33 protein-coding genes (1 of these 33 only partly in view) are annotated in these 57,671 nt (G+C 61.2%); 14 read left to right on the top strand and 19 right to left on the bottom strand.

Annotated features, from left to right (window positions below):
• Nucleotides 1–111: 111 nt before the first annotated feature.
• The 6 genes from J4E00_RS13745 to J4E00_RS13720 form a co-directional block, all read right to left on the bottom strand.
• Nucleotides 112–2,832: a glycoside hydrolase family 2 TIM barrel-domain containing protein gene (locus J4E00_RS13745; RefSeq protein ID WP_317196624.1), complete on the bottom strand. Its 2,721-nt coding sequence runs from the start codon at nt 2,830–2,832 to the stop codon at nt 112–114.
• A 161-nt stretch (nt 2,833–2,993) separates the two neighbouring features.
• Nucleotides 2,994–3,854: an SDR family oxidoreductase gene (locus tag J4E00_RS13740; protein ID WP_208175746.1), complete on the bottom strand. Its 861-nt coding sequence runs from the start codon at nt 3,852–3,854 to the stop codon at nt 2,994–2,996.
• Nucleotides 3,815–5,020 (bottom strand): glycoside hydrolase family 88 protein, encoded by a 1,206-nt coding sequence (locus tag J4E00_RS13735; protein ID WP_208175745.1) that lies wholly within the window; start codon nt 5,018–5,020, stop codon nt 3,815–3,817. Before J4E00_RS13735 ends, J4E00_RS13740 begins: the two co-directional genes overlap by 40 nt.
• 44 nt (nt 5,021–5,064) lie before the next feature.
• The gene (locus J4E00_RS13730) at nt 5,065–6,255 is read right to left on the bottom strand and encodes an alginate lyase family protein (RefSeq protein WP_208175744.1); all 1,191 of its coding nucleotides are present in this window, start codon (nt 6,253–6,255) and stop codon (nt 5,065–5,067) included.
• Between the two features lie 213 nt (nt 6,256–6,468).
• Nucleotides 6,469–7,896, bottom strand: a complete 1,428-nt coding sequence (locus J4E00_RS13725) for a RagB/SusD family nutrient uptake outer membrane protein (protein WP_208175743.1) — start codon at nt 7,894–7,896, stop codon at nt 6,469–6,471.
• Nucleotides 7,897–7,986: 90 nt separating this feature from the next.
• Entirely contained in the window at nt 7,987–11,040 is a 3,054-nt protein-coding gene (locus J4E00_RS13720; protein ID WP_208175742.1) for a SusC/RagA family TonB-linked outer membrane protein, read from the bottom strand.
• Nucleotides 11,041–11,372: 332 nt separating this feature from the next.
• Between J4E00_RS13720 and J4E00_RS13715 the strand changes: the two genes are divergently transcribed.
• A complete protein-coding gene (locus tag J4E00_RS13715; protein WP_208175741.1) occupies nt 11,373–14,171 on the top strand; it encodes a substrate-binding domain-containing protein in 2,799 nt (932 codons plus the stop codon).
• Nucleotides 14,172–14,780: 609 nt separating this feature from the next.
• On the top strand, nt 14,781–15,803 hold the full coding sequence (locus J4E00_RS13710) for a LacI family DNA-binding transcriptional regulator (protein ID WP_208175740.1): 1,023 nt from the start codon (nt 14,781–14,783) through the stop codon (nt 15,801–15,803).
• Here the strand turns inward: J4E00_RS13710 and J4E00_RS13705 are convergent.
• Nucleotides 15,781–16,890 carry a LacI family DNA-binding transcriptional regulator gene (locus J4E00_RS13705; RefSeq protein ID WP_208175739.1) on the bottom strand — a complete coding sequence of 370 codons (1,110 nt, stop codon included), beginning with the start codon at nt 16,888–16,890 and terminating at the stop codon, nt 15,781–15,783. The two genes, J4E00_RS13710 and J4E00_RS13705, sit on opposite strands and share 23 nt — an antisense overlap.
• A gap of 282 nt (nt 16,891–17,172) precedes the next feature.
• Here J4E00_RS13705 and J4E00_RS13700 point away from each other — a divergent pair, with 282 nt between their 5' ends.
• On the top strand, nt 17,173–19,251 hold the full coding sequence (locus tag J4E00_RS13700; RefSeq protein ID WP_208175738.1) for an alpha-L-arabinofuranosidase C-terminal domain-containing protein: 2,079 nt from the start codon (nt 17,173–17,175) through the stop codon (nt 19,249–19,251).
• 26 nt (nt 19,252–19,277) lie between these two features.
• Here the strand turns inward: J4E00_RS13700 and J4E00_RS13695 are convergent, their stop codons facing one another.
• Nucleotides 19,278–21,140, bottom strand: a complete 1,863-nt coding sequence (locus tag J4E00_RS13695) for an NPCBM/NEW2 domain-containing protein (protein ID WP_208175737.1) — start codon at nt 21,138–21,140, stop codon at nt 19,278–19,280.
• A 212-nt stretch (nt 21,141–21,352) separates the two neighbouring features.
• On the opposite strand from J4E00_RS13695, the gene J4E00_RS13690 reads away from it, so the two are divergent.
• From J4E00_RS13690 to J4E00_RS13670, 5 genes are all read left to right on the top strand, one after another.
• A complete protein-coding gene (locus tag J4E00_RS13690; protein WP_208175736.1) occupies nt 21,353–22,708 on the top strand; it encodes a chloride channel protein in 1,356 nt (451 codons plus the stop codon).
• 52 nt (nt 22,709–22,760) lie between these two features.
• Nucleotides 22,761–23,435, top strand: a complete 675-nt coding sequence (locus tag J4E00_RS13685) for a response regulator transcription factor (RefSeq protein WP_208175735.1) — start codon at nt 22,761–22,763, stop codon at nt 23,433–23,435.
• Between the two features lie 20 nt (nt 23,436–23,455).
• Complete coding sequence (locus tag J4E00_RS13680) at nt 23,456–24,823, top strand: sensor histidine kinase (RefSeq protein ID WP_208175734.1); 1,368 nt, start codon at nt 23,456–23,458, stop codon at nt 24,821–24,823.
• 118 nt (nt 24,824–24,941) lie between these two features.
• Entirely contained in the window at nt 24,942–25,880 is a 939-nt protein-coding gene (locus J4E00_RS13675; protein ID WP_208175733.1) for an efflux RND transporter periplasmic adaptor subunit, read from the top strand.
• Between the two features lie 6 nt (nt 25,881–25,886).
• Nucleotides 25,887–26,552 (top strand): response regulator transcription factor, encoded by a 666-nt coding sequence (locus tag J4E00_RS13670; RefSeq protein WP_208175732.1) that lies wholly within the window; start codon nt 25,887–25,889, stop codon nt 26,550–26,552.
• Nucleotides 26,553–26,616: 64 nt separating this feature from the next.
• Here the strand turns inward: J4E00_RS13670 and J4E00_RS13665 are convergent, their stop codons facing one another.
• The 7 genes from J4E00_RS13665 to J4E00_RS13635 form a co-directional block, all read right to left on the bottom strand.
• Entirely contained in the window at nt 26,617–28,806 is a 2,190-nt protein-coding gene (locus tag J4E00_RS13665) for a hypothetical protein (protein ID WP_236049763.1), read from the bottom strand.
• A gap of 48 nt (nt 28,807–28,854) precedes the next feature.
• Nucleotides 28,855–32,292 carry a DUF4450 domain-containing protein gene (locus tag J4E00_RS13660; RefSeq protein WP_208175731.1) on the bottom strand — a complete coding sequence of 1,146 codons (3,438 nt, stop codon included), beginning with the start codon at nt 32,290–32,292 and terminating at the stop codon, nt 28,855–28,857.
• A gap of 110 nt (nt 32,293–32,402) precedes the next feature.
• Nucleotides 32,403–35,444, bottom strand: a complete 3,042-nt coding sequence (locus J4E00_RS13655) for a glycoside hydrolase family 2 protein (RefSeq protein ID WP_208175730.1) — start codon at nt 35,442–35,444, stop codon at nt 32,403–32,405.
• Between the two features lie 224 nt (nt 35,445–35,668).
• A complete protein-coding gene (locus tag J4E00_RS13650; RefSeq protein WP_208175729.1) occupies nt 35,669–37,258 on the bottom strand; it encodes a RagB/SusD family nutrient uptake outer membrane protein in 1,590 nt (529 codons plus the stop codon).
• An 82-nt stretch (nt 37,259–37,340) separates the two neighbouring features.
• Entirely contained in the window at nt 37,341–40,532 is a 3,192-nt protein-coding gene (locus tag J4E00_RS13645) for a SusC/RagA family TonB-linked outer membrane protein (protein WP_208175728.1), read from the bottom strand.
• A gap of 458 nt (nt 40,533–40,990) precedes the next feature.
• Nucleotides 40,991–42,502, bottom strand: coding sequence for a sialate O-acetylesterase (locus tag J4E00_RS13640; protein WP_208175727.1), 1,512 nt, complete (start codon nt 42,500–42,502; stop codon nt 40,991–40,993).
• A gap of 90 nt (nt 42,503–42,592) precedes the next feature.
• A complete protein-coding gene (locus J4E00_RS13635; protein ID WP_208175726.1) occupies nt 42,593–43,672 on the bottom strand; it encodes a glycoside hydrolase family protein in 1,080 nt (359 codons plus the stop codon).
• Between the two features lie 170 nt (nt 43,673–43,842).
• Here J4E00_RS13635 and J4E00_RS13630 point away from each other — a divergent pair, with 170 nt between their 5' ends.
• The 6 genes from J4E00_RS13630 (at nt 43,843) to J4E00_RS13605 (ending at nt 50,925) form a co-directional block, all read left to right on the top strand.
• Nucleotides 43,843–45,171, top strand: a complete 1,329-nt coding sequence (locus tag J4E00_RS13630; protein ID WP_208175725.1) for a rhamnogalacturonan acetylesterase — start codon at nt 43,843–43,845, stop codon at nt 45,169–45,171.
• A 159-nt stretch (nt 45,172–45,330) separates the two neighbouring features.
• Nucleotides 45,331–46,374 (top strand): glycosyl hydrolase, encoded by a 1,044-nt coding sequence (locus tag J4E00_RS13625; protein WP_208175724.1) that lies wholly within the window; start codon nt 45,331–45,333, stop codon nt 46,372–46,374.
• Nucleotides 46,375–46,495: 121 nt separating this feature from the next.
• The gene (locus J4E00_RS13620) at nt 46,496–47,092 is read left to right on the top strand and encodes a TetR/AcrR family transcriptional regulator (RefSeq protein ID WP_208175723.1); all 597 of its coding nucleotides are present in this window, start codon (nt 46,496–46,498) and stop codon (nt 47,090–47,092) included.
• A 49-nt stretch (nt 47,093–47,141) separates the two neighbouring features.
• Nucleotides 47,142–48,704 (top strand): DHA2 family efflux MFS transporter permease subunit, encoded by a 1,563-nt coding sequence (locus tag J4E00_RS13615; protein WP_208175722.1) that lies wholly within the window; start codon nt 47,142–47,144, stop codon nt 48,702–48,704.
• 139 nt (nt 48,705–48,843) lie between these two features.
• Nucleotides 48,844–50,097 carry a beta-ketoacyl-ACP synthase II gene (gene fabF, locus J4E00_RS13610; protein ID WP_208175721.1) on the top strand — a complete coding sequence of 418 codons (1,254 nt, stop codon included), beginning with the start codon at nt 48,844–48,846 and terminating at the stop codon, nt 50,095–50,097.
• Nucleotides 50,098–50,190: 93 nt separating this feature from the next.
• A complete protein-coding gene (locus J4E00_RS13605) occupies nt 50,191–50,925 on the top strand; it encodes an SDR family oxidoreductase (protein WP_208175720.1) in 735 nt (244 codons plus the stop codon).
• A gap of 287 nt (nt 50,926–51,212) precedes the next feature.
• Here J4E00_RS13605 and J4E00_RS13600 read toward each other — a convergent pair whose 3' ends face one another.
• The 4 genes from J4E00_RS13600 to J4E00_RS13585 form a co-directional block, all read right to left on the bottom strand.
• Nucleotides 51,213–54,074, bottom strand: a complete 2,862-nt coding sequence (locus tag J4E00_RS13600) for a glycoside hydrolase family 2 protein (protein ID WP_208175719.1) — start codon at nt 54,072–54,074, stop codon at nt 51,213–51,215.
• A 133-nt stretch (nt 54,075–54,207) separates the two neighbouring features.
• On the bottom strand, nt 54,208–55,953 hold the full coding sequence (locus J4E00_RS13595; protein ID WP_208175718.1) for a hypothetical protein: 1,746 nt from the start codon (nt 55,951–55,953) through the stop codon (nt 54,208–54,210).
• A 375-nt stretch (nt 55,954–56,328) separates the two neighbouring features.
• Nucleotides 56,329–57,129 carry a rhamnogalacturonan acetylesterase gene (locus tag J4E00_RS13590; protein ID WP_208175717.1) on the bottom strand — a complete coding sequence of 267 codons (801 nt, stop codon included), beginning with the start codon at nt 57,127–57,129 and terminating at the stop codon, nt 56,329–56,331.
• Between the two features lie 25 nt (nt 57,130–57,154).
• Nucleotides 57,155–57,671, bottom strand: the 3' portion of a protein-coding gene (locus J4E00_RS13585; RefSeq protein WP_208175716.1) for a rhamnogalacturonan acetylesterase. It continues 254 nt past the right edge of the window; 517 of the gene's 771 nt are visible here — the last part of the coding sequence; its start codon lies off the right edge, out of view; the stop codon is at nt 57,155–57,157.

Raw genomic sequence — 57,671 nt, 5'->3', positions numbered from 1 at the left:
CTCACCCCCGGCCCCTCTCCCGCGGAGAGGGGAGCCACGGCGCAGCCGTCAATAATCGTCAAGCTCCCCTCTCCGCGGGAGAGGGGCCTGCCCCGAAGGGGTCACGTGAGGTTATTCCACCCGCTTCACCTGAATGCCATTCAGCACCGCCTCGTCAGCGGTAGCGCTGAAATCGAGCGTGATGCCCTGCCCTTTCCGTACGTTCACCGGGAACTTGAAGCTGACGGCTTCCAGCGGCGGCAGGCCGTTTTCGGGGCCTAAATCGGATAGAACCGGCAGGCCGTTGAGAACGACGCTGAAGCGGCGGGTGGATTTGGCAGTAGCGGCGATGGCGTCGGGTTTGGCGAGGTTGTAGGCCAATTGCTCGGCGGCGGGCACGGCTTCGAGCTCGGCGAAGTGCAGGGTGACTTCGTACTGGCCGGCCGGAACGTCGAGGCGGAACTGGGTCAGGCCCACGCGCTGGGTTTCGTAGAGGGCGTCGTATTCGGTGCCGAGAATGTTGCGGTCGGAGCCGTAGGGCAGGCGGTCGCCGGGCAGCTTGTAGGGGTGGCCACCCACGTAGCCCCAGCCGCCGGGCGCGTAGGCCTGCTCGGGCAGCCACACCTGGTTTAGCTTGGCATCGGTGAAAATGCGCTGGTCGCCGAGGCTCACGTTGAGCTCGGTGAAAGGCAGCTTTTCGGTATCTAGCTTGGTGGGCAGCAGCTGAAATTGCACCTCCACGTTATCGGCCGGCGCAGTACCGGCGCGGGCCGTAAGCTGGTTTAGCCCCGCGCTGAAGGGCACCGTGAAGCGGGCTATGCCGAACTCGGCCGGATGCGTGCCCAGCGACTTGCCGTTCAGCAGCAGTTCGGCGCTGGGCTGGTTGGTGTACACTTCCACCGGCTGGTTGCAGTATAGCGAATCGGGGCCAGCGGCGAGGCCGGCGCGCAGTGTCCAGGCGCGGGAGCCAATGCGAACGAAGGGCGTGCGCAGCAGGTGGGCCTGGTAGAACAGGTAGGCATCTTTGGGCTGGCGGTCGGCGGTGAGCAGGCTTTTGTTGTTGATGTGTGGCACAGCCTCTTGCCGACCTTCGGAGTTGAACTCGGCCAGGTTCCAGACGGTAGCACCGGCCACAAAGGGTCGTTCCTGAATGGCTTTCAGGTAGAACTGGTGGTAGCGGTTGGCGTACTCGGTCGTTTTATCAAAGCGCAGCGGCTGGAAGGAATGCAGCCGGGCATCGGCGTCGGCCCCGAATTCGGTTACTAACAGGGGCTTATCGGGCAGTTCGCGGCGGTGGCGGTCCAGGAAATCGGGAAAACCCTGGAAGCCACCCGAGTACCAGCCGGCGTAGAGGTTCCAGCCAATGAGTTGGGAAATGTTGAGCAGGCCGGCCTGCTGGTAGAGGTCGAACGCACCGTGATTCACCAGCATGGTATAGCGGGTGGGGTCTTCGCGGCGGGTCAGGGCGTCGAGTTCGCGGGCTAGGGCGGCTACGCGGGCGAGGTAGGCTTTACCAGCTTCGTTATCCTTGGTGAGGCCGGCGGGCAGGCGCAGCAGCACTTCGTTCATATAGGCCCAGATGATTACGCTGGGATGGTTGTAGCCCTGCCGAATCATCTCCGTCTGCATAGTGCGGCAGTTCTGGAAGAAGGCTTCCGAGTCGGTAATAGCGTTCACAACCGGGATTTCCACCGAGGCCAGGATGCCCAGCCGGTCGCAGGCCGCGAGCACGGCGGGGTCCTGCGGGTAGTGCGACACGCGCAGGAAGTTGCCGCCCATCTGTTTCAGCAGCAGCAGGTCGCGCTCGGCCAGGGCATCGGGCAGGGCATTGCCGAGGCCGGGAAAGTCCTGGTGCCGGTTGGTGCCGATGAGCTTGAGCGGCTGGCCGTTCAGATAGAAGCCGGTGGCCGCGTCGAAGCGGAACCAGCGCAAGCCCAACGGGCTGCTCACGGCATCGAGCGGCGGGGCACTGGCCGGGCCGGCCTCCCGCACGGTGGCCGTGACGTGGTACAGGTACGGGTCGGTAGGCGACCACAGGTGCGGCCGGCGCAGCCCGGCAAACGTCTGCCGGAACTCCCGCTTCTCCCCTGCCGCCAGCGTGAGGCCGCTGCGCTGCTGGGCCACTACATTGCCGGCGCGGTCCGTCAGTTCCGTTAGCACCGTGAGGCGGCGCTTACTGGCCGATTCGTTCACCAGCGTGCCCCGCGTTAGCACCTGAGCTATTTCGGCCGATACAGCCGGCGTGCTCACAAACAGGCCGCTGGACGCATAATTATCGAGGTCGAAATGAACTGGGCTGGCGGCCACCAGGTACACGTCGCGGTAGAGCCCACCGTAGAACGTGAAGTCGGCCGACAGCGGCGGCAGCGCCGGATTTGGGCTGTTATCTACTTTCACCACCACTTCGTTGGTAGCAGCTTTATCGAATTTCAGCCATTTGCTAACTGGGAACTGAAAGGCCGTATAGCCGCCGGCGTGGCGGCCGGCCAGCTGGCCGTTCACGTACACTTCGGCCTCCTGGCCCGCGCCCTCAAATAAGAGGTAGACGCGACGGTTTTGCCAGTTGGCGGGGATGTGCAATGTTTTTTTATACCACCCTACGCCACGGTAGTAGCCGGGCTCGTCGTCGTTTACATCGGTCGCATTCCAGGTGTGCGGGACGGAGACTTTTCCCCAGCCGGTGACGGCGGTAGTGTGGGCGTAGTCGGTGCCGTCGGCTTTTCGAAACTGCCAGCCGGCGTTGATGGACTGGGTGATGCGGTCCTGCGCGGCGGCAGGGAGCGTGAGGAGTAGGAGCAAGAGCAGACGCCGGAACCTCACCCCCGGCCCCTCTCCCGCAGAGAGGAGAGCCACGGTGGCACGGGTGTAGAAGTCTGCGCATGGAGGGCATTTTTCGGGAGAAGTACGGGCGTTTCTGCGCGGACTCGCAGAGGCCACACTACGGAAATTACTAAGCTCCCCTCTCCGCGGGAGAGGGGTCGGGGGTGAGGTGCGGGGCTCTATCATTAGCCGAATTAAACGCCGCCGAAGATGGAAAAGCCGCCATCTACGCAAATCATGGAGCCGGTGACGAAGCGGGAGGCGTCGCTCAGCAGCCAGACGAGGGCGCCCTTCAGCTCGTCGGGCTGGCCGAAGCGCTTGAAGGGCGTTTGGCGGATGACCAGCTCGCCGCGGGGAGTGAAGCCGCCTTCGGGGGTGGTAAGCAGGCTGCGGTTTTGCTCGGTGAGGAAGAAGCCGGGGGCCAGCGCGTTCATGCGCAGGCGGTCGCCGTAGCGGTTGGCCATTTCCACCGCAAACCACTGGTTGTAGCAGTCCACAGCGGCCTTGCCCATGTTGTAGCCCAGCACTTTGGTGATGGCGCGCTTTGAGTTCATCGACGAGATGTTGACAATACTGCCCGCGCCCGACTCAGCAATGGCAGGACCGAAAACCTGGGTAGGCAGCAGCGTGCCCCACACGTTGAGGTCCATCACGCGGCGCATGCCGGCGAGGTCCATGCTGAACACATCGGTATCGGGGGCCAGCACGCCGTCGGGGGCGTTGCCGCCGGCCGCGTTCACCAGGCCGTCGATTCGGCCGAAGGTGCTTAGCATGAGGTCGCAGGCCAGGCGCAACTCGCCTTCGTTCAGCACGTCGGCCACCAGCGCCAAGGCTCGGCCGCCCTGCTCGTTGATGGCGGCGGCGCGGGCTTCGGCCACGGCCGCGTTGCGGCCCAGGATGCCTACCGTGCCGCCCGCTTCCACGATGCCGGCCAGGAAGGCATCGCCAAGGATACCGGTGCCGCCGGTAACGACAATGACTTTGTTTTCGAGGGAAAAAGGGTTGGCCGCGGGGGCTAGTTGAGGGTCAGCTGGGCGTAGTTCTGATAGCGCCATAGGGCTTCGAGGAAATAATAGTCGGCGTAGACGAGGGGGACGTCGATTTCAGAGTTGGACGGCTTGTTGCCGGTGCTGTGCTTCAGCAGGAAGTAGTTGTTGGTGCCCGCCGCCGCGAGGTATTCGGGCGTGCTTAGGCTGGTGAGAATGGCCGTGGCGGCGGCGTAATAGGTTTTCTTCGGTGCGTACTTGCTCAGCTCCAGCAAGCCGGAAGCAGCGGCAGCGGCGGCCGAGGCATCACGCGGGGCCTTCGGAATATCGGGCGCGTTGAAGTCCCAGTAGGGAATGCGGTCGGGAATTTTGGCGGTTTGGGCCAGGAAATAGTCGGCGGCGTGCTGGGCGGCGGTCAAGAACCGGGGGTCATGGGTTTCGCGGTACACCATGGTGTAGCCGTAGATGGCCCAGGCCTGTCCCCGCGCCCAGCAGGAGTTGTCGGCAAAACCCTGGTGGGTGACAGCAGTGAGCAATTTGCCAGTGGCAGGGTCGAAATTTAGCACATGGTAGGTGCTGAAATCAGCCCGAAACCGGTATTTTAAATCGGTAGCGGCGTGGGTTTTGGCGGTGTGGGCGTAAGTGGTATCACCAGTGAGACGGGAGGCGGCGAAGAGCAGCTCCAGGTTCAGTAAGTTGTCCACAATGACGGGGTAGGACCATACCTCGGCGTGGTGGTCCCAGGAGCGAATGGCGCCGACTTTGGGATTGAAGCGTTTGGCCAGCGTAGCCGCAGCTTGCAGCAGCACGGCGCGGTACTGCGGGTTTTTCGTGACGGCGTAGCCCTGCCCGTAGCTGTTGTTGAGGATGAAGCCAAGGTCGTGGGTGGTAGTTACGTTCTTCTCGGCATCCAGCGTCTCGGTGAAGGCGGCGGCGCGGCGCGGCCACTGCGGCTGCCCGCTCAGGCGCGCCAGGTACCACAGGTTGCCGGCGAAAAAGCCGCTGGTCCAGTTGCGCGAGGTGGTGCGCACCAAGCGGCCATCACTCTCGGTGCTGCGCGGGTGCTGGGTGCTGTCGGGGTAGCGGCGCAGGTAGGCGGCGTACTGGGCTTCGGCACGGGCTATTATGGTGGCGACAGGCACCGCTAGCTTGGCTGATGGCAGTTTTGCGGGCTGTTTCTTCTGGGCGTGAAGTGGACTGAGGCTTATGCCGAAGCACAGTAGTGCTAGGGCCATTCGCAGTAGAAACGCGACCAGAGAATCGGTTTGGTTTTTCATCATCAATAGGCCCACGGCACGGGCTTGAAATCCGAGTGTTTTGCAAATACTTCGGTGGCTTTTAGGTCGGGGTAGGCGCGGCTGGCCTGCTCATACACGTCTAGGGCCAGGGAGTTGGAGGTGCCGGCTGCGTCGGCTTTGTCCATCTTTTTCTGGCCCAGCAGGTAGGGCCGGAACCACTCCACGGCGGGACGCAGGCCACGGCCGTCGGGCGTGGCATAATGCCAGAGGTCGAGGCCAACGTGCGGGGCCATGAGGGCCAGGCGGGCCCAGCCCTGCAGGTTCATGCTGGTGTAGTTCCAGGGGCGGGTGCGGGCCAGTTCCAGCGGCTGCGCACCGTCGGGCTCAATTTGCACGGGCACGCGGGGCCAGGTTTGCTGCTGCAGGGTGGTTTTGGCCAGGACCGTATTGCCGGTGAAAAGGGCAAAGTCCACCACCTGGGTGTCGTAGAAAGTGCCGTGATTGTTCTTGGCTGCGCCTTCGGGCAGGGCCACTGGGCTGGTGGTGAGCCAGGTAGTAAAGTCCTTAAACCAGGACCTAAGCCCACCCACCAGCGGGGCGTCAATGCTGGGGCTGCCGTTCATCAGGGCCAGCGCCTCCGGGATATTCACCAAGTGACGCGTTTCGATGATACCGAAATTGCGGCCGTTGTTGATGCCGAGAATGCCCTGCCCGAAGTTCAGGTTGGGGTTCATGCGAGTGGCAGGGTCCAAGAAAAACACCCGCAGCAGGCGCGCGGCCTGGCGGGCGTAGTCCTCATTGCCCGCGAAGTAGTAAGCCAGGCCCAGTTTCTGCACGTCGCCGCACAGCTTGCTCATCGTCTCGCTGTCCTTCATGGCCTCCGACTCCGGATTGCGCAGCCCGTCTTTCTGGATGTAAGGCTTGCCGTCGGGCTTCGTGGGGTCGGGCCACCAGTACGGGGCCTGCGAAATGTAGTCGTGCTTGTCGCCGCTGGGTGGCGTCTGCGGCTTGGTGGTGATGGTATAAGGGCTGCGCTTGAGTATAGCAGTAGCCTCACGCAACAGCTCCTGCACGCGGGTGGCCTCGGGCTGGTGGCCTGCTTTGTAGGCGGTTTTGTAAGCTGCCATGGCGGCGGGGTCGAGCAGAATGAACGCAGCCGGCGCAGCGGTTGCAGCCGCCAGCGCCGGCGCGCTCATCGCCCACCACACCAGGAAAAGAAGGATAAAGCGCATTGTTAAGTAGTTATTGATTTGATGACGCGGACGTGGGGCCTCACCCCCGGCCCCTCTCCCGCGGAGAGGGGAGTTGGATGGCGCAGACGGGTGGCCTCACCTCCAGCCCCTCTCCGATGGAGAGGGAAGCCGGACGATTTTTGACATAATTAAGGCCGGTGTCCCCTCTCTATCGGAGAGGGGGTCAGGGGGTGAGGCCACCCGTCTGCGCCGTTAGTTGTACCCCGGATTTTGTGTCAGATTGGGGTTTAGAATCAGCTCTGGCTGCGGAATAGGAAAAAGCAGGTACTTGTTGTCCACCGTGCGGTTGAAGATGGCGCGCTCCCGCTCCTGCAGGCGGTTCAGGCGCACGAGGTCGAACCAGCGGTGGCCTTCCTGCACCAGCTCCCAGCCGCGCTCACGCACCAGCATGTCCACGAAGGCATCTTTGGTGGTGACACGAGTATTGGCCCACTGGGGCAGGCCGGCACGCTGGCGCACCCGGTTGTAGCCTTCGTATTTCAGCGGGTCGTTGGGGTTGAGATTGTTGCGGGCCTCCGATTGCAGCAGCAGAATGTCGGCGAAGCGGGTGATGAGGTAGTTGGCGCGCGAGTCGTTCACGATGCGCTTGTCGTCCCGAAACTTGTTGAAGTAGTAGCGGGCCAGCGTGGTGGTGCCGGCCATGTTGCTGATGTTCCAGGCCCGGCGCACGTCGGTGGTGCGGTAGGAGCGCACGAGGCTGTCTTCCACCGTGAAAGTGCCCAGGCCGGCCAGTTGCGAGGGCAAAAACTGCCGCACAATGATGTTGCCCGTGTTTGGCGGCAGGTCGAACTGGATGCTGAAGATGTGCTCCGGTCCGTTCTCCTTGTCGGGGTTAAACACGTCGCCGTACACCGGCAGCAGGCTGTATAAGCCCGAATTAATCACGCGGTTGCAGGCATCCAGGCCGCTCTGGTTGTCGGTGCCCAAAGCGGCGCTGGTGGTGGCGCGGGTAATGTACACCTTGGCCAGCACGGCCGCCGCCGCACCCTTCGACACGCGGCCCTTTTCACCGGCCGGAATTTGGTTTTCGGCGTAGCAGTTGGCCTCGGCAAACTGCAGGTCCTCGATAATTTGGTTGTACACCTGCGCCAGCGGCGTGCGGGTGGGCCGCAGGTCGTCGGTAGGGCCTTTCACGGTGGCCGTCACCAGGGGTACATCGCCGAAGCAGCGCACCAAATCGAAATAGCCCTGCGCCCGCAGGAAACGGGCGTTGCCGATGATGTTGGCCTTGCGGGTGGCATCCATGCTGATAGCGGGTACCTTCTCAATCACGTCGTTGGCCCGGTTTATCATCCGGTACGAGTTGGTCCACCAGCTGTTGATTTCCGTGTTGGTGGGCGTGAAGGTGAAGCGCGAGAGCTGGGCCCGCTCGTCGGTGCTGGAGCCCACCCGAATCAGCTCGGCCGGCAGCTCGGTGATTTGCCAGCCCGTGCGGCCGTAGTAGGTCTGGGGCAGCAGGGCGTTGAACACCCCGTTGAGGCCGGCAATGGCGTCGCCCTCGTTCTGGTAAAAGTTTTCGGCAGCGAGAAAGTCATAGGGCTTCTCTTCCAGAAATTTCTCGCAGGAACCCAGCGTCAGGCTCAGGGTTAGCAAGCTCAGGAACAGGATATTTTTTTTCATGGGAAGTCTGGAGTTAATAATTGTTAGGCGGCGCAGCCGGCGGAACCTCACCCCCGGCCCCTCTCCGCGGGAGAGGGGCCGGGGGTGAGGTTAAAACCCAATCTTCAGCCCTGCGATGAAGGTGCGGGTGCTGGGGTAGGCGTTGTAGTCGGTGTTCAGACTCAGGTTGTCGCGGCCGAAGGAGTTTACCTCGGGGTCGAAGCCGGTGTATTTGGTTAGCGTGACGAGGTTTTGGGCGGTGATGTACACGCTGGCCGATTTCACGGCTTTGCCAAACTTGGGCAGGGTGTAGCCCAGGGTCACGGTTTTGAGGCGCACGAAGCTGCCGTCCTCCACCACGTCGCTCACGATGCCGGTGCTGCGGCGGATGGTGCTGCCCGCCCGCGCCAGGGTGTTGCTGGGGTTGGTAGGCGTCCAGCGGTCAACTACCGTTTTGAGCTTATTAGTGGTCGTGATGCCGGATTCCAACTCGTAGCGGTTCAGGTTCAACACATCCGAGCCCTGCACGCCTTGGATAAATACGCTCAAGCTAAAACCGCCCACGGTGAAGTTGTTGGTGACGCCGTAGATGAAATCGGGCTGGGCGCGGCCGATGATGACGCGGTCAAAGAGGTTGACCACGCCGTCGCCGTTGCGGTCCACGTAGCGCGGGTCGCCGGGGCGCACGTTGTCGCGGGTGCCGCTGGCCGCAATTTCGTCCTGGGTCTGCCAGATGCCGTCAAACACGTTGCCGTAGAACGAGCCGATGGGCTCGCCCTCGCGCAGAATGCTGGTCTGGCCCAGGCCCGCGCCCACAAACAGGCTGGAGCTGGAAGCGCCCACCGGCAGCTCGCTCACGCTGTACAGGTCGAGCACCTTGTTGCGGTTGAGGGAAAGGTTGAGATTGGTTTTCCAGCCAAAAGCCTTGCTGTCGAAGTTGGTGGTATTGAGGGCGAATTCCAGGCCCTTGTTTTCCACGCTGCCGGCGTTCAGCAGAATATCGGCGTAGCCGGTGGTGCGGGGCGTGGCCACGCGCAGCAGCAAGTCGGTGGTTTTCTTGTAGTAGGCGTCGGCCGTGAAGGTGATGCGATTTTGCAGGAAAGCTGCGTCGATGCCCACGTTGGTGGCCGCCGTCGATTCCCAGCGCAAGTCCGGATTCACGATGTTGGCCGGCACCAAGCCCACCAGGCGCGTGCTGCCCGAGGCGTAGGAGCCCACGTCGTAACGCGCCAAGGACTGGTAGTTATTGATTTCCTGGTTGCCCGTCACCCCGAAGCCCACGCGCAGCTTCAGGTCACTGATGGCCGTGAAGCCCGACATGAACTTCTCGTCAATCAGCCGGTAAGCGAAGGCCGCCGAGGGAAAATAGCCCCACTTGTTGTTCTTACCAAAGCGCGACGAGCCGTCGGCCCGCAGCGTAGCCGTGAACAGGTAGCGCTCGAACAGCCGGTAGTTGACGCGGCCGAAGTACGAGGCCAGCGAGTTGGTGAACTTGCCCGAGTTAGGCGTCTGAATATTAGAACCCAGCGCTAAGTTGTCGGACCCCAGCGTGTTGGTAAAGAAGCCATTGGCCGTGGCGCTGAAGTCGTTGCCCAGAAACTGCTGCTCGGTGAGGCCCACCACCACGTTGAGGGCGTTATTCTCGTTCAGCTTCTTGTCGTAGGTCAGCGTATTCTCGTTCAGCCAGCTGTAACGGTTGGTTTGCACGCGGTTGGCCGAGCCGTTGGTGAGGCGGCCGAGGTAGATATCCGATGGCCGGTACACGTCCTGCTGGTTGTTGGTGTAGTCGAGGCCGCCGGTCACGCGCAGGGTCAGGCCGGGCAGGATTTCGTAGTTACCCGCCACGTTGAAAAGGCCCCGTGCCGTGGTGCGGTGGTCCTTGGCTTTTTCGGCGTAGGCCACGGGGTTGCCCACGTCTTCTACGTAAGGCAGCGGCGTGTTGGAGTAGGTATAGTTGCCGGCCGCGTCGCGCACCGGGTTGATGGGGCTGAAGCGCAGGGCATCCAGAATCACGCCGCCGTTGCTGCCACCCGAGGAGTTGGCAAAGGCGCGCTTCTCGAAGGTACCCGCCAGCTGGCTCGAAAAATCAAAGCTTAGCTTCTGGCTGATTTTTCGGTTCAGGTTCAGACGCACCGTGGCCCGCTGGAAACCCGAATTCAGCACGATGCCTTCTTGGTCAAAATAGTTGAAACTCAAATTATACCGCGTTTCTTCCGAGCCGCCGTTGAAGGCCAGCTGGTAGTTGCTCATGCGGGCCGGGCGCAGAATGGCGTCCTGCCAGTCGGTACCCTCCCCCATCGAGTCAATTTGCCCCTGCCGGTATGGCTGCGGGATGGCACCAACCCCGGTGCCGGGATTCACCTCGTTCAGGTACTGCGCAAATTCCTTGGCGTTCATCAGCTCGTACTTGTGCCGCACAATCTGCGCGCCGGTGTAGGCTTCCAGGTTGATGGTGCCTTTGCCCACTTTGCCTTTTTTGGTGGTAATGAGCACCACGCCATTGGCTCCGCGCGAGCCGTAAATAGCAGTAGCCGAGGCATCTTTCAGCACCTCCACGCTCTCGATATCGCTGGGATTGATGGAGTTCAGGTCGCCTGCGCCGGGAAAGCCGTCGACCACAAACAGTGGCTCGTTGCCGGTGTTGATGGAGTTGGTGCCCCGGATGCGGATAGACACGTTGCCGCCCGGCTCCGAGTTGGTTTGGGTCACCTGCACGCCGCTTACGCGGCCCTGCAAAATCTGGTCGGCGCGGGCGATAGGCGTTTCGGCCACCTGCTCGGCCGAAATGGAGGCCACTGAGCCCGTGATGTCGCGCTTGCGCTGGGTGCCATAGCCCACCACCACCACTTCGTTCAGGTCCTGGGCCTGTTCTTTCAGCTGCACGTTGATGGAGGCCGAGGAACCCAGCGGCTGCTCTACTGATTCGAAGCCCACAAAGGAGAACACGAGCGTGCCACTGCCATTAGCCGGCACACTCAGCTCAAATTCGCCGGCCGCGTTGGTGCTGCTGCCCGTGGTAGTGCCTTTCAGCAGCACCGACACACCGGGCAAAGGCATTTTATCAGTCGCACTGAGAACCCGCCCGGACACTTGCCGGGTCTGTGCATGGGCCACAAACGTTCCCAGGAACGCTAGCAGCCCAATAAGGAGACGAAGTTTTTGCATAATTGGTGGGATTATTATGGTGAGTGAGGGCTCATTTATTCAGTAAATAAAGAAGCCCTGCCCCTGCTCATGGAACAGAAAAAACGTTTTTTTACGGAATCGTTTACGTAAAAATTTGATATAAATACCTTTATTACAGGCATATACATTCAATCAAACGAAACACACATCACAGAAGCCAATGCCTGGTTGCATTAGCTAAAAGCCCGGAAAGAGAACCGTAGCGCCAGTACCGCCGCAATTCGAGCCCAACACTAGCCAGCCCTCCGAAAGACGGGTGTATATTTGGGTAAGTCGGGCCATTGGCTTCCCCCGACATTTTAGGATTACCCGTGATTAGTAGGAGTAGCTTTCGAGTATGGGCGTTGTTATTGACGGTGTGGGCGCTGCTGGGCGGGTGCGCCGAGCCAGCCAGGCCGCACGCCTACCGCATTGGTTTTTCGCAGTGTAGCACGCAGGGCATCTGGCGGCAGGCGGTGCTGGCCGGCATGGAGCGCGAGCTGAGCTTCCATCCCGAAGTGGAGCTGCGCATGCTGGACGCCAAGGATAACAGCCAGCGCCAGAGCCAGCAAATCAACGAGTTGGTGCGCGGTGGCATCGACCTACTGATTGTATCTCCTTACGAGCCCGGACCCGTGACCCCAGCTGTGGAAGCGGCTTATCAGACTGGCATCCCCGTGCTGCTGCTCGACCGCCGCATTACCTCGCAGCAGTTCACGGCCTACGTGGGTGGCGACAACGTGGAGGTTGGCCAGACGGCCGCCCGCTACGCTGCCAGCCTGCTGCACGAGCATGGCAGCGTGATTGAGTTGACCGGGGCGCGAAAGTCGTCGGCGACGGCCGGGCGACACCAGGGTTTTGCGCTGGGCATGGCAGCCTATCCCACTATGCACGTGGCAGCGGAGGTCACGGGCAACTGGAACATTACCACCCTGAAAGCGCCGTTGCAAGCCGCGCTGCTGGCCCACCCAGAGGCCGCGCTCATCTTCGCCCACAACGACAACATGGGCAAAGCCGCCGCCGAAGTACTTCAGCACTTAGGACTTACGAAGAAAGTGGGCATTATTGGGGTCGACGGGTTGGCACTGGAGTTGGTGGAACAGGGCGTATTTAAGGCCTCGCTGCTGTACTCGCCGGCCGGGGAAGACGCCATTCGCACGGCGCTGCGTATCCTCAATCATCAGCCCTTCCAGCGCGAAAACAAGCTGAGCACGGTGGTTATCGACTCGACCAATGTGGGCATGATGATGCAGCAGCGCGAGAAAATTCTCACCCAGCAAACGGATATTGAGCTGCAGCACGGCCTGCTCCAGGGCTTGCGCGCCACCTACGCCAGCCAGCGCACGGTGCTTTATGTGCTGCTGGCCACCTTGCTTGGGGCCTTGGTACTGGGTGCGGTGGCCTGGCGCTCGGCCCGCAGAAACCGCCTGATAAACCACCAGCTGGCCCTGCAAAACGCCGAGAATGATAAAATCAACCGTCAGCTGCAGCAGCAGAACGAGGAAATCAGCCAGCAGCGCAACCAGATTCAGGCCTTGGCCGAACAGGCCCGCGCCGATACCGAGGCCAAGCTGCACTTCTTCACCAATTTCTCGCACGAGTTGCGCACGCCGCTCACCCTCATCATGGGGCCGGTGGAGGAGCTGCTCAGCAGCAGTTCAGACCTGTCGGGGGCACAGCGGCAGGACCTGGCGCTGGTGCAGCGCAACACCCAGCGGCTGTTGCAACTGGTGAACCAACTGCTAGATTTCCGGAAGATTGAAGTGGGCAAAATGGCTGTGCGCGCCACCGAAAGCAACCTGGTGGCCTTCGTGCACGAAATTGTGGAGGCATTTGAAAAGCCCGCCCGGCTGCGTGGTGTGCAGTTCCGTTTCATGGCTGCTGAGGCAGAGTTGATGGCTTGGTTCGATGCGAACCTACTGGACAAGGTTTTCCTCAACCTGCTGTCCAATGCTCTGAAGTTCACGCCCGAACAGGGCCAGATTACCGTGAGCCTGCAAGCCGTTGAGGGCGGCCGTGCCTGGCGCGTGAGCGTAGCCGACACCGGCCCTGGTATCAGCGCGCGGGACCGGGCGCACGTGTTCGAGTGGTTTTATCAGGGTGAGCAGGGCGCAGTGGCCAAGGGTTCGGGCATGGGCCTGGCGTTGGCGCACGGGCTGGTGCGACTGCACCAGGGCCAGCTCACGCTCAGCAGTCAGCCGGGCCAAGGCAGCACTTTCACTGTGACTGTGCCGCGGGAATTGCCAATGGAATTGCGTGCCAGCGACCCGGCCCACTTGCCCACAATCACACTGGCTGAACCGGAGCCACTGTCAGCTGAATTCGGCAACGAAGTCGCAATGGCGGCAGCTGAACCCGCCAGCGACACGCTGGTGCTCGTGATTGAGGACAACGCCGAAGTCAACGATTTTCTGGCCCGCAAGCTGCGCAACGATTTCCGGGTGCAGACGGCTACCGACGGCCACAGCGGCTTCCGGCTGGCCACAGAGCTAATTCCGGACCTGATAGTATGCGACGTGATGATGCCTGGCCTGAGCGGGCTGGAAGTAGTGGCCCAACTGCGGGCCGACTGGCGTACCTCGCACATTCCGGTGGTGCTGCTCACAGCCCGCTTGGCAGCAGAGCAGCAGTTGGAGGGCGTGCAGGCCGGCGCCGACTTATATCTCACCAAACCGTTCAACCCGGCTTTCCTGCTCGAAAGCGCGCGCACGCTGCTCAGCAACCGCGCCCGGCAGCGCGAGCATTTCCGCCGCGAGTTGAGCCTGGATACCGTCACCGTAGCGCCCGCCAGCCCCGACCAAAAATTTCTCTTCGACCTGACCGCCGTGGTGGAAGCCAACCTCACCAAAACCGACCTGAGTGTAGAGGATGTGGCCCGTGCCCTGGGCATTTCGCGCATGCAGCTCTACCGCAAGGTGAAGGCCGTGCTGGGCACCGGCGTCACCGATTTTATCCAGAGCCTGCGCCTGACCAAGGCCCGGGAATTGCTGCTGGATGAGCAGCGCACCGTAGCGGATGTGGCCTACGAGCTAGGCTTCTCCTCTCCTTCTTATTTCTCCACCAGCTTCCGGGCGCGCTACCAACTGTCGCCATCAGAGTTTCGGGCGCTACACGTTTCGGCCACACCTTAAGCAAAGCAGTGCTATTCGGGAATACGTCTCAACACTCGTCATGAAGTGGTGTGGGAGTCCGATGAAGAGACGTGAGAAGGCACGGTCTACATCCCAGCCGATTTATTACTTAATCCGAGTTGCGGGCTATCCGTAGCGCGGCGACAGGTTTGCAGCAACCTACCCAGGGTAAAACGAGCCGCGTAGCGGTGACAGACCCAGCCGGTACTCTGTCACCGCTACGCGGCTTTTTGCTTGTCGTCGCCTATGCTCTACCAACCTGTCGCCGCTACGCGGCTAGTCCACAACTCGAATTAAGTATTGAGGCGACGTGCGAGATGAGGCACTGAGCTTTGCATAGCTATCAGTTAAACGCTTTCTGAATGGAAACAAACTCAAAAGCCTTGTTATAAAATCGAAAATGAGCTGCTCATAGGTCGAGCCTAATGATTACCCTAAATGTTGACCTACAAATTGTTGTGTAAATTTCACTCGTTGAACAATACGTGTAAGAAATGAGCAAGGGCTGAGCTGGCGTGGCGGGGATTTTTGTGGAAGGTAACAGTAGCGCTGGCGGCCAATGGCCCGGCGCGACGCCAACCTCCCAACTGCCACTTCCCACCCAGTATCATGAGCTTTGTTAACCTTAGGCAGCTGGCCGGCGAGCTCGGCCTGTCCTCGTCCACAGTATCGCGGGCCATGCGCGACAGCTACGAAATCAGCACAGCCACCCGGGAGCGGGTGCAGACGGTGGCCCGCCAGCTCAACTACCAGCCCAATCCGTTTGCGGGCAGCTTGCGCAACAACGTCACCAAAACAATTGCCGTTATCCTGCCCCAGCTCGACAACCATTTCTTTTCGCTCGCCATCAACGGCATCGAAGAAGTGGCGCAGCAGAACGGCTACCACGTCCTCATCTACCTCACCCACGACAGCGGCGAGCAGGAGAAAGCCGTGACGAAATACCTCACCAGCGGCCGGGTCGATGGCATCCTGCTGGCCCTGGCCAGTGGCACGCGCGGCGTGGGCCACCTCGAAAAACTCAAGCTGCTGGGCGTGCCCATCGTGCAATTCGACCGCGTAAGCGAAACGCTGCGCACGGCCACCGTCACCACCGACGACTACGCCAGCAGCTACCAGGCCACTGAGCACCTCATCAAGGCCGGCTGCCGCACCATCGCTCATCTGCTGGTTTCGGAAAGCCTGTCCATCGGCAGCAAGCGCCTGAAAGGCTACCAAGCGGCCCTCGAAGCCCACCGCATTCCCTTCGACGCGGGCCTGGTGCTGAACGGCCGGGGCTCGAACGACAACAACCTGCGCCGCATTACCCAACTGCTGGAGCAGCGGCCGGAAATCGACGGCATCTTTGCCGCAGTCGAGCGCCTGGCCCTGAGCAGCTACCTGGCCTGCCAGCGCCTGGGCCGCGCCATTCCACAGGACATCAAAATTGTAGGGTTCTCCAACATGGAAACCGCGTCACTACTCGCTCCTAGCCTCACCACCATCACCCAGCCGGCCTATGCCATTGGTAAGGAGGCAGCGCGCATTCTGTTTCAAGCCATTATCAAGCACAAGCCGGTGCTGCCCGCCCACAGCCTGGAGCTAAAATCGGAACTGATTGCGCGGGCTTCTACGGCTGGGCCGCTGCGGTAGCAAGGGGCTGCGTTTCGTCCACTTCCCGTAGCGACGAATCGCGCACCAATAGCTCGGGCCGAAGCGAGAGCTGGCGCGGAATAAAGGCATTGGAGCCGACGCCAATCAGCTCCAATAGCAGGCGCACAGTGGCCTGGCCCATTTCTTCGCAATGCTGGTCGACGGTAGTGATGGTGGGCTCGGCCACCACGGTGAAGGCCTCGTTGCTAAAACCCGCAATGGCCATATCGGTGGGAACGCACAGGCCCTGGCGGCGGGCCTCCTGCATGGCCCCGAGGGCGCTGTAGTCGCCGGCTGCAAATACCGCATCCGGGGGCGATTCCAGGGCCAGAAGGGCGCGGGTGGCTTCGGCCGATTGGGCCTGGGTCATGTCGGTATAGCGCACGAGGCGCTCGTCGGCCGGCTGACCGGCTTCGCGCAGGGCATCGAAATAGCCTTGCAGGCGGTTGCGGTAGATGTTGAGGTGTTGCGGTCCGGCGAGGTGCGCAATGCGCTGGCACCCCTGGGTCAGCAGGTGCCGGGTGGCCAGATAGCCGCCTTCGCGGTCGTCGAGCAGCACCGCATTCACATTGTTACCTTCAATTACGCGGTCGAAAAACACCAGCGGCACGCCCCGGTCGCGCAGCTTGTCGAAGTGGTGAAACTCGTGGGTAGTGCGCGATAAGGACACCATTACGCCGGCCACCTGGGCGCTGAGGAGGCTTTCCAGGTTACGCCGCTCGTTGGCCACGTCCTCATTCGACTGGCAGATAATGACGTTGTAGCCCGCCTTGGTGGCGGCCGTCTCGATGCCGTGTACCACTTTGGCAAAGAACCGACCCTCGATGTAGGGCACAATCACGCCCAGCAGCTTGCTTTTGCCCTTGCGCAGAGCCGAAGCCATGTGGTTGGGTTGGTAGTTATACTTTTTAGCCAGCTTCAGCACCTTCTGCTTCATGGCCGGGCCGATGCTGAAATGGTCGCTCAGCGCCCGCGAAATGGTAGTGGTAGACACACCCAGCTCCCGGGCCAGGTCGGCCATTGAAACCGGGCTTTGGTTCGGTTTATCCTTCGAGGAGTCAGTAGGTTGTTTTTTAGAAGATGACATACAAATACTTTTTTTGCTTCGCAAAGCATTGCGTAAAGGTAGCGGGAACAATAGTCCCTTGATTGCTGCCAATATTCACCGTGCTTGATTATTAAATCTGCCCAACTATGGCAGCTACCCAATACTGCGCTACTGTAGCGGAGTCCCTGAATGACAAGCTACACTGTTTTCAGCAGCAACCACTCATATTAGAAATTTAGCCTAAATTTACACAATCGATTGTGTCGACTCACTCCCTACGCTGTTCTTTGTTGCTTCGGCATCCGCTCTTTCACTCCTTCCATGCTTCTAATCCCCACCCAACTTGCCGGCCTGGCTACTAGTCTGATGCTGTGCGCTGGCTTAGCGCCGGCCTGGGCGCAGGCCCCGCCCACTGCCCTCACGGTGCAGGTAAGCAAGCCCGGCGCGCCCATTGCCAAAACCATGTATGGGCTGTTTTTTGAAGATATCAACTTTGCCGCCGACGGTGGTCTTTACCCGGAGCTGGTCAAGAACAAGTCGTTTGAAACCGACGACCGCCTGCTGGGCTGGAAAGCCATTCGGGGCGCGGCGGCGCTGGCGGCATATGTCGTTTCCAGCGACCGGCCCATTGGCAATACCAACTCCCATTTTCTGCGTCTGACGGCCAATACGGCCAGCCCCGACGCGGGCTTCATCAACGACGGCTTTCGGGGCATGGGCGTGCAGCAGGAGGCCGAGTACACGTTTTCGGTGTACTTGCGGCGCGGGCCGGGCAACGTAGCCGGGCTGAATGTGGAGTTGGAAGAGCCGGGCCGCCGCGCAAACGGTGGGGAAGCTGCCACCCCGGACCGGGTGCTGGCCCGCACGCGCATTGCCGACCTCAGCAGCGAGTGGAAAAAATACAGCGTGGTACTCCGGCCTTCGGCCACAGCCGCGCACGCCCGCCTCAAGCTGACGCTGGATGGGGCTGGCACGCTGGATTTGGATGTGGTGTCGCTGTTTCCGAAAGCCACCTGGAAAAACCGCGAAAACGGCCTGCGCACCGACCTCGTGCAGCTGCTGCGCGACATGCAGCCGGGTTTCCTGCGCTTCCCCGGCGGCTGCATTGTGGAGGGCATGACCCTCGACAACCGCTACCAGTGGAAATCGACCATTGGCGACGTGGCCACGCGTCAGCCCCTGATGAACCGCTGGAATAAAGAGTTTAAGTGGCGCTTCACGCCCGACTATTACCAGTCGTTCGGGCTGGGCTTTTTTGAGTATTTCCAGCTTTCCGAAGACATTGGGGCCGAGCCAGTACCGATTCTGAACGTGGGCATGGCCTGCCAGTACAACTCGGCTGAGCTGGCTCCCATTGGCCGCGCCAACGGCCCCAGTGCCCCCGAAACGCACCCCGCCGACGAGCCCACGCTAGAAACCTTCATCCAGGACGCGCTTGATTTGATTGAGTTTGCCAACGGCCCGGCCAGCAGCCCCTGGGGAGCCCGTCGCGTGGCCATGGGCCACCCCGCCCCGTTCAACCTGAAGTACATCGGCATCGGCAACGAGCAGTGGGGCCCGCAGTACCTGGAGCGCTACGAACCCTTCTCAAAAGCCGTGAAGACCAAATACCCGGCCATCAACATTGTGGCCAGCGCCGGCCCCAGCCCCGACGGACCACTTTTCGACGCCGCCACCAAACGCATGCGCGAACTCAAGGCTGAAGTGCTGGATGAGCACTACTACGCCCGCCCCGAGTGGTTCCGCCAGAACGTGGGTCGCTACGACAACTACCCCACCACCGGCACCAAGATTTTCGCGGGCGAATACGCGGCCCAAACCGCAGCCATTGCCAGCTCCGAGAACAAAAACAGCTGGGACGCTGCTATTTCAGAAGCTGCGTTTATGACCGGCCTGGAGCGCAACGCCGACAAGGTCGTGATGGCTTCCTACGCGCCGCTTTTTGCGCACGTCGACGCCTGGCAGTGGACGCCGGACCTGATTTGGTTCGACAACCTGAAGGCTTACGGCACGCCCAACTACTACGTTCAGAAGCTTTTCTCGACCAACAAAGGCACTACCATGTTGCCCGTGCAGTGCGCCGCCGGCGCCAAAAATGGCGCCGACAACCTCTTCAGCAGCGCCGTGGCTGATGATGCCACCGGTGATATTGTGGTAAAACTGGTGAACTACTCGCCCGAGGCACGCCCCGTCAGCATTAATCTGCAAGGCGTGAAAAAGCTGGGCAAAGCCGGCAAGGCCACCGTCCTCGCCAGCGCCGATTTGAATGCCGTGAACAGCCTGGAGCAACCGCTGAACGTGGCCCCAAAGGAGGGAGGCTTCAAGGTTACTTCGGCCAACGTGGCCTACACGCTGGCGCCCAACTCCTTCACGGTGCTGCGTATTCCAGGCAAGCGCTAACAAACTTTGGAAGGCAGGCCAGCAGCTTATTTCCGGCCCGCCGGCCTGCCCCCCGAAATCCGGTACAGCCGGGCGCCGTGCCGCCGCACGTAGGGCGCAAACTCGCCGGCGACGTTGGGCTGGGTCTGGCCGGTCCAGAGGTCGCGTACGGTGCAGGGGCCGGTGATGCCCAACTGGGCCAAGGCCACGGGCACCCGCACCGAGTCGGCGGGCATGGGGCGCATGGGGCTACTGGTGTACACCAGAAACTGCACCGTACCACCGGTGTTCTGCATGGCGCTGGCGTTGTCGAGCCCGGCTGTGGCCTGAAAGCGGGTGTAGCCGGCTGGCAGACTGTACGTAATCAAAGAGTTGGCGTGTGTGCCGATGCCTTGGGCGTAAGTCTTGCCGGCCACCACCAGCGGCGCGCCCGACACGCTTTTGTTGAGCGCGACATTGCCCCAGCCAGCCGTGGCGGCTTGCCAGGGCACGGTGGTGAGCGGCACGATTTGGTCGCCATTGCGCAGCATGGGGGTCAGCCAGTCGGCGTGGTCCCAGGCCGAGCCGTCACCGCCGTCGCGCACATTGAGGTAGAGCGTGCGGGCCCCGGTAATGTCCACGTCTACCGCCTGGGCCTGGCCGGGCGTGCGGCGACTGATGACCGCGCTGGACCAGGCCGCTTCGCTGGCGGGGTTCATTTCCTGGTCCTGGGCATTGAAAACGGCCAAGAATTTATCGCCGGTGGCGGGGTCGTCGGCAGTCCAGGCCAACAGGTCGTTGTGGCGGAAAAGCTGGCGGTTGTGGGTGCTGCGGCGGTTCACGGCGAGCACGTCTTTGTTGGTGATGAGGCCCAGCGTGAAGGGGTCGTTGCTGGGCAGGTCACCACCAAACATCAGCGGTGAGCGGAAGATGCTCCACAAACTCATCAGCGTGTACTGCTCGTCGCGGGTGAAGCGGGTCATGCGGTCGTCGCCGCGCTCGGCCCGGATGCCCAGGCGGCCCAGCGGCAGCATGTCAGCATCGGGAAAGGCGCCAGAGCTGATGTGCGGCGCCCAGCGGTTGCACACCTCGAAATGTTCCTTCAACTGGCCCCAGCTGTCCCAAAAATCGCCAACGGTGCGCCACATATTGGCGTGCGCGGCCACGTGCTGAGATTCGGCAATGGGCGTTTCGCCGGGCGAGGTGCTGAACACGATGCGGCGCCCCGACTTGTCGATGGCCCGCCGAATCATCTCCACTTCCGGCTTGTGGTAGGGCTCCGACAGGTCGTCGACTTTCACAAAATCGAGCCCCCACGAGGCATAGAGCTTGAACAGCGAATCGTAGTACTCCTGCGCGCCGGGCCGGCCGTCCACCACGGTGTACATGTCGTGCAGCCAAGCGGCCTGGCCTTCTTTTGAATAGATGTCGGCTGCAGTGGCCTTGCTGCCGAGGATGGGCAGCCGGCGCTGCACCGCCACCACTGGCACGCCGCGCATGATGTGGATACCGAATTTCAGCCCCTTGGCGTGCAGGTAATCGGCCAGGGGCTTGAAGCCTTTGCCTCCCGCAGCCGAGGGGAAGCGGTTCACGGCCGGCACGAAACGGCCGTATTCGTCGATGTTCCAGGCGGGGTCTTTCTCGTTGTAACCGTGGGCGGTATCGTTGCCCACGTACCAGCGGATGTCCACCACCACGTAGTCCCAGCCGCTACTTTTCATGTTTTTGGCCATGTAGTCGGCGTTGGCGCGCACCTCGGCTTCGGTCACGGTGGGGCCGTAGCAGTCCCAGCTATTCCAGCCCATGGGCGGCGTGGCGGCCCACTGGTGGAAGTCGGACGCGGGCGCGGATTTCTGGGCCAGGGTGGGCCCGGCGCCAAGAACGAGCAGCACCGCCGCCAAGCGTCGGGCAACGAGAGAGAATGTGGGCATAGCGGCTAAATTACCGGAATCGGGCCGGATGGAGCCTCATACTTTAAGCCTTTGCCGACGCAAAGCCGGTACCTTTGCCCGTGGCTGCTTGGTAATTCACAGCCTTCTCATCCTAAGCATGTCGCGCCCGAGATAAAGGCAATGGCTCTTCTCACGCCCGGCAGGCTATTGCTAATCCTTCCATCGTAACAAGGTCCTTCGCGCTGCTCAGGATGACAGATAGCCCCGACAACTCAGTTGCTAAACAGCCTAATCTGCCGCCTCGACGGTGGCAGTCGGTGCTGACTGCGGGGCAGTTGCCCGACCTGCTTTTTCTGGGGCGCTGGCTGCTGATTTGCCTGGCCGTGGGTGCGCTGGTGGGCTCGGCTTCGGCGGGCTTTCTGGTGGCGCTCGACTGGGTTACCCATTGGCGCGAGGCCCATCCCTGGATAATCTGGCTGCTGCCGGTGAGCGGGTTTGTGGTGGGCGCCAGCTACCATTATTTGGGCCAGAACGTGGTGAAGGGCAACAACCTGCTGCTTGACGAAATCCATAGCCCGCGCCACACCATTCCACTGCGCATGGCGCCACTGGTGCTGTTTGGCACACTGGCCACGCACCTGTTTGGGGGGTCGGCGGGGCGCGAGGGCACGGCCGTGCAGATGGGCGGCACCCTGGCCGACCAACTCACCCGCTGGCTGCGGCTGCGCCCGCGCGACCGCCGGCTGCTGCTCATTGCGGGCATCAGTGCGGGGTTTGCGTCGGTGTTTGGGACGCCGCTGGCTGGGGCGGTGTTCGGGCTGGAAGTGTTTCTGATTGGCTCGGTGCGCTACGATGCCCTTGTGCCCAGCTTCCTGGCCGCCGCTGCCGCCGATGCCGTAACGCGGGCCTGGGGCGTGGGCCACACACACTACCCGGAGCTGGCGGTGCCGGAGCTGGCCCCGGTGTCGCTGCTGCTGGCGCTGGGCGTGGGCGCGCTGTGCGGGCTGACCGCGCGCGGCTTTGCCACGCTCACGCACGGCCTTGCACGGCAGTTTCAGCGCATTGCCTACCCGCCACTGCGGCCTGTGGTGGGCGGCGCGCTAGTGGCGTTGACCGTGGCCGCGCTGGGCACCACCAAGTACATCGGGCTGGGCATTCCTACCATTGTGGCGGCGTTTCAGGCCCCGCTCCCACCCCAGGATTTCGCCCTGAAACTAGCCCTCACGGCCCTCACGCTGGGCTGCGGCTTCAAGGGCGGCGAGGTGACGCCGCTGTTTTTCATTGGGGCAGCGCTGGGCTCGGCGTTGGCGGTGGTGCTGCCGCTGCCGGTGGCACTGCTGGCGGGCATGGGCTTCGTGGCGGTGTTTGCGGGTGCGGCCAACACACCGTTGGCCTGCACATTTATGGGCGTGGAGCTGTTTGGGGTGCACGCGGGCATTTACCTGGGGCTGGCCTGTGTGGCGGCTTACCTGTTCTCAGGCCACACGGGCATCTATTCGTCGCAGGTTATCGGGCGGGCCAAGCACCTGCGCTTCGGCCGGGAGCAGGGCCGGTTGCTGAGCGAGATTCCAGGGAGGCGTGAAGCCAGCCGCAAACGCACTGAATGAACCAGCATGACGGCCTTTTCCCACTGTTCACTACACACTACCAACTGCCTGCATGAACATTCTACTTGTTGAAGACGACCCGCGGCTGGCGGCCCTCATTCGGCGGGGGCTGGAGGAAGAGCAATTCACAGTAACGCTGGCCTCGGATGGCCTGCTGGGGCAGCAGCTGGCCCTTTCCCAACCCTTCGACCTGATTATTCTGGACGTAATTTTGCCCCACCGCAGCGGGCTGGAGGTACTGGCCGCCATCCGGGTGCAGGACGCGCAGGTGCCCGTGCTGCTGCTCACGGCCCTGGGCACTACCACCGACAAGCTCCAGGGCTTCGGTGGCGGGGCCGATGACTACCTCGTAAAACCCTTCGACTTTGCCGAGTTGGTGGCACGGATGCGGGCCCTGATGCGGCGCGGCAGCCCCCAGCCCAAAGGCAGCCGCCTGGCTTTTGCCGATGTGGTGATGGACATCCCCAGCCGCACCGTGACGCGGGCCGGGCAGCCGCTGCGTCTCACCACCCGCGAGTTCAACCTGCTGGAACTGCTGCTGCGCCACCCGGGCCGCGTACTAAGCCGGGGCGAAATTGCAGAGCGCGGCTGGGACGAGTCGTTTGATGCCGGCAGCAACGTAATTGATGTGTACGTGAATTACCTGCGCAAAAAGGTGGACCACGGCTTTCCAAGCAAGCTCATTCACACAGTAATTGGGGCGGGGTACGTGCTGCGGCAGGAATAGAACGTGTAAAGGTTAAAAATATGACCATCCGTAACCGACTAACCTGGCTGTTTGTGGGCTTGGTGGCCGTCATTCTGCTGGTGGTGCTTACCACGGCCTTCCTGCTGCAGCTCGACTACGGGCAGCGAGAGTTTCGGCAGCGCCTACGCGACCGGGCCGAGGTGGCGGCCTACTTTTTTCTGGAGAAAGACGAACTGCGCAGCTCCGCTTTTCAGGAGTTTCAGAAGCGCTACCAGCGTACGCTAACGGGTGAAATCATTCAACTGTATGATGCGCGGGGCGAGGTGCGTTTTGTGCGCGAGGATGCGCGGCTAGAGGTGCCACCCGAAGTGCTGGCCCGCATTAAGGAAGGCCACGAAGAGTATTTTGAGGACGGCCCGCGCCTGGCCGTCGGCATTTTTTACCACGACAACCAGGGGCAATACGTGGTAGTGGCCGGGGCCGAAAATGTATATGGCCAGGCCCGCCTGCGCTACCTGGCTACTATTCTGGCTTCGCTGTTTGTGCTCAGCCTGCTGCTGATTTATGCGGCCGGGCGCCTGTTTGCGGGCCGGGCGCTGGGGCCCATTGCTGCCCTCAACGACCAGATGGACCGCATCACGGCCCACGACCTGCACCTGCGCGTGACCGAAAACCTATCGGGCCGCGAGCAGGACGAACTGGCGCGCCTGGCCCACACCTTCAACCGCCTGCTCGACCGCCTCGAAAGCAGCTTTGAGGGCCAGCGGGCATTTGTGCGCAATGCCTCGCACGAGCTGCGCACGCCGCTGGCTGCCAGCATCGGCGAGGCGCAGCTGGCCCTCACGCGCGACCGTGAGCCCGCCGCCTACCGCGCCGCGCTGCACGACCTGCTAACTGACCTCACCCAACTCAACTCCCTGCTCAACCACCTGCTGGAGCTGGCCCAGGCCGAAGTCCACCTGCCTGAGCACGACGCCGTAATCCGCGTGGATGAGCTGCTGGCCGAGGCCTGCGCGGCCATTACGCCCACCCAACGCCCGCGCCTGCACCTGCACACCGGTTACCTCCCCGCCGAGCCTGAGCAGCTGGAGCTCACCGGCAACCGCGCCCTGCTCAGCCGCGCCCTCACCAACCTGCTGGAAAATGCCCTGAAATACTCCGACCCGCAGCCCGTGAGTGTCATGTTGGAGTACGAACCCGGGGGCGTGCGGCTGCGCATCCGCGACGAGGGCATCGGCATTGCCGACGACGACCTGGCGCAGGTATTTCAGCCCTTTTTCCGGGCAGCCAATGCCCGGCTGGTAGCGGGTCATGGCGTGGGCTTGTCGCTCGCCCGCAAAATCATTGAGCACCACGGCGGCCAGCTGCAGCTGAGTTCGCGCCTGGGCCACGGCACCACGGTGCTGGTGCTGCTGCCCACGGCGTAAGAGGTTTTATGGTTGGGTGAGGCCCACCGCCTGAACGACTATTCCATTAAAGCCTTTCTAATCGCATTCTAATGCCACGCCTGTAGTCTTGCGGCAGCTTCACCATTAGCTGCCTGCCATGACAACTGTCCCTCTGCCATTTGCAACGCCCCGCCGGAGCGCACAAAATCCGGCAATTCACCCCAAGGTCCATGCCCGAAAAGTGGGCTACCGCTGGAGCTTTCTACTGGGCGCAGCATTGCTCGGCGCGTGCACCGAGTCGCCCGTTGATGAGCTGAACCAACCTGAGCCACAGGCGCAAGCGGCCGTCTCCGGGGCCTTACCCGAACCGGCGCTGGAAGAGCTGGTGCTGAGCGGCGAAATTGCCACCGATGGCAACCGCACGGCTCGGGTGTTTCCGCTGGTGGGCGGGCAGGTGGTGCGCGTGGGCGCCGAGCTGGGCGATGAAGTGCGCCAGGGCCAAGTGCTGGCCGTGCTGAAAAGCAGCGAAATAGCCGACCTTCAAAACCAACACACCGCCGGCACCGCCGACCTGGTTGTGGCCCGCAAAAACCTGGCGGTGGCCGAAGAGCTGTACCAGGCCGGCCTAGCGGCCGAGCAGGACGTGTACAAGGCCCGTGTAGAAGTAGCCCGCGCCACGGGCAACGACACCCGCAACCAGCGGCAGCTGGGCGTGTACAGCATTGCTAAAAGCGGCCTGAATGAGCTGCGCGCTCCCTTGGCGGGCTACGTCATCGAGAAGAACCTAGCGCTAGGCCTGCGCTTTACCACCGCTAATATGCAGACGGCCTTCACCGTAGCTAACCTGGACAGCGTGTGGCTGATGGCCAATGTGTTTGAGGCCGACCTGGACCGGGTGCGCAAGGGCCAGACGCTGGAAATCACTACCCTCAGCTACCCCGACCAGCCGTTGCGCGGGCGCATCGACAAGGTTTTCCACGTGCTCGACCACGACAGCAAGGTGATGAAAGTGCGCTGCACGCTACCCAATCCAGGCCACCGGCTTAAGCCTGGTATGCACGCCCAGGTACGGATACTGGCCGAAACCAAACAGTAAGCAACTATGGCTATTCTCATTGTTGAAGCCGAAGAAACTCGGCTCTACAGCACGCAGCGCTTTCTGCATCGGGCCGGCTACCAGACCGACGCCGCCCCTACCCTGACCATTGCCGAAGGCAAGCTGGCCAGCCGGCACTACGAGTTTGTGCTGCTCGCCCAGGCCCTCCCCGATGGCGACGGCCTCACCCTGCTGCAAGACGCCATGCGCCGCGAAGACCATTCCTCGTCGTTCATCCTCACCGATGCTTCCGACGTAGACGCCCGGCTACGGGGCTTCGCCGCCGGCGCCGATGACTGCCTGGCCAGGTCCGTGTCGCTCATCGAGCTGGAACGCCGGCTACGCACCATTCGGCGGCAGCGGTTTGGGCACCAGCGGCCAAAAATCAGCTTCGGCAAAGGCTTTGTGCTGGACCTGGCCGGCCGCTTGCTGCGCTATGGGCCGCAAGAGGTATACCTGAGCCGGGCGCAGTTCGATTTGGTGCATCACCTGCTGCGCCGCCGCGGCCAAGCTGTTACCCGCGAGGAACTTGGTGCCCACCTCGGCAAAGGCACCGAAGCGTCGAACTACATTGATGTGCACGTTAGGAACGTGCGCAAGGCTCTGGCCCGCCACGCCCCGCCGGACTTCCTGCAAACTGTGCGCGGCATCGGCTACCTGATGGCAGCTTAGAAGCCGTTTGTAAGCCCGCCATGGCAACTCTTCTTCGCACAGTTTTCTTTCAAAGAATCTGCTTTTACGGCATTTTCTGCAGGCCTTCCCACTTCACTTTCCAGTTTTTGGGAATGCCGGGGTTGGCTTCTTTGCAGCCGTCGTAGCCGGCGCACATGAGGGCTACCGCGGCCAGCAGGCCGCCGTTGCCGGGCAGGTAGAGGGGTAGGCGACCTTCCTGGTAGTTGTGGCCGTTGGGCAGATAGGTGTTCTTCTGCACCTTCATCAGCAGGGCATCCACGGCCTTTTCGGGCAGGCCGAGGCGGGTGGCCGTCATGGAAGTCATGGGGAAGTCCCAGCCCCAGGTGTCGTTCCAGCTCCAGTCTTTCCAGATGAGGTCGAAGGTGCGGCGCATGGTGGCAGGGTCTACCTGGCCGGTGGCGGGCATCACGCCCAGCGCAGCCAGCACCGAGGGGTGGTCGGTTTTGTATTCGGGGTTGGTGTAGGAATCGGGCGCGCTTTCGGCGGCCAGGTACACGCCGTTGGCCTCGGGCAATTTCGAGAGCTTAGCCAGTACCTCGTCCCACTGGGCATTGCGCGGCTGGCCCTGGCGCTCGCGCCATTTCTGCGCAATATCCAGCGCCCAATGCCAGTACACCAGTTCAAATGTGGGATTAAATGTCTCCTCAGCTTTGAACCGTTCCTGGGCCGGAATCACGCCTTTGCCCAGGATGTAGCGGCCTTTGTCTTTCTCAAAAAACGGGTAGGACGCAATGAATTCGGCCGTTTGGGCTACCCGCTCCTGGTAGAGCTTCAGAGTGGCGGCATTCGGGTGGGCACGGTAGGCTTCTTCGGCAAAATAAATGGTGTGGGGCTGCTGCCAGATGAGAAACGCGCCCACTGATGACGGTCCTTCTTCGCCCCAGGGGTCGGTCATTTTCTGCCAGCGCCAGCCGGCGTAGCCCTGCCGCTGGGCAATGCCCTTGGCTACGGCCTGCACATCGGGCCGGGCGTACCAGGTCAGGCTTTTTTCCAGGATTTCGGGACGGCCCCAGAGGGCGAAATGGGCCGCGTGCCACCAGTGCATTTCGAGGTGCGGGCGGCCGTACCAGCTGTTGAGGAGCAGCCCGGTTTCCTGCGGCGGCTGCGAGCCGGCGTTGTGGATGCGGGTGAGGTACTGCGAGAGCACCACGCGGCGCTCCAGCTCCTTGGCGCGCGGGTCGGCGGTGCCGCCGAAATCGACGGCCCCACCGCTGCGCCAGTAGGCCTGCCACTGCTGGCGGCTGTTGGCCTGGGTAGCGGCGAAGGTTGGGGCTGAAGCTTTGGCTTTAAGTGGCGTGAACTGGCAGCTCAGCTCCAGCACCGCGCTTTTGCGGTCGGGCGTGAGCAGGTATTCGTGCGGCCGGCCGGCTGCCAGCGTGGCGGTTTGGGACCAGCTCAGCGCGGCAAAATACTTGGTAGTATCGAGCTGATGGGTGAGCAGGGCGCGGCCGGCTTTCTGCTCCACGATGGCCGATTTGTGCGCGTCGTCGTGGGTGTAGTCCACGGCCATATCAGCCCAGCCAGCGGTGGGGAAAGGAAAACGCAAAGCCACTTTCAGTCGGCCGGTTTTCAGCAGCTCGGAAGTCACTTTAGCAGCCACCGCGTCCTGCGTCTGGTGGCCGACGGTTACCACATCCACCGCCGCGCCTTCTACCGTGAAGTGGCTCTGGATTTCGCCGGTCCACGGGTTCAGCGCCTGGTGGATGTTTTTAATATCCCGAATACTGGCCGGCTGGCCGTCTTTTTTCAGGATGATGAAGCCCAGATTGCCCAACTGCAAGCGGTGCGGGTTGGCGCGGAAGTAGTCGCCCGATTCTCTGTTACCGGGCGTTTTCACCTGCACGGCGTAGCTCACTTTGCGGCCATTCAAGGTGTATTCGCGCAGGCTCTGCTCAAATTTGTAGCCGTCTTTGTTTGGAAAGCGGTGCCAACCCCACTCCGATTCGGTGCCGAGCGGCAGGGCTTTTTCGTAGTGCAGCGGGAAAGTCTGGAGGCCGGTCACGTCGGCGGTGAAAGCAAATTTGCCATTGCCCACGGAGAGCGAATTGAGCGAGTCGGTGTTGGTGACGACGACTTTATGGCGCTCCACCACAGCCTGGCGGTTGATGGGCTGGGCTTGTGCTGCTAATGGTAGGAAGGCAAGTAGCAGGATGGCCAGCCGTGGGGCTTCACCCCCAGTTCCTCTTCGATGGAGAGAGGAGCCTGACGGGTGTTCTAGGTTCGTTTTTTTCATAGGGAATTCAAGTTCAATCTGGTTACGTCGGGCTGGCTTGGGTGAGGGTTAACGCCCCAGCGTTACACTCATCAGCCCTATCACCACGTCATTGGCCAGCGCTTTCACGGTAAGGCTTTTGAGTTTTTTCTTTGGGTCTAAGGGCAATTCCAGCACGGTGGCTGCGCCGCCGTCGATGGCGCGGGTGCTGAAGCCTTTAATGCTGGTGAATTGGTTGAAATCCTGGGCAATGAGGCCGGTTTTGAGGTGGACGCGCCAGGGCTTGGGAGCACCCGTCTGGAAGGCAAAGCCGTCGTCCAGCAGGTCCTGTTCGATGGGCCACCAGTTGTCGGGGTTGCGCAGGGGGAGCGTGGCGGTGGTGTTGTCGGTGTAGGTAATTGTTACCTCGCCATTCACTAGCTGGCTTTGCATGGGGTTGGTGCTGCCGGCCATGAGTAACGTGGCGCGGCTGGCCTGCCCCCGCAGCGGCAGCGTGGCCTGGTGAGGATAATTGTCCCACTGCGACACGAACAAAATGTTCTTCGTCCCGCCCGCGCCGGGCGTGCGCAGCGGCACACCGGTAGGTAGTTTAATTTCGTTCTTGGCCCCGGCCAGTTGGCGCAGGCCAGCATCGTCAATAGTTGCCTGGGTGAGCGGGTAGCACCAGTTGCCGATGCCCTGGGTGGGCAGCGCCAGCGTGGCCGTTTGGGTCCGCGGAGTGAGGTAATTGTTGCGGAAAATCTGCGTCACCCGGTCGTTGAAGGCAGCGCTGAGGTCCACCGTTTCCCAGGTGGCAGGCGCCGCTAACGCATTGCCGGTACCAGTCGGACTTGCTACCACTGTTTTCAGCGGCTCCCACCAAGCCAGCCTTCCTTGCTTCAGCTGTATGAAGGCCGTGCGGCTGCCGGGCGCGCCGGCCAGCTGCGCCGTCAGTGTTGAGCCAGTAAGCTGCACCTGGCTGAGGGCCTGTTGAGGGTCGGCCACGGCGACGGCTTGCGCATGGGCAAAACCGGTGGAAACAACTGTTCCAACCGAAGCTGTTTTTAGGGACGCGGCAGGGTCCAGCGCTTCGCCCTGCCACTCTATTTCGATGCGGTAGCCCGCCGCCGGAGCACTGTTGATTTCGACAAGTGGCCGACCCACGGCGGTAGCTACGTTGCGCCACGCAGCGGGCTGGCCGTTCACTTTCAGCGAAGCCACGTCATCGGCCAGGGCCGGGATTTGCAGCTGGAGCGCCAGCAGTTTCGGCAGGCGCTGGGCAATGGTGTAGGTTTCGCGCTGGCCCTGGCGGCGGTAGCGGAACGTCACGTCTGGCACTTTCAAAGACGCCGAATCCCAGGCGGCGGGCAGGCCGGGGCGCACCCGCAGCGTGTCGTGTAGGGCATCGGGGCGGATGCCAAACAGGCCTTCCACCAGCGAGCGGGCCGCCATGCCGATGGGGTCGGCAAAGTCGCGGTATAGCTCGCCGCGATAATTGTCATAAAAGGAAATTTGCTGAAAATTGCCGGGGCTGCTGCCCAGGTACATACTTTCGAGCAGGGCGCTTTTCCAGAGCAAAAAGGCATCCTGCCCGCGGCCGGCCTGCCAGTAAGCCAGGGATGTGTGCAGGTTTTCGGCCAGCACCACATTGTTCAACGACCAGTCGTAGGGCTGCCAGTTGGTGGTTGAGAGCAAGTAGTAGCCAGCATCGGGCAGACCGGCAGCCCGCACCGGAATATGTGGGATTTCGGCATCGATGTAGCGCGTGGCCTGGTAGGCGTCGAGGGCTTCGGGCACCTCCGAATCGATGGCGTGGTAAATGGTCCACAGCCCCGCCGACTGGTGAAGACTTTTGAGTCCCAGCGCATCCTGGTACTCGGCATACCAACCCAGCTTTGTCAGCCACAGCCGGCTTTGCATGGCCTGGCGGATGCGGGCGGCCTCCTGGTGGTACGGCGCCGCGTTTTCGCCCAATAGCCGGGCCAATTCAGCAGCCTGGCGGTTGGCGTAGTAGTTATAAGCCGAGCTGTGGGTGACGCCACCGCCGCTGTACTGCAGAGCATCGGACGCCCAGATGGCTGCGTAGGCATCGTAGAGGCCATCGCCGTCGGGGTCGAAGTTGCGCTTCTCCCAAGCAAGGTGGCGCTGGAGCAAGGGCCACATTTCGCGGGCCAGGGCGAGGTCGCCGGTCCAGTTGAAATGGCGCAGCAGCTCATCGATGAACACGAGGTTCATGTCGTAGTGGTGCGGCCGGAAATCCCCGCCAGGGTTGCGGCTAATGTAGCCTTCGCTGAACACGGTGGTGCCCAGCTTTTCCAGCTGCCGGGCCAGGTGCAAAGCGGTATCGGGCGTTACCGGGCCGTTGGGCGGGCTGGTCAGCTGCGACTTGGCGTAGGCGCGGAAGTGCGTGGCGGCGCGGTCGTGCCAGCCCAGCGGGTCGGCCGCGTAGGGGCCGCGCCAGCCGTTGAGGCGCATGCGCCAGGCCACCGCGCCGTGCATGTAAGAGGGCGTTTCCCAAATGGCATCGGCGGCTACGGCCAGCGTTCCACCGAGGGTGTTGAGGTAAGCATCGGGGGTGCTGACGCTGACGCGGCTAGCGAGGGCCGTCCGCGCCGCCTCGGCCCGGGCAAAGGCGGCGGGCAGTGTTTTGTAAGTCACAACCGCGGCCTGCTCTGCCTTCTGCACTCCGAAATAATAGTCTTCGCCTGCTTTCGCCGTCAGCACGCCCACCGCCACTGGCGTGGCCGTAGCCGCCGATGCAAACAGTTGCTGCGGACTTTCCTGTTGCGCGGCATCGGCTATGTGGTTTTGGGCGCCGGGTGGCACAATGCCAAGGAGGGTTTTGAGCGGTGCCGGAGCGGCTGCTTTGCTGGCAATGCTGTAGCTCAAGGTAAAGGCATTCTTTTTCAGCTCAAATGCATTGCCCTGGCAGTACTCTGGCTTCAGATAAAAGCTGGATTCTGGGTCGGCCCCGATGTCGCCGTCGCGGCTAAACTTCTTGCCCGTGGCTCCGCCGAAAGCCCACAACAGCTGCACCTTTTTGGCCGGCACGTTTTCAAACCGGGCCTTCACCAACAGGCCTTCGGCATCGGCCATGGCCAGCACTTCGAGATGCAATGTGCCGGAGCCCAGCAGTGGGTCGGTGATGTCGTAAAGCATGCTGCCCGGCCGGTAGCGGGCCACAATGTTTTCGGCTTTAACCAGCCACTTGCTCTGGCCGTTGGCCAGCAGGCCGAACTTCATGTTACCGCCCATGCCGGGTAGGTAGAGCGCAAATTCCGGCAAGTCGCCAGCCTCTACACGGAAGGCGGTATTGGTGCCGTAGAGGGCGCGTGTGAAGCGGTGCGTACCGTTGGTGATGACAAAGTCGGAGCCCTCAGGCCGGTAGCGGAGGGTGCGCGGCTGGTTGTGCCAGAGCGGCGGCGGGGTTTGAGCGTGGGCAGTGAGAGTTAGGAGGAATAGGAGAACGAGTGTCGCCCACCGCGTCAACCTCACCCCCTGACCCCCTCTCCAAAAAAGAGGGGGCATCGGAAATGCACCTATCGGAATCGTCCTCACGAACCGGTGCCCCCTCTTTTTTGGAGAGGGGGTGATGGGGTGAGGTTTCGTTGCGCAAGCAAAACACTGTAATTGCATAGTTATGGCCGGTTTGCAACAGCCGGTTTCTCATACATTTCTACCTCCACCAGCCCGAGTGTGCCGGGCGGGCCGGCTTGGTCCGTGGCGGCGGTGGCATTTTTGGGCGTCTCCAGCTCGGTGATGTTGAAGGCGTCTTTGGCCTGGGTGTGGCCTGTTAATTCAATGCGGACTTTCTGGCCCGTACGCGGCGGAAAAACGGCTGTAAAGTAGCCCAGGCTGCGCTCGGTTTTTCCGCTGAAAGCTTCCTGCCCATCTATCAGGATGCGGATTGGGTAGGTACTGTTGCGCCAGCCGGTCAGCTTCATGGCCACCTGGCTGATGGGCGCGGCGCGGGCCAGCGTGTATTCTATCCACGGCCGGCCCTCCTTGCGGTCCGAAACCCACTCCGACAACTCGTTGTCATCGAAGCTGTAGGTGGCATTGGTCGGGTTGGAATTGGCGGTGGCGGCGGTGATAGGCACCGACACCCGCGACACCGTGAACGATGGCCCGGCCGGCGTGGGCCCGCGCCGCAAGCTCACCGGCAAATCAGCGCCGGGCAGCTGCGTGGCCAAGCCGTTTTCCACCAGCACGGGCTGCGACTTCAGGCTGACCGTGGCTGGTTTCAGTCCCTCAGCCGTGGCCGTGACTGTGATTTTGCCAGCTTGGGTCGTGCTGCGAATAAGTACGCGGTTCACACCGCCTTCCACCGGCAGGTTCTTGCTCAGAATGTAGTTGCCTGGGCCCTGCGCCAGGCCGCCGCGCCATTCGGCCGGGCCGCTCAGGCTGAAGTTGACCATGTTCAGGGCTGTGGGGCAGCGGCGGCCCTTAGCATCCACTGCCTCCACTTGCAGCAAGGACAGGTCGGTACCATCGGCGTGCAGGCCGGCGGGGCTGGTGGTGGCCGTGAGGCGCAGGGCCACGGCTGGGCCGGTGGTTTGGTGTTCGGCTTCGCTCACTTTTTTACCGGTGGCGTCGTAGCTCACGGCGCGCAGGGTGCCGGGCTGCCAGGCCACGTTCGGGAAGGTGAACAGGAAGCGGTACTGCTGCTGGCCAAAGCCCATCGACTTGCCATTGAGAAACAGCTCCACCTTCTCGCCGCTGGATATTACATCCACATTTTTCACCACGCCTGCTTTGTAGTTCCAATGGCCAATGAGGTGGGTGCGGGCCTTCTCAGGCTCTACCCAGCCATCCCACATTACCTGATGAGCGAAGTAGCCGTCCTTGGCAATGCGCAGGGCATCCACCTCGCCGCTACGGCGGTAATTTTCCGCGCCCCGGTAGTGGGTATTGGTGTCGGAGAAAACGATGTTGACACCGCCGGCACTGCTGCGGGTACCGGTGCCGGGCCGCTCGTGCCAGTAGTCGTACCAGCGAATAACGTCCTCACGGGCAAACGAGTCCTGGTTGCGGTTGTAGGCGCTGGCATCCGGCTTTTTCTCGGTGGTATTGGTCGTCACCGAATGGTAGGCACTCGGCCCTTCGCCGTCTTTGTGGTAGGGCGGTGAGAATTCGTCCCAATACTTGCGCAGGGCTTCATCGCGCGAGTATTCCATGGCCCATAGCGGCTTGGTAGCGCTTTTGTTGATGTAGAGCATCTCGCCGCCATATTCGGCAGCCGGAATATCCAGCATCTCGCGCGAGCCGATGGCCCGGCCGCCGTGCGGGTCGTACTGATTCCGAATGTCCTTCAATTCCTGCATGTGGGCCGCGCTGATGCTCTCGTTGCCCCCCTCATAAAACAGAATGCTGGGATTGTTGCGGTTGTAGATGATGGCGTCGCGCATCAACTCCAGGCGCTGGCCCCAGCGGCGGTCAGCCACGTCTTTTTCGGCGTCGCCGGCGGGCATGGACTGCGGCAGGCCTACCCGGTCGCAGCTTTCGATGTCCTGCTTCCAGGGCGTGACGTGCATCCAACGGACCATGTTGGCATTGCCGGCCACCATCAGGCCGTTGCTGTAGTCGGAAAGCCAGGCGGGTACCCCCAGGCCCACGGCGGGCCACTCGTTGCTGGTGCGTTGGGCGTAGCCGTGCACCATCATCACCCGGTCGTTCAGCTTGATAAGGCCGTTGGCAAATTCGGTTTTGCGGAAACCGGTGCGGGTTTGCACCTCGTCCACCACCTTATTATCGACTAGCAGGCGGGTCGAAACCGTGTACAGATAGCCGTAGCCCCAGCTCCAGAAATGCAGGCCTGAAATATGCTTCTGGGCTTTCACGGTTTTTGTTTCACCCGGCTGCAGGGTCGTTTCGCCACCGCTCAGGGTGCCCACGGTTTTGCCCTCCCCATCCAGCACCGTGGCTTCGAAGCGGAAAGTGCGGGCCGCCGACAACTCGTTCTTCACCTGCGCCTCCGCTACTACCGTGGCCTTGCCGCCGGCTACGTCGAAGTCCTGCGCATATACATATACGCCGGTGGTGCCCAGCGCCGAAAACAGCGGCAGCGTCTGGTGCAGCGGACTCATGACGTGCAGGAACACGTTCTTGGGGATACCGCCATAGTTGGCATTGAAGTTCCGGTTACTCCACTGAAAAGTCTGGCCGCTGGCGCGCTCCTTGTAGTCCCAGTCGTTGTCGGTGCGCACGGCCAGCACGTTGTCGGCCGGCGCGGGCTTGAGGTAGGGCGTCAGGTCGAAGCCCACGGCCATCACGCCGTTTTCGTGCAGGCCCAGACGCTGGCCGTTCAGCCAGAACTCGCCAGCCAGTCGCACCCCCTCAAACTCAACAAACACCTTTTGGCCCACAGCCCCGGCCGGCAGATGGAAATGCTTGCGGTACCAGGCCACGCCCGTGCTCAAATCCTTAATGTCCTTGCTGAAAGCCTCGTCCTCATTCCAGGCGTAGGGCAGCGTCACGCTTTTCCATTTGGCATCGTCAAACGCGGCAGCTTCGGCGCCGGGCGCCTCCCCTACCCGCACCTGCCAGCCGGGGTTGAAACTATACTTCGTGCGCCCGGCGGCGGGTGGCGCGGCCCAGGCGGCGGCACTTAGGCTCCACAGCAGCGGTAGCCAGCAGTAGCGCCAGACCTTCGCAAGCAGGTGGAAATTCGCTTTCGGCATTGAGTGGAAAAAGAAGGAGTGTCACAAAAGAAGCCGCAGCTTCCGAGCGCACCATCCTGTACTGTGGGGTATGGACTGCCCGCGCGGGCTGGGCAGTTGCCGTTTTCTATCCGCGCTATCCCAACAGCTGGTTGAAACGGAGTCGAATAGGAACGCAGTTGCGCCCGGCTCCAGCCCCGCCAGGAGGCCAAAACCGGGCGCAACGCCTCAGGTCTCAATCTTGATTAGTATCCGTTATTCTGAGTGTAAACGCCGGGAGCCGAGCTTAGCTCCACCTGCGGCACGGGGTAGAGCAGCAGTTCGGCCGGAATGGGGCGCACGATTTTATAATCCCGCCGCTGGCCGTTTGGCAATGTTGTAGGGTCTTCGCGGCTTGCCCAGGCGTTCATGGTGGTCAGGGCCAGGCCAGAGCGCATGAGGTCGTTCCAGCGCAGGTTTTCGCCGGCAAACTCGCGGCGACGCTCCTCCATGAGGGTTTCCAGCGTGAGGGTAGTGAAGGCGGGCTGGCCGGCGCGGGTGCGTATTGGGGTGAGACGGGCAGCGGCACTGGCAGCCGAGCCGCCTACGTTGCGCACCTCGCACTCAGCCTTCATCATCAGAATATCGGTGTAGCGCAGCACGATAAAATTGGTGCCCCAGTCGGTACGGCTAGTGCCTTTGGCGGCCACGTTAAGATACTTTTTGTAGAAGGGGCGTGGGTCGGTGGTGCCGGCGTTGGTGTAGCCCTGCTGAATGTTCACGGCGCGACGCAGGTCGCGGCGGGTACGGGTGGTGTCGTACGACACATTGTTCAGGTCGTTGGACACGGGTTTAATTTCAACCGAACCAGCCGAAAAAGGCAGGGCCAGCAACGTGGGCGACGTGTAGTAAATATCAGGCACCACCACGTTCATGAACGACGAGCCTAGTGTTCCCAAACCGTTGGAAATGTACTGAATGTCAAAAAGAACCTCCGAGTTGTTTTCGTTGGTGGGCGAAAAGATATTGGCGTAGCTGGACTGCAGAGAGTAAGCAGCCGAAACGGGGGTTCCGGTGCGGTTGATGAGCTCATCGAGCAGCGTGTTGGCCTTGCCGTACTCATTGCTGGCCAGGCCAGGGCCGTCGATGCCATAGTTGGGGCCCGACTTGGTGAGGTACATCAGCGCAAGCATTCCTTTGGCTGCGCCATTTGTGACCCGGCCCACGCCCGAGGTAGACCCGACGCCGCTGGCGGTGTAGGCAGCGGGCAGGGCATTGATGGCCGCCTTTAAGTCATCTTCAATCAGGTTGTACACAGCAGATACTTCGCTGCGCCCAATCTTGGCCACATCCTGCGGAATGAGGGGCTTATCAATCACGGGCACCCGGCCAAACTTGCGCACCAGGTCGAAGTACATAAAGGCCCGGATGAACTTGGCTTCGCCTTCGTAGCGGGTGCGCAGCGAACCCGTCACGGCCCCGTTCTCGGCCAGTTGGGCCAGCATGGTGTTGGCCCGGAAGATGGTGGAGTAGTCCGATGCCCAGGCATCGGCCACGTAGGGGTTCACCACGAGCAAGGCAGCGGAGAAGTTGTTGACGGGGTCCCAGTCGCGCGAGCCGATGGAGCTTACGGCAAACATGTTGTCGGACCGCAGCTCGGAGAGGATAACTTCCCGGTCAGGGTAGCCCCGCAGGGAACTGTACACAGCCGACATGGCTTGGTCGAAATCGGCCGCCGTCTTGTAGAAATCTGGCACCGAGCCGTTCGAGATTGGCGTCTGGTCCAGGTCCTTTTCACAGCCTCCCAGAGTAACCAGCGCACAGGCCAGGGATAAGCTAAGGAATATCTTTTTCATGAGGAATTTTAAGGGAAGAAAGGCGTACTTCAGAAGGTTATGCTGCGCATGACGTTCTTTTCAGCTCAAATCCGTGCCTGATTTAGAAAGTGAGGTTAAGACCAAGCACGAGGGTTTTGGCCAGCGGCAGTCCACCATAGTCCGAGCCCGAGATAAAGGTGCCGGTGTTGCCGGTGTTGAGGGCGTCGGGGTTGAGGCCACCGGTGTATTTATCCCCGCCAAACCAGTTTTCAGCGGTCACATACACACGGGCGCCTTGCGCAATGCGCTTGTCGATGAGCTGGCCCAGGTCGTAGCCCAGCGTGATGGTCCGCACCCGGTAGTAGTTCGACGAGTACAGCCAGTCGGTGTTGCGGATGAAGCCGAAGTTGCCCGTTGCCTTGCCCTTCACCCCGGCACCGGGGTTTTCGGACGAGAACCAACGGTCGCGGGCACGGCCCAGGTTGTTTTCCTTGTAGCCCAGGCTGGTGCGGTCGATGGCGCGGCCCAGGGTCGAGTAGATGGAGCCACCATACTGGCCCTGCACCAGGAAGCTCAGGTCAAAGCCTTTGTAGCGTAGCGTGTTGGTGATGCCAGCGGTGTAGGTCGGGTTGGGGTTGCCCACCACCTGGCGGTCGTTCACGTCAATTTTATGGTCGCCGTTGAAGTCTTCGTACTTGGCGTCGCCGGCGGTCTGGCCGGCCAGGATGCCCACGCGCTGGTTGATGTCGGTACCGGGCGCATTAGTATCGATATCGGCTTGAGTCAGGATGCCGTTCTGCTTCACCACAAAGATGCTGTATACAGGCAAGCCAACTTGCAGGATGTTGCTGGGTGTATCGAGGCCGTTGGGCACTTCGATGGTGGCATCGCCGGGGCCCAGGTGCACCACTTTGTTTTCGTTGTGGCTCAGGTTGAAAGAGGTCGTCCAGGAAAGTGCGCCTTCCAGGTTGCGGGTGTTCAGCTCCACTTCCCAGCCGGTGTTGCGTACCTCACCAATGTTTTGCAGGTTGGTGCTAAAGCCCGAGCCTGTGAGTACGGGCACGTTCAGGAGCAGGTCGAGGCTGTTTTTGGTGTAGTAATCGAACGTGGCCGTGAAGCGATTTTTCAGCACACCGAAGTCAGCACCGAAGTCGATGGTGCGGTTGCGCTCCCACTTCAGCTGCGAGTTGCCCACTTTGTTGGGAGCCTGCCCGGGGGCGATGAGGCCGCCAAAGGTGTAGTTGTTTACACCCAGGGTGGCAATGCTGCTGTAGTCGCCGATGGTGTTGTTACCGGAGTAGCCCAGGCTGGCGCGCAGCTTCAAGTCACTCAGGAAGGTAACGGACTGCAGGAACGATTCTTGCGAGATGCGCCAGCCCGCCGACACGGCCGGGAATATCCCGGCGCGGTCCTCGAAGCCGAAGCGCGACGAAGCATCGCGGCGCACACTGGCCGAGAGCAGATACTTGCCATCGAAAGCATATTGCAGACGGCCGAAGTATGACAGCAGCACGCTTTGCGACGCGGTGGGGCCGCTGGTCGTAATGGCCACGGCCCCGTTCAGGGTCCGCACCGTGTTGTTTACAAAGCCCCCCGACGACGACGCGCTGTTGTTATCGAGCCGCGAGAAGTTGTAGGACTGCCCCGCCAGCAGCGAAAAATCATGCTTGCCAAGGGTTTTGCTGTAAGTAGCCGTGTTCTCGTTCACGAACGTTTGGCGGCGGTAGGTGCTGTACGAGCCACTGGCCAGCGAAGTGGTCTGGTTGCGGGCCGGCGGCACATAGGATGTCGAGGTTGACTCGTTGTTATCGAAGTTCAGCGTGGAGCGGAAACGCAAGCCGCTGATGGGCTGATACTCTCCAAACACGGTACCCAGCGTGCGGTAGTTGCGGGTATCGCCCTCGTAGGCGTTGATGACGGCGATAGGGCTTGCCGTACTTACGCCCCAACGGTAGGCGTCGTTTTTGCCGTAGGCGGTATTTATGCCGGCCGTATCTTCTACAATCGGCGTTTCGGAGAGCAGCTGGTGAAAGCGGGCGTCCTTGCCCTCAATGCCGGGGTCTTTCGAAATGGAGTACGTTGGGTTTATCGTAATGCCAAACTTGAGTTTGTCGCTGGCTTTTACTTCCACGTTGGCGCGGGCCGTGAAGCGCTTGTAGCCCAGGCCCAGCGCAAAACCCTGCTGGTCATTGTAGTTGCCCGACACGTAGTAGTTCACGTTGTCGGTAGCACCGGCGGCGCTCACCTGGTAGTTCTGGCTGATGCCCGTGCGGAATAGCTCATCCTGCCAATCCACGTAGGTCAGGCCGGGGTGGCCGGGCATGGCCCAGCGGTCGTCCAGCATCAGGTCAGGGTTGACGTTGTTACCGGTCAGGCCCAGAATCTGGCGGCGTTGGGCCGTGGTCTGGCTGGCGGTGCGCTGAACGGCGCCTGGTGTGGTCGGCGTCGATTTCACCCAGTTGTTGTTGATGATTTCCGTAGCCCGTGAAGCCCACTCTTCACCGCTCAGCAGGTCGAGTTTTTTGGCGGCGCGGGAGCCCCCTACATAGGTATTCACGCTGATTTGGGGCTTGCCCGAGCGGCCACGCTTGGTGGTGATGAGCACCACGCCGTTGGCAGCCCGCGAGCCGTAGATGGCGGCCGCGGCCGCATCCTTCAGCACTTCAATCTTCTCAATATCGTTGGGGTTGATGTTGTCGAGCGGGTTGCCGCTGCCGAAACGTCCGTTGCTGCTGGCGCCCACGGTTTCGAGCGGGAAGCCATCAATCACGTACAGCGGCTCGTTGCCGGCCGAGATAGAGCCCGCGCCCCGCACCTGAATGCTGAAGGGCCGGCCGGGTACACCCGAGGTCTGCTTTACCTGCACACCCGCCAACTGGCCTACCAAGGCTTGGTCGACGCGGGCAATGGGCCGCTCTTCCAGCTTGCGGGCATCGAGGGTGGCAATGGCACTGGTCACGTCGCCGCGCTTTTGGGTGCCGTAGCCCACTACTACTACTTCGTCGAGGCTCTTGGTATCGTCGGCCAGGGCAACGGTAAAGTTACCAGGTCCTGAATAGGTTATCTCCTGGGTATGAAATCCGATAAAACTGAATACCAGCGTACCAGATTTATCCGGCACCGAAACGCTGAACGACCCGTCGGGGTTGGTAGTGGTACCTAACGTGGTGCCTTTCACTACTATTGTCACACCGGGCAGGCCTTCACCATTGGGCGAGGTCACTTTGCCAGTGAGTGGCCACTCAGCCAATACGTGCCGGGGTGGACGCACGGCAGCCGTCGCCACTACAGGCGGCACCGCTACCAAAAGCATTGGCAGGCACGCCGCAGTCCGCAAACGTTGCCAAGAGTATAATTTATTCATGTGGGAAATGAGTGGGTGAGATTTTTTAAATACAGATAAGCGGCGCATAGGAGGCGGAACCTGGGGCCAATATTAGAATCCTGGTTTAGCCCTACTCTCCTGTAGCGTACTGCTCAGGGCAGTTTGAATGAAATCTTGGGGTCTTTTTGTAGTTTTTTATCCGCTATTTCCTAGCGCTAGCGCAACACAGACCATCCGCCACGAATAAAAAATTGTCTTTATCAAAGACCGGCTTTATTCACTACCCTCTATAGCAGGCAGGTGCAGGGCAGAGCAATTGGTGATTAGGTCCTTTATTGGACGCACTGTATCAGCACACCACGAATCCTGACTGCATCACAAAACTCCTCTTTGTCAATTGAGTGGCCTTCACGCACCCTCCTGCTCCTTATCCAGGTTCGTACAAATCAATTTTTTCCCTGAGTGAGTGCCCACCAGTTATCGGTGCGAAATGGGGACGCTGGCAGTCCTGCACCATTAAATAGGTTAGGCATCGGCGACTTGCTCCAGCCGAAGCGCACTGCTACCGGCTGCGCCACCTGCGGGCTGCTCACCACCACTGCACGGCCCTCAATGCGGGCCTGCGCGGGATGAAACACGCTGTCGGGACCGGCAAGGGTGAACTCGCGCAGGGCGCCATCTTTGGCGTCAAGACCGGCGGCATAGTCAAAAGCCAGGCGCGCCTCCCCATTCTTCACTTCCATGCTTTTGTAGAGGGGACCGGAATACAGCAGGTTCTTCTCGCCATAGGTTTTGGCCAGTGCCCACAGCGCCAGGCGGTGGCCTACGGTCTGCTTATCGCGGGGATGAATGTCGAGCGAGTCGCCCACATCGGTGGTTACCACCATGCCGGTGTGGGGCACGGTTTGCCAGCTCACCAGCTGCGCTTCGCGGATTTCGGCGTTCTGGCTCTTGTGCGGCGCAATCTGCACGAAGTAGAATGGCAGCTCGGGCTGCTGCCAGTCCTGGCGCCAGCTGGCAATCATCGCCGGGAAAAGGGTGCGGTATTGGTAAGCCCGCTCGGCGTTGCTCTCGCCCTGGTACCAGATAACGCCGCGTAGTGTATATGGCTCCAACCCGCGAATCATACCGTTGTATAGCTTGGCCGGCGATTTATTGCTGCTGGCGCTGAGCGGCTCGGCAGGCTTGGGGGTTTTGCTTTGCGGATTGGCAGCTTTCTCCTGTTTCCAGGCTGCCAGGGCCAGTTCATAGGCCGGGCGCTGGGTCAGGCCGGCTTCGTAGCGGGCGAGGATGGGCCGGAGCAGGGGGTTGTTTTTCAGTATCTCCTTCCGCGTCCAGGATTCGGCCGGCGTACCGCCCCACGATGCGTGGATGAGCCCCACTGGCACCCCGAGCTTCCGATGGATTTCGAGCCCGAAAAAGTAGGCTACTGCCGAGAATTTGCCCACGGTTTCGGGGCTGCACACCGTCCAGGAGCCGGCTACGTCGCGTTCTGGCACATCGGCTACCCGCTCCGCTACCGTGAACATGCGAATGGCTGGGAATTTCGCCTGGGGCATCACCTCAGCCGCATTTTTAACACCAGTCATCCACTTAGCAGCGCCTTTATCCACCGAGAATTTCATATTTGACTGCCCCGAGCACAGCCATACTTCGCCCAGCAGCACATTGCTAATGGTAAGCTTATTATTTCCCTGAATGGTGATGGTGTAGGGGCCTCCTGCCTTACCGGTAGGAACGCGCACCAGCCAGCTGCCCTGCGTGTCGGCCGTGGTTTTAATGGGCGCCTTTTGCCAGCTGGCGGCCACCGTCACGGTTTCGCCGGGAGCAGCCCAGCCCCAGAGCGCCACGGTGGTTTTCTGCTGCAATACCAGGTTGTCGGCGAGTAGTGCGGGCAGCGTAACATCGGCGTAGCTGAAGAATGGCAGGCACAGGAACAGCAGCAGGAAGTAGCGCATGGTAAGCAATGGCGCGTACTTTTAGTCCGCGAGTTTGTCAGGTTGATGTAAATTTTCCGGTCCGACGGCTCCCCTGTCGGACCGGGGACGCTAGCTCACCTTCAGGATAAAGGCCGAGGCCGTCATGCTTTTGCCGCCCTGCGAGGCGCAGAACAGGTATTCCGGCTTGCCATCGCGGAGCAGCAGTTGTGGGCGTTCGAGGCGGCCGTAGCGCTTGAGCTTGGGCGGCGCGGGCGGCTCCGTCACGCCGTAGTCGCGGATGGGCAGGTAGGCGATTTTGGGGAAGGTCCAGGTTTTGCCGTCTTCGGATTCGAGGTAGAGGCCCACTTCCTGGCTATACACGCCCATGTCGCGGGCCAGCATGTTGAACTTGCCGTGTTGCCGCCACACAAAGGCATCTTCGAACTGTTTGTTGTTGCCCTGCTTCGAGAAGTCGATGACGGGGTTGCCGGCAAACTTTTCATAGGGCCCTTCCAACTTGTCCGAAACTGCCAGGCCGTATTTGCGGTTGCCGCGAATTTCCTTGCCCTTGGCTTCCTCGTACTCCCCGGTATTCCACGACTTGTAGTAGAGCCAGTACTGGCCGTTGGGGTGCTTGAGGAAGGCGGGGTTGGTGGTGCAGTGGTCGTCCCAGGCGCCGGCGGGGCCGGGCAGCAACAGGGGCGCTTCGGGGCGCGTCCAGGGGCCGTTGAGGCTGGGCGCGGTGGCCAGACCAATGCGCTTGGTGTCGGTTTTGCCGTTGGAATTGCCCATGAAAAACAGGCAGTACTTCCCATCCACAAACTGAATGCTGGGGTTGTGGCAGGTAGTGGCATCCCAGTAGCCGGGGCCGCGCGGGGCCAGCACCACTTCCTGAAATGCGAAGGGGCCTTCCGGCTTGTCAGCCACAGCATGGCAGATTTCGGAGCCATTCAGCCAGCCGCCCATGCCCTTGCTGGCCACCCAGCGCGAAAAGAAAACGTGCACCTTCCCATCGGGCCCGTAGATGGGCGAGTTGCACCACACGTAGTAGTCGGGCAGCTCCAACGCCCGCCCTACCGGCTTCAGGTGCTTGCTGAACTTCGCAAAATCAGCCTTGGGGTAGTCAATCAACCGGCCGGCAAAGCCCGCTAGCGCACGTGTGAATGGGGTCAGGAGCAAACCAGTCAGAAACGTGCGGCGAGCCAGCATAATCGGGTGGGAATTGGAGCGGAGGGACTTGACGCTGCAAGGAAGCCTGCTGTCTTGGCCGTACTCTCCTGCACTCTGCCGTCACCTCGCGGGCATGACGGTGCAGGTATGCATCGACGGGGGCTCAGGGTACTTTTAGCCCATCAGTGATTTCCCACCTACTCCGCACTATGAAAACAATCTTCTTTGCTGCCGCTGCTGGGGTGTTGCTGGCCGCCTCAGCTGCCGCGCAAGCGCCAAAAACCACGTTCAAATTCGATTTTGGCCCTGGCAAAACGGCCACTGGCTACCAGCAGGTGCTGCCCACGGCGGCCTACTCCGCCACCATGGGTTATGGTTTCGATTTCGGCACAACGGTAACAGGCGTGGACCGCGGTGGCAAGGATGCGCTGAAAGGCGATTTTGTGACCAGTAAGCAGCCGTTCTACTTCTCCGTCAACCTGCCCGAGGGCAATTACAACGTGACCGTGACGCTGGGCGACGCCAAAGGGCCTTCCAGCACGTTTCTGAAAGCTGAATCGCGCCGCCTGCTGTTGGAAACCACCACGACCAAGCCCGGCCAGTTCACCACCCAAACCTTCACCCTGAATGTGAAGAGCCGCCGTATCAACGACACCGAAACCGTGAGCCTCAAGCCCCGCGAGTTGCGCAAGCTGGATTGGGATGACCGCCTCACCCTCGAGTTCGACGGCACCAACCCCTGCCTGGCCGCGCTGGAAATCACCCCGGCGCCGCAAGCCGTGACGGTTTTTCTGGCCGGCAACTCTACCGTGGTAAACCAGGACGACGAGCCCTGGGCGGCTTGGGGTCAGATGCTGCCGCGCTTCCTCAAGCCCAGTGTGGCCGTGGCCAATCACGCCGAATCGGGCCTCACGCTGGGCAGCTTTCTGGGCTCGAAACGCTTGGCCAAAGTGCTGAGCGTAATGAAGCCCGGTGATTACCTTTTCATCGAATTCGGCCACAACGACCAGAAGGACAAGGGCGAAAACGACGGTGCCTGGAAAGCCTACACCGAGCGGCTGCACCTCTTCGTGCAGGAAGCGCGCAAAAAGGGTGGCATCCCGGTTATCGTCACCTCTACCAGCCGCCGCACCTTCGGAGCTGATGGCCGGATTGAAAACAGCCTCGGTGATTTCCCCGCCGCCGCTCGCAAAGTAGCCGAGGAAGAAAAAGTGGCCCTCATCGACCTCAACTCCATGACGGCCAAGCTCTACGAAGCCCTGGGCGTGGAAGAGTCGAAAAAAGCCCTCGTCCATTACCCCGCCAACACCTACCCCGGCCAAACCGCGGCGCTGGCCGACAACACTCATTTCAATCCCTACGGTGCCTACGAAATCGCCAAATGTGTGGTGGAAGGAATCAAAGCCAACAAATTAGGCCTGGTGAAATTCCTGCGCAACGACACCCCTGCTTTCGACCCTGCTAAACCGGACGCGCTGGCCAACTGGATTTGGATGGACAGTCCCCGTAGTGAAGTGACCAAGCCAGACGGGAATTAAAAATGGCTAGGCGGCACGACTAAATTCTGGCGATTGCATAAGCTAAAGCTTACGCTACGAGTCGCCCGGCTCCCCTCTTCTAAGGCTTCGTACTTTAAGCAAACTGGGTTGGGGTGAGGTTGCCCGCGTCAGGCAGCGCCAGCATTATAAAAACACCCCATGAAGTCTCTCCTCCCCTTCCTACTGTACCTCGCACTGCTGATTAGTCCCAGCCAAACCAGGGCCCAGAAGGCTACTAAAGCTACCTCCGTTTCTAACGCAGCCGCCCAGCCTGCACCCAAGCCACTGTTCAGCGACCCGATATACGACGGTGTAGCCGACCCCGTCATTATCTGGAACAAGCAGATGCGGAAGTGGTGGATGTTTTACACCAACCGCCGCGCCACCGATACCACCGCCACCGGCGTAACTTGGGTGCATGGCACCCGCATCGGCATCGCCGAATCCGGGGACGGCGGCACGACTTGGCGCTACCGCGACACGGCCAACATAGCCTACCGTCCCAACCCCGGCTACACCCACTGGGCACCCGATATTGTGCAGGACAAGGGCATGTACCACATGTTTCTGACCTACGTGCCCGGCACGTTTACCGACTGGAATCACCCGCGCGTCATCGTCCAGCTCAGCAGCACCGACTTACTGAATTGGAAGTATGTGCAAACCCTGCCACTTGTCACCGATAAAGTCATTGATGCCAGCGTGTTCAAGCTGCCCGATGGTACCTGGCGCCTGTGGTACAACAACGAGCGAGACCATAAATCAATCTACTACACCGACAGTCCCGACCTGCGCCACTGGACCGACCGTGGCCAGGCCCTGAACGAGCGCGGCGAAGGCCCCAAAGTCTTCCACTGGCACGAACAATATTGGATGATAATCGACCAGTGGAAAGGCATGGCCGTGTACCACTCCACCGACCTGCTGCACTGGCAGCCCCAGCCCGAACGCCTCCTCGAACTCCCCGGCCAGGGCCGCGACGACCAGGCCATCGGCGGCCACTGCGACGTGGTGGTGAGCAACGGCCGTGCTTTTCTGTTCTACTTCACCCACCCCGGCCGTAGCAAAGCCAATCCCGCCCCGGCCAATTCCATTGCCGCCAAGCGCAGCGTGATTCAGGTGACAGAGCTGGAATTCAACGACGGAAGATTGATTTGTGACCGAGACAAGCCCACATTCGTGCAGTTGGCAAAGCCTAAATAACGATGTAGAAACGTGAAGGGTCGCGTTTCTACATCGTTCCACAACTTAAAATCTCAAGTGCCCAAAAACATTCCGGCGACCTCTGCGTTTTAATACCAAGCGGTATATTTGCACCGTCATCATGTCAAAGGCCGAGCGCACCCGCCAGTTCATTATCGAGCAAACGGCCCCTGTTTTCAACAAACAGGGCTACGCCGGCACGTCGTTGAATGACCTCACGGCGGCCACCGGCCTGACCAAAGGCGCCATTTACGGCAACTTCGAGAATAAGGAAGAAGTGGCCCTGGCGGCCTTCGACTACAACCTGGGGCTGGTTAATGAAGGGCTGCGCGCCGGTACCCTCAACGGCAGCACCGTACGCGAGCAGCTGCTGGCCACGCCCCGGTTCTACCGCCAGCGTTATCCCCTGATGAAGCAGCACGGCGGCTGTCCCATCCTGAACGCAGCCGTGGAATGCGACGACGCCCCACCCGCAGCCCTACTTCAACGCGTGCAGGACAGTCTGGCCCGATGGCACCGCAACATTGTGCACCTTATCGAAAAAGGCCAGCAAACCGGCGAAATCAAGCCTGCGGCCGACGCCAGCCGCTACGCTAGCTTGTTCATTACCCTCATCGAGGGAGGGATTCTTGTTTCCAAGACAACGGGCAGCCCTACGGCGCTTTTAACCAGCCTCGACCACATCGAGCACCTGATTGAAACTGAATTGGTTGTCTGATATTTTTTTGCTTAAAATTATACCGATTGGTATAATAAATCATATTACCATGAGTCCCCTTCGCATTTTCCTGCTGTGTTCCACCGTGATTGCGGCGGCCGTGATGGAGCTAATTGACACGAGCATTGTGAACGTGGCCTTGTCGCACATGAGCGGTAACCTGGGCGCCACGCTGGCCGATACGTCGTGGGTAATCACGTCCTACGCCATTGCCAACATCATTATCATCCCGATTACCAGCTTCCTGGCGGCGCGGCTGGGGAGGCGGCGCTACTTCATCGGCTCGATAATCCTGTTTACGCTTGCTTCGGTGATGTGCGGCACGGCTGGTAATATCTGGACGTTGGTGGCCTTTCGGTTTGTGCAGGGCCTGGGCGGCGGGGCTTTGCTGTCGACTTCCCAGACCATTGTGTTTGAAGCGTTTCCGCCGGCCAAGCGCGGGGTGGCGAGTGCGCTGTTTGGCATCGGCGTGTTTACAGGGCCCACGATTGGGCCCACGCTGGGCGGTTACATTCTGGATGTGAGTACCTGGCACTGGATATTTCTGGTGAACGTGCCCATTGGCATCATCGTCACGATTGGGGCGGTTTTGCTGGTGCGGGAACCGGCCGTGCAGGTAGCGCGCAACACGCTACGCATGGATTGGGTGGGGCTGTTTTTCCTGGTGGTGGGCGTGGGCGCTTTGCAGGTGGTGCTGGAGCGCGGGCAGGAAGAAGACTGGTTCCAAACCGCCTACATCATGCAATTGAGCGTGGCGGCGGCCGTGGGCATCATCGCTTTCATCTGGTGGGAGCTGACCACCGAATTCCCCATCGTGAACCTGCGCGTGCTGAAAAGCCGCTCGCTGGCCGTGGCGGCGCTGCTCACGTTCGTGACCGGAATGGGGCTATTTACCTCGGTGTATCTCACGCCGGTATTTGCGCAGCGGCTGCTGCACTTCCCGGTGCTCGATACGGGCCTGCTTCTGCTGCCGGGCGCGGTGCTAGCCATTTTCTGCCTGATACTCACGGCGCGCGCCCTGCAAAGCGGCGTGCCGATTCCGGCAGTTGTCACGCTGGGGTTTCTGCTATTCTTTGCCTTCAGCTGGCGCATGGCCCTGCTCAATGGCACGGCGGGCAAGGGCGATTTTTACCTTCCCCTGATTTTGCGCGGAGCCGGCCTGGCCCTGCTCACGGTGCCACTTACGGCGCTGGCCGTATCGGGCCTGCCGCTGAAGGACATTGCCCAGGGCGCGGCCCTCAACAACATGATGCGCCAGCTGGGTGGCTCCTTCGGCATTGCCATCGTCAATACGTTTCTGGCCACGCAGTTTGCCGTGCACCGGCAGGCCCTAGTCACGCACCTCACGGCCACCGACCTGGGCGTGGCCGAGCGGCTGGCGGCTGGTGCCCAGCTGGTAACCGTGCGCCTGGGCCAGCCTATGTTTGAAGCCCAACGGCGCGCCTACCAGCTGCTCGATGCGACGGTAAACCAACAAGCTGGCATCATGAGCTACAACGACGCTTTCCTACTGGTAGGCTGCTTTTTCCTGGCGGCCATGCCGCTGCTGCTTTTGGTGGTGAAACGGCAGCCGGGCGGCGCGCCAGTAAAGGTCAGCCTGTCGGACCATTAGATAACTCCGGTTGCACTTCAGTCGAGAATCGTCTGGCTCCCCTCTCCACGGGAGATGGGCTGGGGTGAGGTTCCAGCGTCAGGCAAAGCCTCAGTATGATGGCTCATTTCTCTTTCATCTTCATTAATTCCTCTTCGCAATGCCTGAATATAAACGGGTAGTTATTACGGGTGTGGGTGCCCTCACGCCCATCGGCAACGATGCAACTAGCTTCGGGCGGGCGCTGGTGGCGGGCGTGAGCGGCGCGGCACCCATCACGCACTTTGATGCATCAAAATTCAAAACCCGCTTCGCCTGCGAGGTGAAGGGATTTGACCCGCTCAACTTCCTCGACCGCCAGGAAGTGCGTAAGTACGACCTGTTTACACAGTACGCGCTAGTGGCGGCCGAAGAAGCTATACAGCACGCGGAGCTGGATTTCGACCGGCTCAACCGCAACCGGATTGGCGTCATCTGGGGCTCGGGCGTGGGCGGGCTGGGCACCTTGCAGGAACAGATAACCGAGTTTGCACACGGCGACGGCACGCCGCGCTTCAACCCCTTCATGGGTGCGAAGATGATAATTGACATTGCGGCCGGCGTGATTTCCATCAAGCACGGCTTGCGGGGGCTGAATTTCGCCACAGTTTCGGCCTGTGCCACTTCCACCACGGCTCTGATTGATGCCTTCAACTACATCCGCTGGGGTAAGGCTGATGTGCTGATTTCGGGCGGCTCCGAGGCGGCCGTCAACGAGACGGGCATCGGGAGCTACAACGCCCTCAGGGCCCTTTCTACCCGCAACGACGACTTCGCCACCGCCTCCCGGCCCTTCGATGTAACCCGCGACGGCTTTGTGGTGGGCGAAGGAGCCGGCGCATTGATTCTGGAAGAATACGAGCATGCCCTCCGGCGCGGCGCGCCCATTCTGGCCGAAGTAGTAGGCGGGGGCATGGCGGCCGACGCCTACCACCTCACCGGCACCCACCCCGAGGGCGAAGGCGCCTACCTGAGCATGCTGGCCGCGCTGGACGACGCCGGCCTGCACGCCGCCCAAATCGACTACCTGAACGCGCACGCCACCTCCACCGGCCTGGGCGATGCGAGCGAGCTGCACGCCATCGGACGGGTATTTGGGCCGGCACCGCACCTGCACATCAGCGCCACCAAAAGCATGACCGGGCACCTGCTGGGCGCCGCCGGAGCCGTGGAGGCCATTGCCTGCGTGCAGGCCGTGCAGCATGACGTGGTGCCGCCCACCATCAACACCACCCAGCCCGACCCGGAGCTAACCAGCCGCTTGCAGCTCACGCTGGGCCAGCCAGCCTACCGCCCCATCGAGTACGCCATGAGTAACTCCTTCGGCTTCGGTGGCCACACGGCCACGCTGATTGTGAAGAAGTTTTCGAGTTGAATCAAGCAGCTTTCCAGGTAAGGCCCCACGAAACCGCTGCGCCGGCAGCCTTTCAGAAACCGGCATTTTTCATCATTCCCATTACCAAACCCTATGAACATCTCCAACCAAACCGTCCTCGTTACGGGCGGCGGCTCCGGCATCGGCCTGGCCATTGCCAAAATGCTGATTGAAAAAGGCAACCGCGTCATCATCGTGGGCCGCAACGAGGCCAAGCTGCGAGCAGCAGCAGGCCAGCTACCCGGCGTGTCAATCATTGCCGCCGACATCAACAACACGGCCGATGTTGCGCGCCTGGTGCAGCAAGTCCAGGCTGATTTCAGCGACCTGAGCGTGCTCATCAACAATGCGGGCCAGGCTTCGGCCTATCAGCTCACGGCCGGCGCAGATGCTTTCTCGAAAGCCAGCGCCGAAATCGCCACCAACTACCTGGCCATGATACAGCTGACCGAGCTGTTGCTGCCGGTGCTGAGTGCGCAGCCGGAAGCAGCCATCGTGAACGTGTCGTCTATCGTGGCCTATGCACCATCCTCGGCCGTGCCCACCTATTCGGCCAGCAAAGCGGCGGTGCATTCTTACACCCAGGCGTTGCGCCACACGCTCAAAAGCACCAGCGTTCGGGTAATTGAGCTGATGCCGCCGCTGGTGAACACCGAGTTTTCGACGGAAATCGGAGGGGCCAACGGGATTCCGCCCCAGCAGGTGGCCGAGGAGCTGTTAACGGGTCTGGCCAACGGCGACGACGAAATCCGGGTGGGCCAGACGGCGCAGTTCTACGAATTCCAACGGACTTCGCCGTCTGAAGCTTTCGCGATGATGAACAGCTAGACAGCCCCGCTGACACGCATAAGCCGCCGTCCGAACCGCTGGGTTTGGGCGGCGTTTTTGGGTTAAGCGCTCAGGCGTTGCGTCGCTGCGTTTCGCTAGCTTCTTAGCATTAGGGAGCAGTGTCGGCAGTGAGGGGGAAGCTGAGCATGGCGCCCAGGCTCCACGCCAGCCATGAACCACCAAGAAGCAACAAAAACAGGGAGAGAACGCGCTGCATAAGTCAAAATAGTATGACAGCACAGCCTCCGACTGGTACACAATGCGGTAGTGCCACTGATGGCGGGTTGTTAGAACAGGTCGTCCTTTACCGGGGCGATGTAGGGCTGGGGCTTGCTGTCGGTGGGCGGCAGGCCGAAGTAGAAGTACAGCGTACGCTTGGTGGGTGTACCGTTGAAATGGTTCAGCTCGCTGTTGGGGCCGAGCTTTTCAGGGTGCTGGTCGATATTCAAACCCAGCTTGGTGCCGATGGGTGGGATGGCGTCGAGGAAGGAAATGTCGCCGATAGGCAGGCCGGGCTGGGGCTTCACACCCGAGAGGCCGTAGAAGTTGAAGCGGCGAATGAACAGGTCATTATCCGGGCTGGCCACGAGGAAGGCGCCCTCTACGGTGTTGAACTCCATCCAGGCGATGTCGGCGAAGTAGCCTTTGAACTCGGGGTAAATCCAAGGTGCGGCGGCGGTTTGAGTGTTGTTGTTGGCGTTGTCCCACACGTTGAGGGTAGTGCCAGCCAAGCGGTTTTTCCAGGCGCGGTACGGGCCCTGGCCCAGCCACTTGGCACCGATGACGAAGTTTTCAGGATAGGTGAAGCTAAGGCCCGCGAAGGCGTGGTCGCCGGTAAGGGCGTACTCGTAGGACAGCTCCAGCCAGCCGGTGGCGTGCATTTTCCAGCGCACGCTGCGCAGGTCACCGGTGTAGCGAGCCTCTATCACCTCCCCATCGGGCTCGGTGCGGTGCGTGAGGCCGGTGAAGGTGGCCGTGCCGGCCACCAGCACGGGACCATTGGTGAAGCTGAGCTTGTCGCCGTTGTTGCCCTTCACGGCCGTGAGGTGGCCATTCGCTTTGCTAAAGGTGACCGAAATGCCGCTGGCCGTGAGGTTAAGAGTAGAATCGGTTTCGGCCACCTGTACGGCGGGCTTGTCCTTGGCAGCAAGGGCCAGCACACCGTCGAGCAGGCGGGTGTTGCCGCCGGTTTTCCAGGTCCATTTATACACCAGGTTCTTGGCCGGGTCGAAAGCCGACAGGACAATGGCATCGTAGTTTTTCCAATCCTTCGGGAGCTCCAACTTTAGCCGGCCCGTAGCCAGCGGGGCCACAGCAGGGCTTTTGAAACGGCTTTTCTTGCCGGGCAAACTTCCCGCAAATGGGTCACTCGGCTTGCGGAAGTTTACCAGCTCCCACTGGAAAAAGCACTGGCTGAAGTTGGTGAAATGGTAGCGATTTTCAACCGGAATCGTGCCATCGAACTTGGCGGGCAGCTCTTTCAGGGTGATGTGCACAGGCGAGAAAATCTCGCGGATGGCGAAGAAGCTGCCTTCCTTTTCGCGGTGCGGGCCCAGCAGGCCGTCGGGCGCGTTCACGCCGTTTACGTCGATGATGTTGTTCTGGTCGGTCCGCACAATGCCTTCATCGACCATGGCCCAGAGGAAACCGCCGCCGGAGCGTTGCGACTTCCAGTGCAGCTCCCACATGTCGGCCAGGCCGGCGCCCCCTCCCCCATCGTCCTGGCTGTGCAGGAACTCGGTGGGCATGTAAATGAGTGAATCGGCGAGGATTTTTTGGGTGCTGTAGTAGTCCTCGTAGTGGTTGCAGTCGATGCCGCTGGCGGCGTTACCGGGGCGGTGGTGCGGGTGAATGACGGGCCGCTTGGTGAGGTCATACTGGTAGAAAATGGCGTCCAGTTCTTTGTTGGTGCCGCCCTCGTTGCCATTATCCCAGAAGATGATGCTGGGGTGGTTTTGGTCCTTTTCCACCATCGACCGCACCAGCGGCGTGCCGGCCTTAGTGCTGTAGAATTTCTGCCAGCCAGCCAGCTCGTCGAGCACGTAGAGGCCCAGCGAGTCGCAGAGGTGCAGGAACTCGGCATCGGGTGGGTAGTGCGACATGCGCACGGCGTTCATGTTCATCTCCTTCAGCAGTTTCACGTCCTGCAGCTGGATGCTGTCGTTGAGGGTGCGGCCGGTTTCGGGCCACCAGCTGTGGCGGTTGGTGCCCTTCATTTTCACCTGCGTGCCGTTTACATAAATGCCCTTACCGCGCCGCACCTCAATGGTGCGGAAGCCGAAGGTTTCGGTGGTTTGGTACTGGGTTTCGTTGCCGACGCGCAGCGTGAGGCGGGCGCGGTAGAGGCTGGGCGTTTCGCTGGTCCACTGGCGTGGGTTTTTCACGGTAGTAGTCAGGCGCGCGAGGGTGTCGCCGGCGGCCACGCTGGTGCTGGCGGTGCCCACGGTCTGACCTTTTTGGTCCAGAATTTCAGCCTGGAGCCGGGCGGCTTGCTTCACGTTGCGCACGTTGGCACGGAGCGTGAAGCTGCCGTTGGCGCGGGCGTCGATGGCTACGTTTTCGGCGTATTGCTGCGGGTAAGACTGCAGGTAAACTGGCCGGAAAATCCCGCCGAAAACCCAGTAGTCGGCCAGCCGCTCGGCGTTGTTCACACTGGGCTCAGCCGACATCTTGCTCACTTTCACTTCGAGCAAATTGGCCTCACCAAATTTGAGTTTGTCGGTGAGGTCGTACTTGAAACGGTAGAACGCACCCTGATGGATGGGCCCGGCCACCTGGCCGTTCACCTTCACCTCGGTGTCCGTCATCGAACCTTCGAACACGATTTCGACGCGCCGGCCGCGCCAGGCGGCGGGCACGGTGAAGCTATGCTTGTAGAGGCCCTGCTCATCGGCGAATCGGAAGTTTTTGCCGTAGGTTTTGTAGTCGCGGCCGTAGTTGTAGAGGCCGAAGCCTTCCTGCTCCCAACACGAAGGCACGGCGATGGTGGTCCAGTAGCCGCTTTTGCGTCCGCCGGTGCAGTAGAAATCCCACTTCACGGCGCGGCGGTTGTCGCGGCCGGAAAGGTATTGGATTTGCTTGGTGGTTTGGGCGCTAACTGGCTGGTTCAGCAGCAGAATGAGGAGCAGGAAGAGGAAGTTTTTGAACATATAAAATTCAGAACGTCATGCCGAGCGCAGCCGAGGCATCTCGCGTGGTATAGTAAATGAGTCGTTTAAAAAAGGATTAGCGAAAGCACGCGAGATGCCTGGGCTGCGCTCTGCATGACAGCTCAGTTATGAATCAATAATGCGTGTGGTTCACCACGGAATTGCGCAGGTATTCCACATCCTTCTTCGAATCCTTGCCGCTGTGGGTGGCGCTGCGGCTGCCGAAAATGCTGAGCCGGCCCTGGCTTAGGGTGATGACTTCTTCGGCGCCCTGGCCGGTGAAATCGAACATGTGGAAGACTGTGTCCGGGAAATACAGCTCGCCGGTGCCGACATCATTCAGGTGGAATTTGTGCCAGAACAGCCAAGTGGAGCCGTCGCCGCGCCAGTTGCCGCGCACAAAATCGGGGTTGCCGTTGATGGGGTTGCCGGGCCATTTTTTTACCAGGCTGCCGCCGTTGTCGAACCAGTAGAGCTGGCTGGAGAGGCCGGGCTCGTCGGTGCCGCGGGTGCCGTAGGTGCGGCCACCGATGACGAGCTGCGGACCGGAAACACCTTTCAGGAAATTGCCCACGGCGAGCTGCTGGCTGTGCTCGGCAGTGTTTTGCCAGATGGTTTTGCCGGTCGCCGCATCCACTACAAACACGCCGGTTTCGCTGTTGGCGGTGGCGATGTCGAGCTTGCCGTCGCCGTTCATGTCGATGAATTTGTAGCTGTCGGCGTGGTCGTGGTTATCAGGCAGCAGGTCGAAGCGGTTCCAGATTTCCTGGCCTTTGGTGTCGAGCAGCAGGGAGCCCACCAGCACTTCGTCGAAGTTGTCACTGTTCAAATCAATGGGGTAAACGTAGTGGCCGAGGTTGTCCTTTTTGCGGTGCTCGGTGTGTTGCCACAGTTGTTTGAGGTCGGCGGCGTAGGCCGTTACGGTTTGGGTGCCGCCCATGTCGGTGTAGGCCACCAGGTCGTTGGCCGGGCCGGGGTGCAGGTGGGCAATAGCTAGCCGGAAGTTGTTGTAGACGTGCGGCAGCGGCTGGGTGGGCCAGGGGGTTTTGCGCAGGATTTTACCGGTGCGGCCATCGGCTACTACCAGCCACTCCTGGCCCTCGATGAAGCGCCAGTGCACCACTTCGGCGCGGCCGTTGTGGTCGAAGTCCCAGAGCACGCCGGGCGCTTCAAATTCCGACCGCTCTTTCACGTATTCGGTCGGCGCCTGATATGCCCAAAGCTCCTTGCCGGCGTTGTTGAAAACGTGGGCCGAGAAGTTGGGCTCCAGCACCATAAAATCGGTTTTACCGTCGCCGTCCACATCGCCAAACTTCACGGCATTCGACTGCGGAATAGCGTATTGCTTGAGCAGCTGCACATCCTCCGGCAGTTGGTAGGGCCGCACGTCTTCCTCCTGCAAGCCGGCGTTTTTGCTCAGCACCAGCACATCCACGGCCGCGCCCATCTCTATGCGGGTCAGCTTGACGTAAGCCGGGCAGGCCGGCAGCTCAAACGTGCCGCCGGCCTGCCAGCTCAGCGGGCCCCGGCCGAAGCTAGCGGCCGTCACCTTGTCGTTGATGGCCACTTTGAAGCTGGTGTTTTTCTCGCCCTGGCTGCGTACGTACAGCGTGTAGGTACCGGCTTCGGGCACTTGCACGCGCACCTGCATGTTGGTTTTCGACTTCAGCACGAGGGCCGTGTTGTTGAAAATCCAGGGTGCGTGGAGGGCGTCGGCATCGGCGATGATGACGCCTTTTGGGATTTCCTGAATGAAGTCTGAAGCCGGGATGATGACCGTGGCGGGCAGTGGTGCCGGACGAACGGCGGGTAGTTGGGCGCAGACATTCAGGGTGCCAAAGCAGCCCAGCAACACAGCCAGAACGGCACGTTTTTTCATAAGAAAGCAGTAGCAAAGGCGGGAATGGGTGCATCGAAGGAACCGCCCGCCCCGCCCGTAAGCCTCCTGCACCGTCCTGCCAAGCAGGGAGCGGCGGGCCGGTGAAACATGGCGAATTTTCAAAACATGGCCAACACGCGAAACACGGCAAACACGAAAAACATCGCCTATGAAGCGATTTGCGTACTGCATGGGGCCGTTTGCATGGCCCATGCGGCCATTTGCAGGCCCTATGAAGCGGTTTGCGAGCCGTGTGAGGCGATTTGCGGGCCGTATAGCGTGGTTCGCGTGGCCTATGCAGCGGTTTGCATGGCGTAGGCAGCGGTTCGCGGGGTGTGACAACGGATTCGCGGGCCCAATTGGCGCGTAGCAGCGCTATTTCTTCACGTATTTGCTCAAGGCCAGGCCTTTTGTGGCTTTGAGGCCTTCGGCCACGGTGGCCGCGTTCAGGATGGCGCCGGCTTCGATGGTATGGGTGTGGTCTTTCGAGGTGAAGTAGACGGTGCCGACTTTGGCTTCGCCTTCGCGGTCGTACTTGTCGGCTACCAGGCGGTTCAAGTCAATGAAATAGGCGCTGCCCTGCTTGGCGGCGTCGGCGGCCCATTTGGTATAGCTGTCGGTGGCGCGGCTCACCTTGCCGTCCTTCCACACGTTGCGCGGGATGAGCGAGCACACCACCGGCGTGGCCCCTTTGGCCTTGGTTTCGGTGATGACTTTGCGGAGGTACCAGCCGTAGCTGTGCACCACTTCCTGCTGCTTGGTAAGGGGGTTGTAGATTTCCTGGCTTTCGTCGCCGTTGCTTTTGATGGTGCCGCGCGCCCGGGAAGTGTCGGCCAGGGCGCCGTCGTCGTTGTGGCCGAACTGCATGATGACGAAGTCGCCGGGCTGGATTTTGGCCCGCACGGCTTCCCACAAGCCCTTGGTTTGGAAGGTGCGGCTGCTGGTGCCGCCCAGCGCGTCGTTCTCGATGCGGATGCGGGTGGTGTCGAAGTGCGCGGGCAGGTAGCTGCCCCAGCCCCAGAGGCCGCCGTCGCCCTTGCCCTTGCCGTTTTTCACGGTGGAGTCGCCGATGAGGAAGAGCGTGGGCTTGCGCTTGGGCGGGCGGGCGGTGAAGGCGGCCAGCAGTAGAGCGAGAATTAGCAGGCCAGAAGTGAGGGCCGTTTTGGTGGATTTCATGGGTCGTTAGAACGGTACAGAGGCGTTAGCCCTTCTTCAGGTACTTGTTCAGCACCAGTTTCTTATTGGTTTTGATGCCATCGACTACTGACTCGGCATTCAGGCGGGCGCCTTCCGCGTTGGTATGGGTGTGGTCGCCGGGAAAGAACTTCTTCACTTCCTCGGGCCCCAACTTCTCGTATTTCAGGGCCGTGATGTCGTTCAAATCGATGAAAGTGACTCCCTCCTGCTGCGCTACTTCCCGCGCCCACTTGCCAAAGTCATTGCTGGCGCGGATGACTTTGCCGTCCTTCCACTCGTTGCGCGGAATCATGGAGCAAACTACCGGCGTAGCCCCTTTGGCTTTGGCTTCGCGGATGAATTTGCGCAGGTAGAAGCCGTAGGTGTTCACGGTTTCGGGGTGGCCGTCGGGCCACACGAGGCTCTTGGTTTCCTCGCCGGTGCCGCGTAGCACGCCGCGGCGGCCAGCCTTGCTGGTATCGGGCACGCTGCCTTCGTTGTGGCCGAACTGCATGAGCAGGAAATCGCCGGGCTTGATGGCG

The sequence above is a fragment of the Hymenobacter negativus genome, assembly GCF_017571495.1.
Taxonomy (GTDB): domain Bacteria; phylum Bacteroidota; class Bacteroidia; order Cytophagales; family Hymenobacteraceae; genus Hymenobacter; species Hymenobacter negativus.
Note: the sequence above shows the minus strand (reverse complement) of the source record. Positions and strands in the feature narration are given on the sequence as shown.

Coding starts and splice junctions, on each gene's coding strand:
- J4E00_RS13740 (WP_208175746.1), bottom strand. CDS start 3,854: ATGGCGCTATCAGAACTACGCCCAGCTGACCCTCAACTAGCCCCCGCG.
- J4E00_RS13735 (WP_208175745.1), bottom strand. CDS start 5,020: ATGGCCCTAGCACTACTGTGCTTCGGCATAAGCCTCAGTCCACTTCAC.
- J4E00_RS13730 (WP_208175744.1), bottom strand. CDS start 6,255: ATGCGCTTTATCCTTCTTTTCCTGGTGTGGTGGGCGATGAGCGCGCCG.
- J4E00_RS13725 (WP_208175743.1), bottom strand. CDS start 7,896: ATGAAAAAAAATATCCTGTTCCTGAGCTTGCTAACCCTGAGCCTGACG.
- J4E00_RS13720 (WP_208175742.1), bottom strand. CDS start 11,040: ATGCAAAAACTTCGTCTCCTTATTGGGCTGCTAGCGTTCCTGGGAACG.
- J4E00_RS13710 (WP_208175740.1), top strand. CDS start 14,781: ATGAGCTTTGTTAACCTTAGGCAGCTGGCCGGCGAGCTCGGCCTGTCC.
- J4E00_RS13705 (WP_208175739.1), bottom strand. CDS start 16,890: ATGTCATCTTCTAAAAAACAACCTACTGACTCCTCGAAGGATAAACCG.
- J4E00_RS13700 (WP_208175738.1), top strand. CDS start 17,173: ATGCTTCTAATCCCCACCCAACTTGCCGGCCTGGCTACTAGTCTGATG.
- J4E00_RS13695 (WP_208175737.1), bottom strand. CDS start 21,140: ATGCCCACATTCTCTCTCGTTGCCCGACGCTTGGCGGCGGTGCTGCTC.
- J4E00_RS13690 (WP_208175736.1), top strand. CDS start 21,353: ATGACAGATAGCCCCGACAACTCAGTTGCTAAACAGCCTAATCTGCCG.
- J4E00_RS13685 (WP_208175735.1), top strand. CDS start 22,761: ATGAACATTCTACTTGTTGAAGACGACCCGCGGCTGGCGGCCCTCATT.
- J4E00_RS13680 (WP_208175734.1), top strand. CDS start 23,456: ATGACCATCCGTAACCGACTAACCTGGCTGTTTGTGGGCTTGGTGGCC.
- J4E00_RS13675 (WP_208175733.1), top strand. CDS start 24,942: ATGACAACTGTCCCTCTGCCATTTGCAACGCCCCGCCGGAGCGCACAA.
- J4E00_RS13670 (WP_208175732.1), top strand. CDS start 25,887: ATGGCTATTCTCATTGTTGAAGCCGAAGAAACTCGGCTCTACAGCACG.
- J4E00_RS13665 (WP_236049763.1), bottom strand. CDS start 28,806: ATGAAAAAAACGAACCTAGAACACCCGTCAGGCTCCTCTCTCCATCGA.
- J4E00_RS13660 (WP_208175731.1), bottom strand. CDS start 32,292: ATGCCCCCTCTTTTTTGGAGAGGGGGTCAGGGGGTGAGGTTGACGCGG.
- J4E00_RS13655 (WP_208175730.1), bottom strand. CDS start 35,444: ATGCCGAAAGCGAATTTCCACCTGCTTGCGAAGGTCTGGCGCTACTGC.
- J4E00_RS13650 (WP_208175729.1), bottom strand. CDS start 37,258: ATGAAAAAGATATTCCTTAGCTTATCCCTGGCCTGTGCGCTGGTTACT.
- J4E00_RS13645 (WP_208175728.1), bottom strand. CDS start 40,532: ATGCTTTTGGTAGCGGTGCCGCCTGTAGTGGCGACGGCTGCCGTGCGT.
- J4E00_RS13640 (WP_208175727.1), bottom strand. CDS start 42,502: ATGCGCTACTTCCTGCTGCTGTTCCTGTGCCTGCCATTCTTCAGCTAC.
- J4E00_RS13635 (WP_208175726.1), bottom strand. CDS start 43,672: ATGCTGGCTCGCCGCACGTTTCTGACTGGTTTGCTCCTGACCCCATTC.
- J4E00_RS13630 (WP_208175725.1), top strand. CDS start 43,843: ATGAAAACAATCTTCTTTGCTGCCGCTGCTGGGGTGTTGCTGGCCGCC.
- J4E00_RS13625 (WP_208175724.1), top strand. CDS start 45,331: ATGAAGTCTCTCCTCCCCTTCCTACTGTACCTCGCACTGCTGATTAGT.
- J4E00_RS13620 (WP_208175723.1), top strand. CDS start 46,496: ATGTCAAAGGCCGAGCGCACCCGCCAGTTCATTATCGAGCAAACGGCC.
- J4E00_RS13615 (WP_208175722.1), top strand. CDS start 47,142: ATGAGTCCCCTTCGCATTTTCCTGCTGTGTTCCACCGTGATTGCGGCG.
- fabF (WP_208175721.1), top strand. CDS start 48,844: ATGCCTGAATATAAACGGGTAGTTATTACGGGTGTGGGTGCCCTCACG.
- J4E00_RS13605 (WP_208175720.1), top strand. CDS start 50,191: ATGAACATCTCCAACCAAACCGTCCTCGTTACGGGCGGCGGCTCCGGC.
- J4E00_RS13600 (WP_208175719.1), bottom strand. CDS start 54,074: ATGTTCAAAAACTTCCTCTTCCTGCTCCTCATTCTGCTGCTGAACCAG.
- J4E00_RS13595 (WP_208175718.1), bottom strand. CDS start 55,953: ATGAAAAAACGTGCCGTTCTGGCTGTGTTGCTGGGCTGCTTTGGCACC.
- J4E00_RS13590 (WP_208175717.1), bottom strand. CDS start 57,129: ATGAAATCCACCAAAACGGCCCTCACTTCTGGCCTGCTAATTCTCGCT.